This is a genomic window from Kocuria turfanensis (assembly GCF_001580365.1).
GTDB lineage: Bacteria > Actinomycetota > Actinomycetes > Actinomycetales > Micrococcaceae > Kocuria > Kocuria turfanensis.
Window position 1 is genome coordinate 1 of the sequence record NZ_CP014483.1, and the last position, 56,703, is coordinate 56,703.

General features: G+C 68.4%; 53 protein-coding genes and 2 pseudogenes (1 of these 55 only partly in view). 28 read left to right on the forward strand and 27 right to left on the reverse strand.

What is annotated here, in order from left to right; translation table 11 throughout:
- Positions 1-64 precede the first annotated feature (64 nt).
- From AYX06_RS18475 to AYX06_RS18530, 12 genes are read left to right on the forward strand one after another with little or no spacing between them, the layout of a single operon-like run.
- A complete protein-coding gene (locus AYX06_RS18475; protein ID WP_062737457.1) occupies positions 65-1,003 on the forward strand; it encodes a transglycosylase SLT domain-containing protein in 939 nt (312 codons plus the stop codon).
- A complete protein-coding gene (locus AYX06_RS18480) occupies positions 1,000-1,635 on the forward strand; it encodes a hypothetical protein (protein ID WP_062737458.1) in 636 nt (211 codons plus the stop codon). Before AYX06_RS18475 ends, AYX06_RS18480 begins: the two co-directional genes overlap by 4 nt.
- Positions 1,632-3,200 carry a hypothetical protein gene (locus AYX06_RS18485; RefSeq protein ID WP_062737405.1) on the forward strand — a complete coding sequence of 523 codons (1,569 nt, stop codon included), beginning with the start codon at positions 1,632-1,634 and terminating at the stop codon, positions 3,198-3,200. Before AYX06_RS18480 ends, AYX06_RS18485 begins: the two co-directional genes overlap by 4 nt.
- Positions 3,200-4,654: an AAA family ATPase gene (locus AYX06_RS18490; protein WP_062737406.1), complete on the forward strand. Its 1,455-nt coding sequence runs from the start codon at positions 3,200-3,202 to the stop codon at positions 4,652-4,654. Before AYX06_RS18485 ends, AYX06_RS18490 begins: the two co-directional genes overlap by 1 nt.
- Before the next feature lie 2 nt (positions 4,655-4,656).
- Complete coding sequence (locus tag AYX06_RS18495; protein ID WP_157093486.1) at positions 4,657-5,259, forward strand: DUF6668 family protein; 603 nt, start codon at positions 4,657-4,659, stop codon at positions 5,257-5,259.
- Between the two features lie 15 nt (positions 5,260-5,274).
- A complete protein-coding gene (locus AYX06_RS18500; RefSeq protein WP_035963084.1) occupies positions 5,275-5,544 on the forward strand; it encodes a hypothetical protein in 270 nt (89 codons plus the stop codon).
- 49 nt (positions 5,545-5,593) lie between these two features.
- Entirely contained in the window at positions 5,594-6,403 is an 810-nt protein-coding gene (locus AYX06_RS18505; protein WP_062737408.1) for a hypothetical protein, read from the forward strand.
- Complete coding sequence (locus AYX06_RS18510; RefSeq protein WP_157093487.1) at positions 6,403-8,037, forward strand: hypothetical protein; 1,635 nt, start codon at positions 6,403-6,405, stop codon at positions 8,035-8,037. The genes AYX06_RS18505 and AYX06_RS18510 overlap by 1 nt, the downstream gene beginning before the upstream one ends.
- Complete coding sequence (locus tag AYX06_RS18515) at positions 8,034-9,566, forward strand: SCO6880 family protein (protein ID WP_157093488.1); 1,533 nt, start codon at positions 8,034-8,036, stop codon at positions 9,564-9,566. Before AYX06_RS18510 ends, AYX06_RS18515 begins: the two co-directional genes overlap by 4 nt.
- Positions 9,566-11,098, forward strand: a complete 1,533-nt coding sequence (locus AYX06_RS18520; RefSeq protein WP_062737411.1) for a hypothetical protein — start codon at positions 9,566-9,568, stop codon at positions 11,096-11,098. Before AYX06_RS18515 ends, AYX06_RS18520 begins: the two co-directional genes overlap by 1 nt.
- Positions 11,095-12,771, forward strand: coding sequence for a type IV secretory system conjugative DNA transfer family protein (locus AYX06_RS18525; protein WP_062737412.1), 1,677 nt, complete (start codon positions 11,095-11,097; stop codon positions 12,769-12,771). The genes AYX06_RS18520 and AYX06_RS18525 overlap by 4 nt, the downstream gene beginning before the upstream one ends.
- Positions 12,768-13,133 (forward strand): DUF4913 domain-containing protein, encoded by a 366-nt coding sequence (locus tag AYX06_RS18530; protein WP_062737413.1) that lies wholly within the window; start codon positions 12,768-12,770, stop codon positions 13,131-13,133. The genes AYX06_RS18525 and AYX06_RS18530 overlap by 4 nt, the downstream gene beginning before the upstream one ends.
- A 204-nt stretch (positions 13,134-13,337) precedes the next feature.
- Here AYX06_RS18530 and AYX06_RS20030 read toward each other — a convergent pair whose 3' ends face one another.
- A complete protein-coding gene (locus tag AYX06_RS20030) occupies positions 13,338-14,150 on the reverse strand; it encodes a DUF5677 domain-containing protein (protein ID WP_147017988.1) in 813 nt (270 codons plus the stop codon).
- A 51-nt stretch (positions 14,151-14,201) separates the two neighbouring features.
- A complete protein-coding gene (gene mobF / locus AYX06_RS18535; protein WP_062737414.1) occupies positions 14,202-18,716 on the reverse strand; it encodes a MobF family relaxase in 4,515 nt (1,504 codons plus the stop codon).
- A 529-nt stretch (positions 18,717-19,245) separates the two neighbouring features.
- Between mobF and AYX06_RS18540 the strand changes: the two genes are divergently transcribed.
- Positions 19,246-19,677, forward strand: coding sequence for a hypothetical protein (locus tag AYX06_RS18540; RefSeq protein ID WP_062737415.1), 432 nt, complete (start codon positions 19,246-19,248; stop codon positions 19,675-19,677).
- 350 nt (positions 19,678-20,027) lie between these two features.
- Here the strand turns inward: AYX06_RS18540 and AYX06_RS18550 are convergent, their stop codons facing one another.
- The 8 genes from AYX06_RS18550 to yczR form a co-directional block, all read right to left on the reverse strand.
- Positions 20,028-20,510, reverse strand: a complete 483-nt coding sequence (locus AYX06_RS18550) for a regulatory protein RecX (protein ID WP_062737417.1) — start codon at positions 20,508-20,510, stop codon at positions 20,028-20,030.
- The gene (locus AYX06_RS18555; protein WP_062737418.1) at positions 20,491-20,775 is read right to left on the reverse strand and encodes a hypothetical protein; all 285 of its coding nucleotides are present in this window, start codon (positions 20,773-20,775) and stop codon (positions 20,491-20,493) included. Before AYX06_RS18555 ends, AYX06_RS18550 begins: the two co-directional genes overlap by 20 nt.
- Positions 20,775-21,419 carry a recombinase family protein gene (locus AYX06_RS18560; RefSeq protein ID WP_186815701.1) on the reverse strand — a complete coding sequence of 215 codons (645 nt, stop codon included), beginning with the start codon at positions 21,417-21,419 and terminating at the stop codon, positions 20,775-20,777. Before AYX06_RS18560 ends, AYX06_RS18555 begins: the two co-directional genes overlap by 1 nt.
- 158 nt (positions 21,420-21,577) lie before the next feature.
- Positions 21,578-22,039 carry a hypothetical protein gene (locus AYX06_RS18565; protein ID WP_062737419.1) on the reverse strand — a complete coding sequence of 154 codons (462 nt, stop codon included), beginning with the start codon at positions 22,037-22,039 and terminating at the stop codon, positions 21,578-21,580.
- A gap of 177 nt (positions 22,040-22,216) precedes the next feature.
- Positions 22,217-22,564, reverse strand: coding sequence for a ribbon-helix-helix protein, CopG family (locus AYX06_RS18570; RefSeq protein WP_147017924.1), 348 nt, complete (start codon positions 22,562-22,564; stop codon positions 22,217-22,219).
- A gap of 5 nt (positions 22,565-22,569) precedes the next feature.
- A complete protein-coding gene (locus AYX06_RS18575) occupies positions 22,570-22,767 on the reverse strand; it encodes a hypothetical protein (RefSeq protein ID WP_053004906.1) in 198 nt (65 codons plus the stop codon).
- A gap of 317 nt (positions 22,768-23,084) precedes the next feature.
- Entirely contained in the window at positions 23,085-23,570 is a 486-nt protein-coding gene (locus AYX06_RS18580) for a GNAT family N-acetyltransferase (protein WP_062737421.1), read from the reverse strand.
- A 116-nt stretch (positions 23,571-23,686) separates the two neighbouring features.
- Positions 23,687-25,090 (reverse strand): MocR-like transcription factor YczR, encoded by a 1,404-nt coding sequence (yczR, locus tag AYX06_RS18585; RefSeq protein WP_062737422.1) that lies wholly within the window; start codon positions 25,088-25,090, stop codon positions 23,687-23,689.
- 107 nt (positions 25,091-25,197) lie between these two features.
- Between yczR and yczE the strand changes: the two genes are divergently transcribed.
- Positions 25,198-25,893 (forward strand): membrane protein YczE, encoded by a 696-nt coding sequence (gene yczE, locus AYX06_RS18590; protein WP_232319490.1) that lies wholly within the window; start codon positions 25,198-25,200, stop codon positions 25,891-25,893.
- Here yczE and AYX06_RS18595 read toward each other — a convergent pair.
- Positions 25,879-26,460 (reverse strand): GNAT family N-acetyltransferase, encoded by a 582-nt coding sequence (locus AYX06_RS18595; protein ID WP_084271849.1) that lies wholly within the window; start codon positions 26,458-26,460, stop codon positions 25,879-25,881. The two genes, yczE and AYX06_RS18595, sit on opposite strands and share 15 nt — an antisense overlap.
- 141 nt (positions 26,461-26,601) lie before the next feature.
- Here AYX06_RS18595 and AYX06_RS18600 point away from each other — a divergent pair, with 141 nt between their 5' ends.
- The 3 genes from AYX06_RS18600 (at position 26,602) to AYX06_RS18610 (ending at position 29,192) form a co-directional block, all read left to right on the forward strand.
- Positions 26,602-27,087: a GNAT family N-acetyltransferase gene (locus tag AYX06_RS18600; RefSeq protein WP_062737424.1), complete on the forward strand. Its 486-nt coding sequence runs from the start codon at positions 26,602-26,604 to the stop codon at positions 27,085-27,087.
- 189 nt (positions 27,088-27,276) lie between these two features.
- A complete protein-coding gene (locus tag AYX06_RS18605) occupies positions 27,277-27,915 on the forward strand; it encodes a class I SAM-dependent DNA methyltransferase (RefSeq protein WP_084271842.1) in 639 nt (212 codons plus the stop codon).
- A 266-nt stretch (positions 27,916-28,181) separates the two neighbouring features.
- Complete coding sequence (locus AYX06_RS18610) at positions 28,182-29,192, forward strand: IS481 family transposase (protein WP_062737426.1); 1,011 nt, start codon at positions 28,182-28,184, stop codon at positions 29,190-29,192.
- Here AYX06_RS18610 and AYX06_RS18615 read toward each other — a convergent pair.
- From AYX06_RS18615 to AYX06_RS18640, 6 genes are all read right to left on the reverse strand, one after another.
- Positions 29,173-29,910, reverse strand: coding sequence for an alpha/beta fold hydrolase (locus tag AYX06_RS18615; RefSeq protein WP_062737427.1), 738 nt, complete (start codon positions 29,908-29,910; stop codon positions 29,173-29,175). The genes AYX06_RS18610 and AYX06_RS18615 overlap by 20 nt on opposite strands.
- A gap of 122 nt (positions 29,911-30,032) precedes the next feature.
- Positions 30,033-30,629: a GNAT family N-acetyltransferase gene (locus AYX06_RS18620; protein ID WP_062737428.1), complete on the reverse strand. Its 597-nt coding sequence runs from the start codon at positions 30,627-30,629 to the stop codon at positions 30,033-30,035.
- Between the two features lie 216 nt (positions 30,630-30,845).
- Positions 30,846-31,268, reverse strand: coding sequence for an ASCH domain-containing protein (locus tag AYX06_RS18625; RefSeq protein ID WP_232319491.1), 423 nt, complete (start codon positions 31,266-31,268; stop codon positions 30,846-30,848).
- Positions 31,269-31,419: 151 nt separating this feature from the next.
- Positions 31,420-31,926, reverse strand: coding sequence for a GNAT family N-acetyltransferase (locus AYX06_RS18630; protein WP_062737430.1), 507 nt, complete (start codon positions 31,924-31,926; stop codon positions 31,420-31,422).
- 123 nt (positions 31,927-32,049) lie between these two features.
- Positions 32,050-33,660 carry a DUF6297 family protein gene (locus AYX06_RS20035; RefSeq protein WP_062737431.1) on the reverse strand — a complete coding sequence of 537 codons (1,611 nt, stop codon included), beginning with the start codon at positions 33,658-33,660 and terminating at the stop codon, positions 32,050-32,052.
- Complete coding sequence (locus tag AYX06_RS18640; protein WP_186815703.1) at positions 33,657-34,340, reverse strand: ABC transporter ATP-binding protein; 684 nt, start codon at positions 34,338-34,340, stop codon at positions 33,657-33,659. Before AYX06_RS18640 ends, AYX06_RS20035 begins: the two co-directional genes overlap by 4 nt.
- A gap of 229 nt (positions 34,341-34,569) precedes the next feature.
- Between AYX06_RS18640 and AYX06_RS20305 the strand changes: the two genes are divergently transcribed.
- Positions 34,570-34,944, forward strand: coding sequence for a hypothetical protein (locus AYX06_RS20305; protein ID WP_062737433.1), 375 nt, complete (start codon positions 34,570-34,572; stop codon positions 34,942-34,944).
- Positions 34,945-35,492: 548 nt separating this feature from the next.
- Entirely contained in the window at positions 35,493-36,317 is an 825-nt protein-coding gene (locus AYX06_RS18650; protein ID WP_062737434.1) for a carbonic anhydrase, read from the forward strand.
- Positions 36,318-36,591: 274 nt separating this feature from the next.
- Here the strand turns inward: AYX06_RS18650 and AYX06_RS20655 are convergent.
- A pseudogene (locus AYX06_RS20655) lies at positions 36,592-36,735 on the reverse strand (IS5/IS1182 family transposase); the annotation flags it as partial.
- A 75-nt stretch (positions 36,736-36,810) separates the two neighbouring features.
- Between AYX06_RS20655 and AYX06_RS18655 the strand changes: the two are divergent.
- Positions 36,811-37,260 carry a hypothetical protein gene (locus AYX06_RS18655; protein ID WP_261775456.1) on the forward strand — a complete coding sequence of 150 codons (450 nt, stop codon included), beginning with the start codon at positions 36,811-36,813 and terminating at the stop codon, positions 37,258-37,260.
- 117 nt (positions 37,261-37,377) lie between these two features.
- Here the strand turns inward: AYX06_RS18655 and AYX06_RS18660 are convergent.
- From AYX06_RS18660 to AYX06_RS18695, 8 genes and pseudogenes are all read right to left on the reverse strand, one after another.
- Positions 37,378-38,442, reverse strand: a pseudogene (locus AYX06_RS18660) (IS630 family transposase).
- 50 nt (positions 38,443-38,492) lie between these two features.
- The gene (locus tag AYX06_RS18665; protein WP_062737459.1) at positions 38,493-39,635 is read right to left on the reverse strand and encodes a calcium/sodium antiporter; all 1,143 of its coding nucleotides are present in this window, start codon (positions 39,633-39,635) and stop codon (positions 38,493-38,495) included.
- A gap of 434 nt (positions 39,636-40,069) precedes the next feature.
- Positions 40,070-40,663: a hypothetical protein gene (locus AYX06_RS18670; RefSeq protein ID WP_112254385.1), complete on the reverse strand. Its 594-nt coding sequence runs from the start codon at positions 40,661-40,663 to the stop codon at positions 40,070-40,072.
- The gene (locus AYX06_RS18675) at positions 40,656-41,114 is read right to left on the reverse strand and encodes a helix-turn-helix transcriptional regulator (protein WP_307725512.1); all 459 of its coding nucleotides are present in this window, start codon (positions 41,112-41,114) and stop codon (positions 40,656-40,658) included. Before AYX06_RS18675 ends, AYX06_RS18670 begins: the two co-directional genes overlap by 8 nt.
- Before the next feature lie 422 nt (positions 41,115-41,536).
- A complete protein-coding gene (locus AYX06_RS18680) occupies positions 41,537-42,025 on the reverse strand; it encodes a hypothetical protein (RefSeq protein WP_147017984.1) in 489 nt (162 codons plus the stop codon).
- Positions 42,022-43,125, reverse strand: coding sequence for a TerC family protein (locus tag AYX06_RS18685; RefSeq protein ID WP_084271846.1), 1,104 nt, complete (start codon positions 43,123-43,125; stop codon positions 42,022-42,024). Before AYX06_RS18685 ends, AYX06_RS18680 begins: the two co-directional genes overlap by 4 nt.
- A 507-nt stretch (positions 43,126-43,632) precedes the next feature.
- Positions 43,633-44,775 carry a calcium/sodium antiporter gene (locus AYX06_RS18690; protein ID WP_062737460.1) on the reverse strand — a complete coding sequence of 381 codons (1,143 nt, stop codon included), beginning with the start codon at positions 44,773-44,775 and terminating at the stop codon, positions 43,633-43,635.
- Between the two features lie 101 nt (positions 44,776-44,876).
- Positions 44,877-45,470, reverse strand: a complete 594-nt coding sequence (locus tag AYX06_RS18695; RefSeq protein WP_062737461.1) for a recombinase family protein — start codon at positions 45,468-45,470, stop codon at positions 44,877-44,879.
- 240 nt (positions 45,471-45,710) lie between these two features.
- Here AYX06_RS18695 and AYX06_RS18700 point away from each other — a divergent pair, with 240 nt between their 5' ends.
- From AYX06_RS18700 to AYX06_RS18725, 6 genes are all read left to right on the forward strand, one after another.
- Positions 45,711-46,190 carry a hypothetical protein gene (locus AYX06_RS18700; protein ID WP_062737438.1) on the forward strand — a complete coding sequence of 160 codons (480 nt, stop codon included), beginning with the start codon at positions 45,711-45,713 and terminating at the stop codon, positions 46,188-46,190.
- 39 nt (positions 46,191-46,229) lie between these two features.
- The gene (locus AYX06_RS20040; RefSeq protein ID WP_147018010.1) at positions 46,230-46,322 is read left to right on the forward strand and encodes an Lsr2 family protein; all 93 of its coding nucleotides are present in this window, start codon (positions 46,230-46,232) and stop codon (positions 46,320-46,322) included.
- A 347-nt stretch (positions 46,323-46,669) separates the two neighbouring features.
- Positions 46,670-48,016: a S8 family peptidase gene (locus AYX06_RS18705; RefSeq protein ID WP_232319487.1), complete on the forward strand. Its 1,347-nt coding sequence runs from the start codon at positions 46,670-46,672 to the stop codon at positions 48,014-48,016.
- Positions 48,017-48,062: 46 nt separating this feature from the next.
- A protein-coding gene (locus AYX06_RS18715; RefSeq protein WP_147018050.1) for an IS3 family transposase occupies positions 48,063-49,318 on the forward strand; the annotation gives its coding sequence in 2 pieces (ribosomal slippage) (positions 48,063-48,336 and positions 48,336-49,318; 1,257 coding nt in all).
- A gap of 68 nt (positions 49,319-49,386) precedes the next feature.
- Positions 49,387-51,840 (forward strand): DEAD/DEAH box helicase, encoded by a 2,454-nt coding sequence (locus AYX06_RS18720; RefSeq protein ID WP_062737440.1) that lies wholly within the window; start codon positions 49,387-49,389, stop codon positions 51,838-51,840.
- 288 nt (positions 51,841-52,128) lie between these two features.
- Positions 52,129-52,458 (forward strand): histone-like nucleoid-structuring protein Lsr2, encoded by a 330-nt coding sequence (locus AYX06_RS18725; protein WP_062737441.1) that lies wholly within the window; start codon positions 52,129-52,131, stop codon positions 52,456-52,458.
- A gap of 491 nt (positions 52,459-52,949) precedes the next feature.
- Here AYX06_RS18725 and AYX06_RS18730 read toward each other — a convergent pair whose 3' ends face one another.
- Entirely contained in the window at positions 52,950-53,357 is a 408-nt protein-coding gene (locus tag AYX06_RS18730; RefSeq protein ID WP_062737442.1) for a hypothetical protein, read from the reverse strand.
- Between the two features lie 469 nt (positions 53,358-53,826).
- Between AYX06_RS18730 and AYX06_RS20045 the strand changes: the two genes are divergently transcribed.
- Together AYX06_RS20045 and AYX06_RS18740 are read left to right on the forward strand one after the other, a co-directional pair.
- On the forward strand, positions 53,827-55,836 hold the full coding sequence (locus AYX06_RS20045) for a hypothetical protein (RefSeq protein WP_157093490.1): 2,010 nt from the start codon (positions 53,827-53,829) through the stop codon (positions 55,834-55,836).
- A 117-nt stretch (positions 55,837-55,953) separates the two neighbouring features.
- A protein-coding gene (locus AYX06_RS18740) for a class F sortase (RefSeq protein WP_062737462.1) crosses the window boundary here: on the forward strand, positions 55,954-56,703 show its 5' portion. 39 nt of this gene lie beyond the right edge of the window; only the first 750 of its 789 coding nucleotides appear in the window; it begins with the start codon at positions 55,954-55,956; its stop codon lies beyond the right edge, outside the window.

Consider the following 56,703-nt stretch of genomic DNA (forward strand, 5'->3'; position numbering starts at 1 on the left):
GCAGGCATCGGCCGGCGGCTGCACCCCGTCCACGGTCGTCTCCGGTGAGGACTCCGCCGACGCGGTGATCAACGTCCCCAATGGCTGGGGCCCGCTCGTGGAGGAGGCCGCCAAGACGGCAGGGCTGCCGGTGAGTGTCGCGGCCGCCCAGCTCAAGCAGGAATCCAATTGGGACCCCCGCGCCGGCAGCTCCGCCGGGGCGCAGGGCATCGCTCAGTTCATGCCCGACACCTGGGCCGCCTATGGCGAGGGCGGGGACGTGACCGATCCCGAGGACGCGATCCCTGCCTATGGGCGCTACATGGCCGCGCTGCGCAATGAGGTGAAGCCCTTGGCCGGTGATGACGCTGACCAGCTGGTGCGCCTGACCCTCGCCGCCTACAACGCCGGCCCCGGCGCGGTGGCCCAGCACAAGGGTGTGCCGCCGTTCGCGGAGACGCAGCGCTACGTGGCCACGATCCTCGACGGCGGTCAGATCGAGTTCTCCCCCGGCTGTGAGGCCCCCACCGGGGGCAAAGCCTGGGACGGCGACCTGGGAGACGGGGAGTGGACCGCACCGCTACCCGGGGGCAAGTTCACCTCCGGCTACGGGCGGCGCAACGTACCCGGTGTGCCCGAGTGGGCGCAGAACCACATGGGCCTGGACTTCGCCACCCCCGGTGCCGGCTCCCGTCCCGGGGGGCCGGTGATCGCCCCGACCGATCTGCGGATCACCGGGTTCAACGACACCGATGGATGCGTGATCGCCAAGGTCGACAACGACGACGATCCCGACTTCGGGTTCGCCTTCTGCCACCTGAACTCCTGGGGCGTGAAAAAGGGCCAGAAACTCACCCGCGGCGACGTGATCGGCACCGAGGGCAACCGGGGCCAGTTCGGCATGTCCACCCACCTGCACATCGAGATCTACCGGCCCGATGCCCCCGACGTCGTTTTCCCCTATCAGGGCTTCAACATCGACCCCCAGCCGATCCTGCGCGAGAAAGGAGCGTGGCCCGCATGAGCCGCCACCCCCACCTGATCACTGCCCTGGCCCTGTGCGCCGTACCCCTGACGGCGTGCTCGACCAGCCCGGCCCAGGAGACGTCCGCCTCCTCCAGTGCAGCGGCCCCGGCCAGCTCGGCCCCGGCCGCCTGGCCTACGTCGAGCAGCTTCCCCACCCCGGAGGTGCCCGGCGATGGGACGTTCCCGCGTGTTCAGGACGTGGACCGCACCGATGTGGACTCCACCGCCCGGGCGGCCGCGCTCCTGCTGCACTCCTGGGACACCGCCAGCGATCGCACCGAAACGGCGGCTGCGATCCGCACCAAGCCGCTTATGTCGGACGAGTGGGCAGCCCACCAGGTGGAGCCTGAGCGCAACTCCTCCCAGGGGGCGTGGTTGGACCCCGCCTCGCACGGGGCCTACAGCCGGGCCCAGGCAGTGCCGGCGATCGGGGATACGACCCGCGACGTCGCCGAGGACAAGGCGGTGAGGGCGTACAAGGTGACCTGGCGGTGGGCCAGCCGCGACGGGGAACCGGCCGAGGGTACCGGCACCCGGCACGTGACGATCTACCTGGAACGCCACTCTGGGACCTGGGAGGTCGTGGGCCACCAGTCCCACGACCTGCCCGCCGGGGAGGCCACCTCGTGAGCCCGCCCGTGCACACCTGGCCGGTGATCACCCTGACCTTCGGGGCGGAGCAGATCGTGGCCGATGCCAACGGGGAGGTGTTGACCTACCCGGTGCTCGATGCCGGTGCTACTCACGAGGTCGCCGCGGACGCGGCTACCGAGGCGTGCCGGCGACTCGGATTGAAGGCGTGCCGGGTGCAGGGCCACACCGAGGACGGGTCCGTATTCGAGATGGTCGTGGACGCCGAACTGGGCACCCTGGAGGAGTACGAGTTTCCGGCTGGTCCCGGGCCGGCTGGCCCCGGGCCTGCTGACCGCAGCGCAGCCCGGCGGGGCGGGAGCACCGCCCGGACCCGCAAGGCGGTTGCCCGGTCCGGGAACCAGCGCCGTCGCGCCCTGGCGATCTGGGGCAGCGTCGGGGTCTTGGGATTGACGGCCGGGGCCTCGGTGGCGATGACCCTCACCGAGAGCGACCGGGAGCCGGTCGCGGTGGTGCACACCCCGCCCCCAGCCCAGCTGCCGGTGCCGGCCCCGGCCGGATGGGACACCTACGGTGCGTGGGCCACGCCCATGTCCGGGTCCCAGGTGAGAGCGGTCCTGGACTGGGAGGGCCGCCCGGTCAGTGTGGACGGGAGCAAGCTCATCGGCCACGACCCGGACACGGGTGTGGAGCAGTGGAGCAGGTCCGCGCCGTTCACCGTGACGCAGCTGGCGGTGTTCACCGTGGACGGGCAGACCCGGCTGGCGGCCGCCACGGCCAAGGAGCTGGTGCTGTTCACCCCGGACTCCACCGAGCCGATCCGGGTCCAGGTGCCGCAGGAGGCCAGTGTGGTCCTGGACGGCGGCACCGTGCCCCGGCTGGATCTGCCCAATCAGAAGTCCCTGCTGGTTGGTGCGGACGGGTCCACCGCCTCCCGGGTGGTGCCGGCGGCCGCCAAACCTCTGGAAGCCCAGGGGACGGACCTGATCGCTGCCGATGCGAAGGCGGGGAAGGTGTGGCGGGTCGGCACCGACTCGGCGGCCCTGCCCAAGCCCGCGACCCTGCCGGCCCCGGCCAAGGGCGCGGAACTCACCGGCATCCTCGGCAGCGTGGAGGGCCGGGTGGTGGCGGCCTGGAAGGACGGGAAGCAGACGGTCGTCGGGTTCTACGACGTGGATGAGGCCACGGAGGCGACTGCGGTGAAGCAGGTCGCGGTGCGCGAGCTCGACGGGAACCAGATCACCACCTCCACGGTGCAGGCCGATCGGGTCCACGGGCTGCTGCTGGCCTCGACGGTGCTGGTCGATGTGGAAGCCACCAGCGCCCACCGCCTCGAGGGCCAGGCCACGCTGGCCGCCGGCTACGCCTGGGTCACCGATGACGGTGAGCAGACCCAGGTCACCCGGGACGGGCAGACCGAGGCCACCACCCGGGCTGATCAGGCGGCGGTGCCTGACGTCATCACCGACAACGGGATGGCGATGACCCGGGTGGACGGGTCCACCGATGGCTCCCTTTATGCCCTGGTCGAGACCGGCCCCACCCCCACTGCCAGCCCGTCACCGACTGCGAGTACTACCCCTACTGCCAAGGAGACCCCCTGATGAGAATGACCGCCACGATCGACTCCACCGGTGCTGTGGAGCTGGACACCGCCGGGCAAATCACCCGTGAGAACCACTCCACCGTGGGCGATGCCCGCCGGGCCGTGATGGCCACGGCAAAGAGCCTGGCGGAGCAGACCAGCCAGGACATGCAGCTGCACATCGAGGACCCCGCCGGGTCCCGCACCTTCCTGGTCGGCGCCGATGGCACGTCCCGGCAGGAGAGCGTAGCTCCGGCGGCTGGGTCCGTGGCCACGGTGGAGCCGGTGGCATCGGCCTCCGTCGAGCGTCCGACCCCGGTCGAGTCCCCGGCGTCGATTGAGTCAGTCGATTCCACTGAGCCCGAGCCGGTGCCTGCGGTGGAGCCGGTGGCGTCGGCCGCTGTTGAGTCCCCGGCGCCGGTGGCTGCTGCGGTTGAGGAGGACCAGGCTGTGGCCCCGGTGGCTGCGACTTCCACGGCCCCTAATCCGTTCCTCGGCGGCCGCCCCTCCACGGCCCGCACGACGGAGCCCGTGGCGGCTGGTAGTCGGCGGGAGTCGCTGCCGTCCTTCGTGGACCGCCCCGAGGTGGACGCCCCGGCCCAGTACGGGTGGCGTGGGGCGCTGAACCAGTTAGGCCTGCGCCTGGCGCCCTCGGCGGCGGAGCTGAGCCAGCGCCAGGACGAGGCCGCGGTTTCCGCCCACTGGCCGGGCCCGCGCACGATCGCGGTCCTGAACCCCAAGGGCGGGGCCGGGAAGACCCCTACGGTCATCTGCCTATCGGCCGTGTTCGCCCGCCTCTCCGGGGGCGGGGTGCTGGCCTGGGACAACAACAACTCCCTGGGCTCCCTGGGGTGGCGCACCTTTGATGCCGGGCATGAGGCCACCGTGGTCGATCTGCTGGGGCGCACCGAGCACTTCATGACCTCCGATGCCCGGGTGGGGGATTTGTCCGAGTACGTCCACCACCAGCCGGCGGACCGGTACGACGTGCTGCGCTCCGATGACCGTTCCGGGGACCAGGAGCGGCACATGGTCACCGGCGATGAGGTGGACCGGTTGCACGCGGTGGCCGCGAAGTATTACCGGGCGATCGTGATGGATTCGGGCAACACCGAACGCGGAGCAAACTGGCAGGCAATGATCGGCCACGCCGATCAGGTCGTGATCCCGGTGAAGTCCGTTGATGACGCCGCCGAGGGCGCCTCCCGGGTGCTGGCCGCCCTGCACGCCGGGGACGCCCACGCCCAGGGCCTCGCCCGGAATGCGGTGGTGGTGGTGCTGTGCTGCGAGCCCGGTCACCAGAAGACCAAGGCCAAAGAACTGGCGGAGGAGTTCTCCCCCTACGTGCGGGCGGTGGTCACGATCCCGTATGACCGGGCGCTGGTGGAGGGTCGGGTGCGGTTCACGGCGATGACCCCGGCCACCCGCCGGGCCTGGCTGCGCGCCGGGGCAGCGGTGCGGGAGGGACTGTGATCGTGGACAGTCCCCGCAACCCCTTCGTGGCCGCACCCGAGGTGGTGGAGGAGGAGGACCCGATGGAGGAGGACCCGATCCTCGGTTCCCGAGACTCCATCCGCGGCCCGCAGAACCTCCAGCAGAGGCTGGCCGAGGAACCAGTGCCCGCCGAGGAGCCGGCCGCCCAGGTGGACGTCTCCCAGGCCACGTTGTGGCTGGTCGGCGCTTCCGGTGGGGTGGGCACCTCCACCCTGGCCGGGCTGTGCTCGGAGTCCATCGTGGACGCCGGCGTGCAGGAACCGGAGTGGGCGGGACGGGCGCTGCTGGTGTGCTCCACCAGCGCGACCTCCCTGGAGGCGGCCGCCCAGCTGGCCCGCAAGTCCGCCACCGGACAGCTGCCCTATGAGCTGGTCGGGCTGGTCATCGTCCACGACCGGCCCAAGAACCGGATCACCAAACCCACCCTGACCTACGCCCGCAGTGTGGCGCGCATGTTCCCGGTGGCCATGACCGTCCCCTACGAACCGTCCTGGCGCGAGGTCGGCGTCACCCCCTCCCCTTCCAGCACCCGGCTGAAAACCGTGCTGCGGAAGATCCACAAAATCGCCCAGACCGGGCACTGAGAAAGGAACCCCCCAATGCTCATCAACACCCTCAACGCCCTGATGATCCCGGCCATCAACGCCACCCCCACCCAGCCCCCGGGCATGGAGAACGTGACCATGATCCTCGGCTGGATTCTCTGGGCCGCCGGGCTGGTGCTGTTCGTCTACTTCATCTTCGGGCTCGTCACCGCCGGGCGGAACCGCCGCCGTGGTGACGAGGTCGAGGCCCCCGTGTGGCCGCTGGTCGCGGCCGCTCTGCTCGGGGCGGCCGGGGCGATCTGGAACATGATCACCGGCGGCTGAGCCGGCCCCCCGTTCCTCAACCGGCACCGCAACGACAGGGAGACCCCCGATGGACACGAACAACAACAACGACACGAACAAGGGCCGTCCCCGCTGGTTCGGCCCGGCGGTCATCGCCCTGGTGCTGCTGCTGGTCGCGGTAGCCGGATGGACCATCCGCAACCTCACTACCCCCGATGAGGCCCAGGCTCCCACCTCGCCTGCTGCCCCTGCTACCTCGGCTGCCCCCACCCAGGGGGCGGCCGAGGCGGCTGCTCCTGCCTCGGGGGAGGACTTCGCCTGGGACTGCCAAGCCCAGCTGAACCAGGACGCGGTATCGGTGGCCGATGAGGCCCCTGAGGTCCTGGACTGGGTGGCTGCCGGCTATAACGTGGTGCCCTCCTCTGACGAGTTCGGCGGCTGTGAGCGACGCGACTCCGGGCTGCGGGTGGGCTACGCCCATTCGGAGGCCGGGGCTCTGATGGCCGCGGCGACTTACGCGATGGCCTTGGACCCGTCCGTGAGCGAGGAAGCGGCTAAGAACGTCGAGGTGGGCATTGCCGAGGGACCCAACCGAGACCGGTTGAAGGAGAAGGCCCAGCGCATCCGTGACGGTGTGGAGGAAGGCGACGACGGGTCAGCGTCGGCGTCCACGACGCTGATCGGTTACTCCCAAGACCACTACACCGACGAAGCGGCGTCCTATCAGCTGATCTACTCCCTGCCCTCGGACAACGGTCTGATGACCAAGGTGGCTGTGCAGGCCGATGTGGTGTGGGAGGACGGGGACTGGAAACTCGACCCGGCCTCGGGCACTGAGCTGATGACCTCGGACCAGTACCAGGGTCAGTACTACGTGGAGTGGGGGCCCAAGAGCTGATGGACGTCATCAAGGATGTTGCTGGCAGCATCGCCGGGGACACGGTGGAGAAGCTGATCCTGTTCATGGCCGGTTGGCTGATCGAGGTGTTCACCACGATGCTCGATCTGGTCGGCACCTGGTGGCTGAACATTGGTGCCCCGGAAATGGGCGCCGGCTCGGCCACGGAGCGGGTGCAGACCGCCACCACGACCTTCGTGGGGGTCGCCGGCATCATCGGTACGGCTTTCGCTGTGCTGCGCATTGCCCGGGATCACAACCGGGAGTCGGCCGAGAATCTGGTGATGGGGCTGATCCGCACCGTGGTGGTCTCCGGCCTGGCGGTGTCGATGGTGTCCCTGTCGCTGGCGGTCACTGATGAGGTGGCCCCGTGGCTGGTGGACACCATTGCCGGCAACGCGGCCCGGGACGGGCTGGGCCAGTCGATGGGCCTGAGCGGGATGGTGGGTGCTGGGATGGCGTTGCCGACCGCTGGGATTCTGCTGTTCCTGACTCCGTTCGCGCTGCTGGGGGCGATCCTCAACGCGGCCCTGGTGATCTTCTCCTACGGGGTGGCCGGGGCCCTGTGCGGGCTGCTGCCGATCTTCGCTGCGGCTTCCACCACGCAGAAGGGGCAAAAGTCCTTCGATAAGGCGGTGGGCTGGTTGCTGGCGATGATCCTTTTCAAGCCTGGGGCCGCGGTGATCTACGGCTTCGGCTTGGCCTTGATGAACGGGATCGACGGCACCGGCGGCGATGAGGTCGCCAACAAGATCATCTCCTTGCTCACCGGCACCGTGGTCATTTTCTCGGCCTGCTTCGCGATGCCCGCTCTGGTCCGTGTCCTGGTCCCGGCCGTCAGCGCCGGGCCCCGCGGTATGGGCGCTGGTGGACTGGCGATGGTCGGCGGGGCACTGGCCATCGGTGCGGTGACCGCTGGTGTCGGCACCCTGGCCGCCGGAGCCGGGGCCGCTGGCGCTGGTGCCGGAGCTGCTGGGGCTGGTGCTGCCGGTGGCGCTGCCGGTGCTGCCGGTGGCGCTGCCGGAGCTGCTGGGGCTGGTGCCGGCGGAGCTGGTGCCGGCGGAGCTGGTGCTGCTGGTGCTGGAGTTGGTGGTGTCTCGGGTGGCGGTGCCGGTGCATCCGGGGCCAGCGCGACGGATGCTGGTGCCGGCGCTGGGGGCGGTGCCTCCAGTACGACCGGAGCCCCGGGATCGTCTGGTGCTGGTGGGTCTGCCCCGGCCGGTGGACCGGCCGGCGCCGAGAACGTGGAGAGCACCACGGCTGGTGCAGCTGCTACCTCCGCGCCGGGGACCACGACTGGTGGGGCCTCGGGTGCGGAGAACGTGCAGAGCCCCAGCACGGGTGCTGCCCCGAGCAGTGCCCCCGGCACGGGCGGGGCCTCGGGGGCGGAGCAGGTGCAGACCTCGAGCTCGTCCCCGGCAGCGGCCGGAGGGTCCGCCGAGGCGTCCGGGCCGGCCGGTGCCGAGCCGGTGGCTGCGACCAATGGTGCCGCGCCGACCGGGCATCCGGGCGGGGAAGGGTCCTCGGCCACAGGGGCCAAGAATCCGTTGATCAACGGCCAACGACTGGAATTCGGGCTGCGGGAAGCCGTCCGGGACGCTGAACAATCCATCGAAAGTGGTGAGGACCTGTGAGTAGCAACCAGGTGATCGTGCGGCAGTACGGCAACATTGCCGAGGACAAGACGGCCGGGCTGTTGGGGTTCTCGATGGCCTCCACCGTGGTGCTCGGCGTGGGGTCGGTGCTCGTCTTCCTGTTCATCATGGCCTCCCAGATTTGGGTGGCCGCCGGCATCGCGGTGGCGGCGTTCATCGTGGCCACCGTGCTCGGGTCCAAGGACCGCAACGGCCGCTCCAAGCCCGAGCGCTGGATCGCCCGGTCCATGTTCTCCCGGGCGGAGAAGAAGCAGCGCACCACGTACAAGGCCGGGCCGACCTCACAACTCCCCGATGGGTCCTTCCGGGCCCCCGGGGTGCTGGCTGCGACCGAGCCGGTGACCTTCACGGACCTGTTCGGCCACCAGGGCGTGATGCTGTGGCACCCGAAATTGAAGACCGGAACCGTGTTCGTCATCGCCAACTCTTCCGGGCTGGGGCTGCTGGATCAGGACCGGGTGGACCGGATGGTGGGCAGCTGGGCCGCGTTCCAGCGTGACGCCGGCTCCAACACGGAGCTGGTGCAGGTGTCGGTCACCACCCAGTCCACCACTGACCCGGGGGAGCGGCTGCCCGATGCGGTGGCCGTGGGTCGGGCTCAGGCTGGGTCCCAGTCGGTGCCGGCGTTCGCCCGCGCCACGATGGATGAGGTGGTGGCCAACCTCAACCAGGACGTGCCCAAGCTGGAGCAGTGGATCGCCCTCACGTTCAGCGCCAAGGCCAATGAGGGCGAGGGGGTGCCCGAGCGCACCGCCGAGGAGCTGGCCACAGACGTGTCCTCCTTGCTGAGCGGGTTCTTGGAGCAGCTGGAGCAGGCCGGGGCCGGGTCGGTGTCCCTGATGCAGGAACACGACCTGATTGACCAGACCTATGTGGCCTATAACCCCCTGGCGGCCGCGGCCGTGGAGAAGGCCCGGCTGTCGGAGGCCGGCACCGGTTTGCGCTGGGAGGAGGTCGGGCCCTCGGCGGCCCGGGTGGTCGGTTCCCCGGGCCGGTATGAGCACGGTGGGGTGGTGTCGAAGTCCTGGCAGATGTGGCGCCCGCCGGCCGGCACGTTCCGGGAGAACGCGCTGGTGGCCCTCCTGGCCCCGAACTCCGAAATGCTCCAGAAGCGCGTCACGGTGTTCTATCGGCCGCAGTCCCCGGACAAGTCCGCTACCCAGGTGCAGCAGTCGTTGACCAATGCGCAGTTCGCGGCGAACCAGAAGAACCGCCGGCCCACCAGCTCTCAGATCATCGCCCTGGAGAAGGCGCGGAAGGCCGAGCGGGAGCAGGCCGAGGGCGCGTCGCTGGTGCGGTTCTCCATCGTGGTCACCGCCACCGTGGAACGGCCTGAGCAGCTGCCGCGGGTGGCGGCCACGCTGCGGCGCAACGCCTCCCAGGGGGTGCAGCTGGGGCTGCGGGAGTGCGACTACAACGACGATGCGGCGTTCGCGTTCAACCTCGGCCTGGGCGTGGTCCCGGATGCCGTGGCCACGATTCCGGCTGACGTGCGAAAGGCGCTGTGATGTCTGTTTTCGACCAGCTCACCGACAAGGTCCTCAACAAGTTCTTCGGCCGCTCCACCGCCGCCGGCACCGGGGCGTTCCGGGAGCTCACCGAGAAGGGTGTGGACGTGGCCCACGGTGGGATGACCTCCTGGGTGGAGGCACCCCCGGAGTTCACCGCCACCTCCAACCAGACCGCCGGGCTGTGGCCCTTCGCGGTGGGCACCTCCTCCCCGCTGGTGGGGGCGGTGCTGGGGCGCAATCAGCTCAACGGGTCGGTGGTGTGCGGGGACCCGATCAACCTGTTCCTGCGCGGGATCATTTCCTCCCCCTCCTGCTTCATCCTCGGGCTCCAGGCCCGAGGGAAGTCCTCGGTGGCGGTGCGCATGGCCCTGGCTCTGGTGGACCAGGGGTTCCTGTTCGTCGGCGCCAGTGACGTCAAACCGGACCTGGCTGGGCTCACCGTCGAAGTCGGCGGGCAGGTCATCCGGGTCGCCCCCGGGGTGGGGTCGATCAACCCGCTGGATGCCGGGCCGTTGTGGCGCCGGCTGGGTGAGCTGCCCGAGGCGTTGCAGCGGCAGATGCGCGCGGAGATCCACAGCCGCCGCCTCAACGCCCTGACCGGGCTGCTGGAGCTGGTGTTCAAAGCACCGTTGGATGCCCGCCAGCAGGAGCCCACGGTGCTCTCAATGGCGATCACCGAGGCCGCCGAGCACGCCGAGGCCCAGGGCCGGCAACCGATCATCCAAGACGTGGTGGACGTGATCACGGCCGCGCGGCCGGCGATCATGGCCGCGATCCTGGTCGATGACGAGACCTCCTATCGGGGGCAAGTGCGCAACCTGCTGGCCGGCCTCAACGCCCTGGGCGCGCACGGGCCGTTCGGGGACGTGTTCTGCCGGCAGACCAGTGAGGAAATGCAGATTGACCAATCGGTGGACTTCGACCTCTCCGCCATTGATGAGACGTTGTTGGACCTGCGGGCCGCAGTGCAGATCGTGTGCTGGTCCTACGCCCAGGCCGGGATCTCGGCGGCCAAGACGTTGGCCGAGGCCGGGCTGATGGAAGAACGCCACCACCTGATGATCATGGACGAGCTGTGGCAGGCCCTGCGTGCCTCGGAGCTGCTGGTGCACCAGATCGACGGCATCACCCGCCTGAACCGCACTAAGGGCCTCGGGCAGCTGCTGATCACCCACTCCATGAAAGACCTCCAACTGAGCACCGAGGAGCTGACCAAGATCGCCACCGGGTTCATGGAACGCTCCTCCATGAAGGTCCTCGGTGGGTTGGCGCAGAACGAGATGGGGATGCTGGAGACGGTCTTCCCGCTGGCCGAGCAGGAGAAGGCGTTGCTGGTGGCGTGGTCGGCTGAGGGCTCGGTGAACCCCAAGACCGGGCGCACCTCCCCGCCGCCGGGGCGGGGCCGGTTCATGCTCAAGACCGGCGAGGCACCCGGGGTGCCGTTCCAGACCAACCTCACCGCCGGGGAGCTGCGGGTCCACGACACCAATGCCGCTTGGGCAGCTGCACAGGCGAGGGTGAACGCATGAACAACGACCAGAACCGCAGCTTCATCGGCATCCTGATCCTGTTCACCGCCGTGATGGGCGCGGTGGGCCTGGTGCACCTGGGGAACGTGCTGACCCCGGTGACCGGGGACCTGCCGTGGAACCCGTTCACGCTGGGGATCGAGCTGGCCGCCGGGGCGGTGGACTGGCCGATGGCCGCGACCTTCCTCGTGGGCCTGGAGGTGGTGGTCGGTGTGGCCGCGCTGATGATCTGGGGCACCCGCACCCCGTCGAAGACCCAGGAGGCCGCCCGGCGGATGAGTCCTCCGGGGCGGATCAACCCGGCGATGGCTGCGGCGCGCACCACGGAGGCCCACCGGCTCCACCCCGAGGCCGAGAACATCGGCCCCGGGCTGACGATCGGGCTGGTGGGCAAGAACCCGGTCTATCAGGGCTGGCGGGAGTGCTCGGCGCATGTGTGGGGCACCGGGCGCGGGAAGACCACCTCCCAGGTCATCCGGCACGCCGTCGAGGCCCCGGGGGCGTTCGTGATGACGTCGAACAAGGTGGACGGGGTGGCCGAGGTCCTGGCCGCCCGCACCACCACGGGCAGCACCGTGTGGCTGTTCGACCCGCAACGCATCTGGCGCGACAGCACCCGCCCGGCGATGATCTTCAACCTGCTGGCCACCGTCACCGATACGGTCTCCGCCGGGGAGGTCGCCTCGATCTTTGAGACAGCCTCAGCCGGGGCGGCCGCCGGCGGGAAGGGCGATCCGCAGTTCGACTCCCAAGGCCGGGACTACCTCTCCTGGTGCCTGCTGGCGGCCGCTAAGAGCGATAAGGCGCTCTCCGACGTGCTGCGCTGGGTCTCCGCGGCCAACTTCCTAGAACCGGCTGAGGACCTGGAACAGGCCGGCCACACCGGCCCGGCCTCGGCGTTGAAGGGGATGGGGCGCCAGCCCGAGGACACCCGCGGGTCGGTGGCCGCCAGTGCCCAGCGCATGTCCTCGGCGCTGGTGCACGATGAGTTGCTGGCCTGGACTACCCCCACCCCGGGGGTGCCGGTGTTCAATCCGCACCGCTTCGTCACCAGCCGGGACACTCTCATCCTGCTGACTCAGGACGCGGCCGGCTCCGGGGCCGCCTTCGTCTCGACCCTGGTCTATGCGGTGGTCACTGCCGCCCAGCAGGCGGCCCGCCGGGCGGGGGGCCGGCTGCCGGTGCCGCTGGTGGCCGACCTCGATGAGGTGGGCAACGTGGTCAAGCTCAAGCAGCTGCCCGAGTGGTATTCGTTCTTCGGGTCGATGGGCATCGTCGTCTCGGCCTACTTCCAGACCAAGGGACAGGGCGTGGACATGCTCGCCCGCACCGGGTGGGACACCCTGTGGTCGGCGGCCGCGGTGAAGGTCTACGGCGGTGGCTCCGATGATGCGGAGTTCCTGGAGTCGCTGCGCAAGCTCATCGGCACCTATGACGCGAAGGTGCGCAGCACCTCTACCTCCCGGGGTGTGGCGTCGCGGTCGGTGCAGACCCAGCAGCGCGACATTATGCCCGTCTCCAAGCTCTCCGAGCTGCCGGCTGGGCACGCCTGGGTGAAGACCTCCACTGGCGGCGGCACGATCGTGCGCACCGTGCGGTGGTTTGAGGACAAGGACCTGACAGCCCGGATCACCCCGGTGCTGGAGCGGATCACGGAAGGACAGCACCGATGAGTGAAGTAGTTGAGCAGGACACCGAGACGGTGGACGGCCCGACCCAAGAGGAGTTCGTGACCTGGGTCGAGGGCCTGGTCTCGCGGCTGGAGTCCGTAGACCGCTCCGCCAATATGCACTGGTGTGCCCAGTGGTGGGCCCACACCGAGGCGGTGGAGCGGCTGAGCGCTCTGCACGCTCAGTGGTTGGTGGCGAAAGAGGAGAACAGCATGTCCACCTGGTGGGTGAGTCACTTCGATGCCCACGCCAAGGTGCTCTTCGCCATGCACGGGCCCTTCGGGGAGTGCGGCACCAAGCACATCGAAAAGGGTGTGCGCCGCACGCTGGCCTGCGAACAGCCTCCCGCCGACTGGACGTGGTGAGCACATAGACCTGGGGCAGGTCGCCGTCCCTTCCCAGTAGGCGTCCTGCCCCTTCGACGGGACAGGCACTCGTGCGCTGTCCCGCTGTGGCCGGGGTCCCTCCTTCCCAGGGGCCCCGGCCACTGGCATGTCCACATCTAGGTTGGAGCTGTCACACATTTCCTCAGACTCGGCGGACCCCCGCTCCAAGGAGCATGGCTGATTTCAGTTTTTTCCTCGTTTACGGAGACGCCGCATTGCCTTTTCTGATGGAGGAAGCTCTCTGGGGCATCCCAGACGTGCGGCGACCTCATCGAGATATGTCCGTCTTTCATGGGTTGCATCCAGGCAGTCGATGGCTGACTCCGCCCAAAGGAGCGAGACTGTTACAAGGGCAAGCCACTCATCCCTCTCTGTGGGGCGTAGTTGCATGCGAATCCCAGCCTCAGGTTCAGATGAATTGATCCATTGGCTACTGACGGATAACCCAGCATGAGATTCACTGCTTTGAAATCGATATTGCAGATAGTAATCTGCGGCGTCCTCCAGGTCCTCGCATAATTGCTTGAAGTTTTTAGCCGAACCAGCACTTGTGGTGGGCAACTTTTCAAGGTTTTTCTCGGAAAAGCTATCAGCAAGCATATCCGCAAAGGGATGAAAAACGGGATCTTCAGCGGCTCTCAAATCCTTTTCTAAGGTTGCTTGATTTTGCAAGTGTCTGTTAGCTACTGCCGCATAAGCGTCAGGAATCTGAGAAATCCACTGAGCAGTCATCCCCAACTCAAAGCAAAACCTTGCCAAAGGTGTAGCCGCCGCTGGAGCCTCGGCAAGAGCTGACAGGTATCCTCTGGCGGCATCATGGGCTTGGCAAGCGAGGCCAAAAACAATAGAAAAACGCGCATATGCACTCGGGTCCGTTTCATGCTCCTTGACGTGAAACGGATTCTGTTCAAAGCGCCAGGCTGACCACTCGCTCAGTAGCTCTTCGGTGAATGTGCGGAAATACTGGGATGCCGCGTCCTGAGTAGTGGAGTCCATTCCCACATTGTGGCTCAGACGTTTCAACCAGTGTGGGATCAGGCCCCGTTTCTAGAGGCTGCGACCGCTGTCGCGGCGGGCGCTGTCGGCGGCCCGGCGGGTTGCAGTGGCCTGGTCCTCCTGGCGGTTGGCCTTCTGCTCGGTGCGGTTGGCGGCCTTGATGCGCTTGGCCACCTGAGCGTGCTGAGCGTGCCAGGCGGGGCCCGAGGTCTGCTTGCGGGGCTGCTCGGAGTTCTCGGACACGGGGCTCTCCTTCTTCTGCGGCTCCGGAGTGGGGGTCGCCGGCTCGTGGGGGGCAGCTGCCTCGGTGGTCGCGGTGGCCTGCTGGGTCTGGGCCCGGTGCTGGGCCACGACGTGAGCGATCAGCTCCTCCCTGGTCAGCACCCGCCGGGTCTCCTCGGCTATCGGAGTCGTAGCGGCCGCGGTGACGGCGGCATCCCTCGCCTGCGGTGCCGGCAACGGATCGCCAGCCTCGGCCCGGGTGGCGCGCAGCGCCTCCACGACCTCCTGAGCCGGTGCCGGGGTGGTGCGCACCCACTCGGCCACGTGCGCCTCATCGACGGCCTGGCGGACCTGCTCCGGGGTCCGCGGGGCGGCGGTCGTGAGCGCGGAGTGCTTGTGCAGCGCGGTGGCCCGTGCCACCAGTGCGGCCGCCACAGGGTCCTGTTGGTGGGCCTGGGGGATCAGCGCCGTCTCATGGGCGGGAACGTTGTACCGGTTCCGGTACGCCTCGACCTCGGCGGCCACCTGGTGCCATTCGGCCGCCTTGGCCGGTTTCGCCGGCACCGGGCCCAGTGCCTCGGTCCACTCCGGGCGGGCTTCGGCCAGCTCGGCGCCGCGCACCATGACGCGCTCCTCCAAGCGGGTGCGCAGCCGCTCCAGCTGCTCCCGGTACTGGGCCGGCACCTGCTGGTCGGTGATCAGCGCCGTTGGCGCCAGGTCCTCGCTCACCCGCCGCCCGTCCGCCACCGGGGCCGGCGCGGGGGTCTTGGCGGCCACCGCGCGCACCTGTTGCTCGGCGGTGATCGCCTCCCCGATCGACACGTTCGTGTCGGTGCGGGGGCGTTCTCCCCGGGCGATCTGCTCCACCGCCGCCTGGGCGGGGGACAGCCCGGCGCGGCGCTCTTGCTCAGCACCCATCGTGCGGGCCACCCAGTCCAGGTGCAGTGAGGTGGTGGAGTCCCACATATCTGGGGGCAGAGCCAGGTTCTCGGCCTCGGCACTGGCCTTCGCCTCGGCCAGCTGGGCTGAGGGCACAAGCGCGTAGGGGTGGGAGGTCCATCCCGGGTCCTCGACCGTGGGCTGTGCCTGGGCGGCCCCAGCGCGCTCGGCCAGCCGTTCCAGGTGCTCGTCGGTGAGGTTGCCCAGGGGCCGGCGGTCGGCGTTATCCAGGACGCGCTGTGCGGCCTCGATCTGGTGCTCCAGCCGCCAGGCGAGCACCGCGGCCGGGTCCTCGGCCCCGCCAAAGCCGCGCTGGTGCACTGCCCGGTTCAGGAGTTCGGCCGGGTCCATGCCGGCCTCTTGGGCCGTGTGCAGGTGGGTGGCCACCGCGCCCCATGCCTCGGTGCCGGTGAAGTCCGCGGCCTTGTCCGCACCCATGACCTCCACGGCCATCGCACGGGTCTTGGCGGTCCAGGCAGCCTCAGCGGTCTCGCAGTAGACCTCGCTCAGGGTGGCGACGTCGCCGTTGCGCATGGCCTCGGCGGCCACGGTCTCGTGGGCGGAGAGGTTCCGGTCGTAGGCCCCGGCGATGGTCTCCAGCACCTCATCCCGGGACTGTCCCTCGGCCAGGGCGACATAGAGCTGATTGGCCTCCCGTCCTCGGGTGGCGGCCACATAGGCGGCGGCCCGGTCGGTGGCGGAGTCCACGATGGCGTGGGCGGTGTCCACCGTGGCGCCCTGGGCCCGGTGCACCGTCGCCGCGTAACCCAGCTGGGTGTGCTTGCTCAGATAGTCGGCGTCCAGGGTGATCTTGCCGCCGTGGCCGGTGTGCCGCAGCGTCGCGGTGTCCGCCCCGACCTTCTCCACGGTCCACACGTCGTTGTTCTTCACGAAGTCCTTACCGCCGTTGAGCTGCAAGGCCCGATCGTTGCGGCGGGTCACCACCACGTCCCCCGCGTGGGCGGTGAGCCCGTCGCGCAGCACCACCGATTCGCCGGTGGCCACCAGGTCCCCGGTGGCGATCCGGGCAGCCTGGGCGCGGGCGTTCAAGTCGGTGACAGTGGCGTTGTCGGTGGCGATCAACAGGGACCGCTTACCCGCCTGGGTGTCAGTGATCCACGCGCGCAGCGCGGTGTCGGTCATGGCCTCGGTGTCTCCGGCGACCACCCGGCGGTTCTCCAGATACCAGGCCCACGGGACGTCAGCGCCGGCCGCCGGCGGCTCACGCAGCGCCAAAGACGCGGCCGCCTCACCCTCGGTGCGGAAGCGGTGCACGGCCTCCAGGCGGGTCGCCCCCACCTCGTGATCGAGCAGCCGCAGCGCACCACCGGAGCCGATCGCACCCAGCTGGCGGTCATCCCCGATCGCGCGCACCACGGCCCCATGCCGGGCCGCCACGCTCACGAGCTCGGCCAGTTTCGGGGTGGTGACCATGCCCACCTCGTCCAAAATCAGCACGTCCCCGGAGTGCAGCTGGGCGGCTCCGGTGCGCCCGGTGCGGTGAGCGATCAGGAAAGCATCAATGGTCGTCGCCTGCGCCCCAATGTCCTCCGACATGACGGCAGCCGCGGCCGCCGTGGGCGCCAGCCCGACGACGTTACCGCCAGTGGCGCGCACGGCATCGGCGGCCAGGGACAGGCTGGTGGTCTTACCGGCACCGGCTGGTCCGATCCCCAGACTGAGCAGCTTCTCGTCCGTGGCGAAGGCCCGTGCGAGGGCCACCTGCCCCTCACTGAGCGGGCCGGTGTGGGCGGCCAACACCTCCTCGAACCGCTCCGCCGACACGGCCGGGATGACGGTGCGCTGGGCGGCGGCGAGCACCTGGTGCTCGGTCTCCAGGACCTCCCGGGAGGTGAACACCTGGGCGTCGGAACGGATGAACTGGCTGGTGCCATCGGCGCGGGTGAACTCGGCCAGGTGCGGCACATCAGCCTGCGGGGTGACCGACAGGCTGTGCGTGGTGGTGGCCTCCTTGACGACTGCGGCCACCAGCTCATCGGGCACGGTGCGCCCAATCATGGTCTCTTTCAGGTGCCGGCGGGTCTGGGCCTGTACGTGGTTCACACTCCAGGTGGAGCGCTTCTGGGACAGCTCATGGACGACCAGGCGGGCGTGCTCGGCCACGTCGATCTGTGCAGCATCCGGGCCTGCCGGCAACCCAGTGGCGGCCGCGCGCACGTGGGCCAGCAGGTCCTCTCCCACCGGCATCTGCACCTGCTGCCCGTACTCCTGCCCCCACGCCTCGACCAGCTCCGACAGGCGCCGGGCGGACTTCTTGACGGGCCGGGATTCCAGGGTGGCTTGCTGGGCCAGCGCGATCTTCTGCTTGGCATTGGGGGCGTAACCGTGGCGATCGGTGAACTCCGTGTGCAGCCGTTCCACGGTCCCGGCGATGTCGGCCCGTCGGGAGGAAGCGTGGTGGATGGCGTCCAGGTCCACCCCCGCAATCTCAAAGATCGGCTCGTCCCCACCGGCCATGCGCGGCACCGCGGCGACCCCCAGGGCGGCAGTGACCTTCTCCATCACCTTGGCGTTGTAGGTCTCCGAGGCGGACACACCCATGCGGTACAGGGTGCGTCCGTCCAAGGCCGACCACTGGCCGTCCGCGCCGAAGACCTTGTTGGAAATGACCACGTGATCGTGCAGCTGGGGGTCCCCATTGCGGGAGTCGTAGTGGCGGAACTGGGTGGCCACCAACCCACCCTCGACGTCGATCTGGCGCACCCCGTTGTACCCGCGACGGGTAAAGGTGGCCTCCTGCTCCAGGTAGCTCAGTGTCTCCGCGATGGCCTCGTTGTGCGCCGCATCCACAGCCTTGCGGGCCTCCTCCCCGCCCAGGGCCCACAGCAGGGAGACCGACTTGGCCGGGGAGAACACCAGGTCATACCCGGCCACCGTCTGCTGCTTCGCGGTCGTCTGAGCGGTGATGAACCGGCCCAGCTCCTCCTTGTTCCGCACGTCGCGCCCGTGCGTTTCCCGGAACAGCTGCCCCGCGACGCGACCGCGGATCGCCTGTCGTTCCTCCCTACTCGGGGCGGCACCAGTGGTGCGTTCGTGCCGGGCAGTCTCCTCGTCCAGGCGGCGGGTCAGCTCCGTGTTGGCCGTGGCATAACGGCGATAGGGCCGCCCCAAAGCCACATCTTTCGTGGTGCCACCATCGGCCAGGATGCGGTCCGCGTCCGGGTGGATACCCTCCCCGAACAGAGCGGCCATCTGCGCCTCGGTGACCTCACCGGACACCCCCAGCAGCGCCTTGGAGTGGGCGACCCATTGACCCGGGGGCATGCCCTCGACGGTGTAGTAATCGCCCAGCTCGCGCCCCTCAGCGCGCAGCTCATCAGCCGAGGCGACCTCGGACGTGTAGTAGGCATAGCCGTCCCCAGCGCTGAGCTTATGGACGGTCATCACAGGGCTGATTCTCGCGTGTTCGGCCTCGGTTATCAACAATGCAAGAGGTGTGACGTTCTGATAGGGCGTGGAAGGCCGATGCGAGCTTGCGAGTCATTGGGCTGGAGCGACCCAGAAAGTCCGTCACGACAGTGACGCGGTTGTGCCCACGAGACCTGAAGTGTGGGCAGGTGATGCCATTGAGTAGGACGAGGTACGAGGACACGAAAGTCCGGCATCAGCTGCCCACACTTCAGGTCGATTGGGTGCAAGCGAACCCAGGTTGTCCACATGTGGTGTTTGTGTGGACAACCTGCACGAGCTGGGGTGGGGGCTGTGGGTCCGGTGGAGAGACCGGAGGATGAATCTCGGAAGCGGTCCACAGCCCCCACCCCAGCTCACAGCACTGCCGCCGGACAGGCGCCCTCTCGCGCGCCGCCGGCTCGGCTGGCGGCGCGGGTCGGGGTGGAGAAGTTGGTCTATGACCGTTAGGGCGCATTTGGTGTTCAATGGGATGGAATGGTGTTGCTGATGCGAAGGAGGAACGATGGCGCAGCGTAAGAGTGCGACCAAGACCGAGGCGCGGGAGCGGGCCCGCCGGGCGGCTGCGGAGTCGATGGCTCGGGAGCAGCGGTTGCTGGAACTGGGTGAGGAGTTCTTCGTCGCTCAGGGTGAGGCCGAGCAGATCATGGAGGCGGCCGAGCAGCGCATCGCGGAGATTCGCGCCAAGGCCGAGCAGGAAGCCGCGCGCGCCAAGGAAGCACAGTCGCGGGTGGTGGCCGGCATGAAGGGTGAGCGGGTCACGGTGCCGGAGATTGCGCAGCGTTTGGAGCTGCCGGCCGCTGAGGTGCGCGCCATGTTGAAGGCGTCCTCGGCTCACGCGCCCACAGAGGCCGCAGACATGTCCCACGACAAAGAAGATGTAGCGCTGACCCAGGACGATGCTGAGGCGTCCCAGCGTGAAACCGTCAGCGTGTAGCCCGTTCATTCTCGACGCGCAGGAGCAACGATGATCGCCAAACCAACATCTCCGACTTCGACCTGGGCCCGCGTATCGGTGGCCGGGATGGTCACCGCAGCAGCACTGACCGGCTGCGCCCCCTCCTCCATGCCCACCAGCGGGGCGTCTACGGACCTCGAAACGGTAGGGGCGGACCTGACCTCATGCCTCACCGATCAGGGGTGGGAGGTGTCGCACGTGAGCGCGGACGGCTTCCATGTGGAGGCCGTCCTTCCCGTGGACCAGCAAGACGATGTTCAGCTGGCCTGGAGCGAGTGTATGGGAACTCCCGCGACGTATTCGGTTCCGCTTCCGGGATAGACCTGTCGTCAGAACAGGGTGGGGTGGTCGGGGTCGATGCCGTGCACGAGCTCGCGCACCACGTCCTCGTCCCACCCGCGGGTTTTCAACTCCTCGCGCAACTGCCGAGACCGGGCCGATCGTTCGGCCCTGGACAGCCGGCGCCACCGGGCGGCCGTGGCCGAGGGCATCCGGCCCTTCATCGCCCGATCGGCCATGTTTTCCGACCGGCTGCCCAACAGCAGGTGCGTGGACGGCTCCAAGGAGGCATGTACGCACAGCGGGACGTCGCACCAGTGCAGCGCGGTCAGACCTTCGATCGCGCCCAGGCCACCGTGGACGGTGGCCAAGGAGAAGCGGTGGGCAGCAACGGCTCTCTGACCGTTAGCGGTGGGTAGCCAGAAGCGGCCGTAGCCGTCATCACTGATCGCCCCGAGCCACAACCAACACGAGTCGGGCTCGGGTCCTTTCAGGACATGGGAGTAGAAGCGCTCAACGTCGCTGGCCTGCATGGGCCACCTCCACACGGTGCATAAGCAACAGCATCGGTGCCGTGAGTGCTGCGGCGATCGCGTAAGCCGGCCACGGGGGCCCCACACCAATAGCGGTGAGCCACACGGGCAACAGGTAGGGAACCAGCGCCACGGTCCCTGCCAGGTGGTGACGCAGTGAGGCCGGCATAGGCAGGATGCGCAGAAACCAATGGGTGATCCCGTGGAAGATGCGATACCAGATGCGGACCCACCACAAGGTGTAGGGAATCAGAACGCGCAGCATCAGTGGTCACTCTCTGGTGTGGGGACTTCGCGGGTGGCCGCCAGTGCCTCGGCGTCCCAGACGTCAATCTCATCGGCCGGCAGCTCGATACTCACGTGCGCCAGGGACTTAATCTCTCCCCGCAGCACCCGGCCCACTGCGCCCTTGGATACTCCGACGCGGCGGTGGATCTTGTAGTGGGACAGCCCGGCCCGGTGCAGCCGGTGGATGGCGCGCACCTGCTCGGGGGTAATCGGGGACTTCCGGCCCAGCTGCACCCCGCGGGCCCGGGCGGCCTCCAGCCCGTCCTGGACGCGCTCCACGATCAGTGCGCGTTGGTATTCGGCCATCGCCACGAACACGTTGAGCTGGAAGCGCCCGGCCGGGGTGGTGGTGTCGATGGTGTCGGTAAGACTGCGCAGCGCGACGCCGCGGCGGATCAGCTCGTCAATCGTGGTGACCATGTGCACCAGGGACCGGCCCAGCCGGTCCAGGGAGTACAGCACCAAGGTGTCTCCCTCCCGAGCCTCGGCCATGAGCGCGGCCAGGCCGGGGCGCTCTGCCTGGGTGCTGCTGATCTTGTCGGTGAAGACCAGCTCCGCCGACACCCCGGCCTCGGTGAGCGCGCGTAGCTGCACATCGAGGTTCTGGGAGGTGGTAGACACTCGGGCGTAGCCGAGCAGCCGGCCGGGGTGACTCGATTCTGGGCTGTTGTGAGCTTTTTGAGTCATCGCGTATCGAGTCCTGGATTTCGAGTCGGGATTTCGGAAGCTGTGGCCGGCCCTCGTCGGCGGGCCGGCCACTATGGTCACCGAGTCAGTGATCAACCCCTGTAGACGACTGTGCCATCCGGCCATGTCTCATCCGGCTGCCGCACCGTAGAGCCCGGGCGGTCCTCAACAGTGCCGGTGCCATGCACCTGCACGCCTCGAACTCCTTCGTTGACCAACTCGCCGTCAATGTTCATCGTCCCGAGGGCAACGCATGTCTCCGTGAGGCGCACGCGCCCACCCTGGCTGATGTTGAGCGTGCCCGACGCTTGCTGATGGAACGTCGCCTCACCATGAGCGGCAACATTGACGGTTCCCATGACATGCCCCTTGGCATCGAGGGACGCCCCGCTCTCCACATTGACAGATCCGGTGAGCTCCGCCAGAGACACCACATGGGCCCCTGCCTTGATGACCACCGTGACAGTGATCGACTCGGAGAGCTCACAAGACTCCGTGATGACGACGTCGGGGATTTCCACCAGTTCACCGTCTTTGTAGGTGTAGCTGGGCATGGCAACTCCTCCATTTGTATTCGTGCAGTGCTGAGGACTTCGGCCTCACTGTGCCTATGTGCCTATGTGCCTATGTACTTTTATGGCACATAGGCACATAGGCGGCTAGTGGTGAGTGCGCTTGGGGTGGCGGCTCCGCTGATCCGGTCCGGTTATGCGGCGCCGTGGCCGGCGTTGTCACTGATCGACTGTGGCTGATGCCCCCTCACCGAGACGGATGTAGGCGATCAGTGCCTCACGCACGATCTCGGACTCATTGCGGTGCTGCTCCTGCGCAATCTGGTGCAGCCGGTCTTTGAGTGCTTGTGGGACGCGGGCGCGGACCACTGGGGACTTTCCTTCCTGGCCCAACGCGGGCCGGCCCACCGCGATACGGGTAGCCTCCTCAGCTGTCGTCGTGCCGGTAGCAGCCATCAAGGCGGTCCGGGCGGCCTCGGCCGCCTCCGGTCCGCGCCGGACGGTGCCCGGCTTCACGGCCAGACCGCCGTGCTCGGCGTGCCGGGCCAGCTCGTCGTAATCACCCATGAGGGTCACTCTCCTTCGTAGAGCAGATGCCGGTACAGGTCGGTGAGCTCCATCGCGTGGAAGATCACCAGGTCACGTGGTGGACGGTGGGCGGCGATGACTTCGAGGTATTTCTCCGTCTGCCCGTGCGGGTGCCCCACATAGACGACCGTCACCTCACCAGGGCGCCCCTCCACCTCAGCGCTGACTTCGGCGTGCGTCATCGCGTACAGGGCATCTTGCCTAGTAATGCCATGTCGGCCTGCGCTGTGCGTCCACTCAACTCCCATACCCAATAGTGTAGCACAAAATGCGGCTACACTATTGGGCGCCGTGAAAGGTGAGGAGTTGCACCTGCCGGGGTGCTCCAGAGGCCTCACACTCTCCAGCGACTGTTTCACAGGGACTGATAGAGCTTCGCGTACTCATCGATGGCAGTGGAGGCCCATTTTTTGCTACCGGCAGAGAGCCCAACTCCTACTGCGGCAGCCATGGCTTCACATCGTCGCGTGCCCTTTAACCAGTCATGGCACTGTGATTGTTATGGGCTCCAAGCCATGACGCCATCGGCTTCGCGGCCGGGGACGTCCACGAAACCCTCAGCCAGGTAAAGATTCTTGGCGTAGTTGTCAGCCTCCACAGAAAGACTGATCCGAGGCACCTGCCGAGTCCGCGCATCGTCCTGAGCCCGACGCAGAAGTGCTCTGCCCAGTCCGCGGCCACGCCAGTCCTCCCGCACCCAGAGACTCACCTCCGGGGTGTCCTCGTCGAGGAAGCCGTAGCCGGGGTCATCCGGGGGCAAGTGCTGGGCCCATACGACGCCGATGGCTTCATTGCCGGCCTCCGCCACCCACCCGAAGTCCCCGCGGTACGGATCAAGGATCGTGTAGTGGACGAACTCCGATCGCGTGCTCACATCGATCGCCGAGAACCGCTCCCCGCACCAGTTGAGGTTTTCGAGCGTGGCGGTTGTCAGCAAAGCGCTCTCCGCTGCCGTCAGTTCTCGGAAGAAGACGTCATCGAGCATGCATTCATCGTAGACAGAGGTGGCCAGCTGATGAGCGACAGGAGGAACTGAACGGATCGGCCGGAGAAGACTGAACACTGGGCTGTCGGGGAACCCCTACTGCAGAGCTGTGGTGTTCAGGCCAGGCCGGCCGGTGGGGTGTCAGTGGCCCGGTGTCCTGAGCGGGCGGCCTGCACGGTGGCGACCAGGGCGTACATGCCGGCCTCCCGGGCCGGGGTGTCCAGGGAGTAGGGCAGGCGCAGGTGGCGTTCGAAGGCCCCGCCCACCCCGAAGCGGGGCCCGGCGGCCAGGCGCAGACCGTGCTGCGGGGCCAGCGCAGCGAGGGCGGAGCTGATCGGGTCCGGCATCGTGGCCCACACCGACAGCCCGCCTACCCCGGGGGTGACGGTCCAGTCCGGGAAGTGCGCACCGAGCAGGCCCAGCAGGTGGGCGCGACCCTGCCGCAGCTCCTCCAGCCGGGTGGGGAGGATCGTGTCGATCTGTCCCAGCAGCGCCACGCAGGCCAGTTGTTCCAGCACCGGGGTGCCCAGGTCGGTGCCGGCCCGTGCCTGGGCCAGGCGCTGGATCAAGGCGGGGTCGGCCCGGATCCAGCCGATGCGCAGCCCGCCCCAGAAGGTCTTGGACACCGATCCGACACTGATCACCCCTGGGTGGTAGGCGGCCAGGGGCACGGGCGGCTCCACGTCGAGGGCGAGCTCGGCCATGGTCTCGTCCACCACGGTGGGGCACCCCAGCCGGAGCCGTTCCCGCTCGGCGGGGGCCAGGCAGAGCCCGGTGGGGTTGTGGAAGTCCGGCAGCAGATACGCCAGATCCGCCCCGTGCGTGGCGGTAGCGAGGGCGGGCAGGTCCCAGCCGGTGTCGGTCAGGGCCACCGGGGTGATCCGCGCCCGGGTGCTGCGCAGCAGGTGCAGGGCGTGCGGATAGGTGGGGTGATCCACCACCACCCGGGACCGGGGGCGCAGCAGGGTGCGCACCAGCAGATGCACCCCGTGCTGGGCCCCGGTGGTGATCAGGATCTGCTCCGGGGTCGTGGCCAGCCCTCGGGCCCGATACCGGGCCGCCACCGCCTCCCGCAGCTCAGGTAACCCGATCTGGGCGTAGCCGTGACGGGGCAGGTGCCGCGGCAGCTGCTCCAGTGCCCAGGTGTAGGCCCGGTGCAGGGCCGCCCCCGGGGCCGGCGGGGAGGCGTGGGAGAAGTCGATCAGCTGCCCGTCCACGAGCTCGGTGGCGTGGTGGCCGGCACTCGTCCGGCCGGGCGGGACGGTGGTGGTGCTGCGGGTTCGCTGCCGGGTGGTGAGGTAACCGGTCTCGCGCAGGGTCGTGTAGGCGGTGGCCACCGTGGTGCGGCTGATCCCCAGGGTCGCGGCCAGGTCCCGCTCCCCCGGCACCGTGACCCCCAACGGCAGGCGCCCGTCGAGAATCAACAGGCGGATCCGTTCGGTGAGCTTCCGGTGCGCCGGGCCGGTGCCCGCCGCCCAGTCCCCCAGCAGCCGGTCCAGGGTCGGGGCGGTGGTGTGCATCAGGCCAGGATCCGGGCTCTGGCCCTTTTTCTCAACTCCAGATACCCCCGAGGATGAACACCGTGCCCGGACCGCCCGGGCACCACCGCCCCCACCGAAGGACCCCCATGCCCGCATCCTCGTCCCCTCCACTCACCGACCAGCCACTGGTGGCGCGGCGGATGAGCGCCGGCGAGCAGCTGCGGGCCGAGCACAAGCCCCGCCGGCTGCTCCAGCTGCTGGCCGGGCTGATCGGGTACGGCACCGCCCTGGCCCTGCTGGTCGGCTCCGGGCTGGGGGCCTCGAGCTGGAACGTGCTGGCCGAAGGCCTCGCCCACCGCACCGGGCTGTCCTTCGGGATGGCCACGAACCTGATCGCGCTGGCCGTGCTGGTGTTCTGGATCCCGTTGCGCGAGCTGCCCGGGCTGGGCACCGTGCTGAACGTGCTGCTGGTGGGGGCCGCCGCCGATGTCGCCGCCCACCTCCTGCCCGCCCCGGGCACACTGGCCGAGCAGCTGGCCCACTACAGCCTGGGGCTTCTCCTGTTCGCCTTCTGCGACGCCCTCTACCTCGGGGCCCGCTTCGGCGCCGGACCCCGCGACGGGCTGATGACCGGGGCTGTGCGGGTCACCGGCCGGCCTCTGTGGACGGTGCGCACCGGCATCGAAGTCCTCGTCGTGGCCGTCGGCTGGGCCCTCGGCGGGACCGTGGGGGCGGGCACCGTGGTCCTGGCCGTGGCCGCCGGACCCCTGGTGCAGACCTTCCTGCGCCACACCACCGTGCCGCTGCGGGCCGACGGCTCGGCCGGGTCAACGGCCCGTTGAGCGTCCCTCGTGCCCATGGACGATGGGGCGCCCTGCTGGGGATGCCGGCGGTGGTCCTGGCGGCAAGGTTTTCTCCAGCAGGGTGGCGCTGTACCAGGGCCCGTTGAAGTCCCGTCGGCCTACTTCCTGGAATCCCTGCCGCTGGTAGAAGGTGCGCAGAGCTGTGTTCGACTCCACGCAGTCCAGCCGGATGACCGCTGCTCCTTCAGCCCGGCCACGCTCCGCGGCCCAGTTCAGGAGAAACGCCCCCAGGCCACGGCCGGTCACACCGCGGTGGACCATCAGTCCGTGGACGTAGACCGCCAAGGTGTCATCGGCACCCCAGACCTCGGGATCGGCCCACAGCAGCCGTACGGCCGCGGCAACTCCCAGGGCGGGATCTCGGACCAGATACCACTGGCCAGCCTGGATCTGCTCGGTGATCTCCTGCCGGCTCACATGGCCGTGGCCCCACTGCTCGATGCCCTGCTCACCCAGCCAGTCCTCGATCTGGCACCGAAGCTCGTGCACGGCCCTCGCATCCTCAAGGACAGCTTGTTCGATCGGGGCGGGCCGGGAACTGATCATGCTCACCACGTTAGGGCAGCATCACTGCCCACCACGGTCATCGCACACGGACTGCCACCTTCACGCCACGGGGTGACCATGGATCACCCGGTGCCGGATACGGTGACAGGGGCCCCGCTCCTACTTCAAAGGTCTTGCCCCATGCCCACCCGCCCTTCGATCACTCTGCGCCCGTTCCACGAGGCGGACACTGCTTTCTTCACCGGCCTGGCCACCGACGAGCGAGTGACCCGCTTCGTCGGTGACGGTCGCCCCTGGGCGCCGCAGGCCATCCAGGACCGTCTTCGTGCCGCGCTGCAGCAGCAGCCGGTCGAGCAGGGTGGGGCGGTCCGGTGGTTCATCGCTGAAGAAGAGGGCGAGGCGGTCGGCCTCGTGGTCACCACCCGGTGCGATGCGGGCGTGGAGATTGGCTACTGGGTGTCCCCACAGCACTGGGGGCGCGGGGTGGCCGGAGCCATGGTCGACCTGGCCGTGGCCACGGTCCCGGACGTCTACGGTCGGGTCCGGTTGATCGCCTGGGCCGCTCCGGCCAACACCGCCTCGACCCGGCTGCTCACCCGCCGCGGCTTCGAGCTCGAGGCCAGCCAGGACGGCCTGGACCGCTACGTGCTGGCGCACACGCAGTAGCACGCACCGGCCACCGCGAAGCACCGCCTGCACCGGAGCGGCCATGGGGCCATGCTGCGTTCCGGACGGGCGCTGCACGCTATCTGAGCCCCGCTGGGGCCCTCCAGAGCACGCCCGGACCCATCGATTCACCACACCGAAGGCCGGCAAGGCGCCCAGTGGCTACCGCGGTGTGGGAGGCTGGCCGGCGTGGGAACCCAACCCGGCTACGACGAACTGGCCGAACAGTACGAGCTCACCTTCCCGGACCCGTTCCAGACACCTTTGGAACGGCATGCGGTCGCCGCCTTCACGGACATGGTCCTGGTCCACCACGGCGAGGGCACCGTGGTGGACATCGGGTGCGGGACCGGACACGTCACCGCCGACCTCGCCCACCGCGGTCTGGAGGTCGTGGGGATCGATCCGTCAGAAGCCATGCTGGGCATCGCCCGCAGGTCCCACCCCGAGGTGGCGTTCCGGCGCGGTGAGGCCAATCTAAACGAATCCCCGGAGTTGACCGATCGGCTGGTTCCGCTGTGGGGTGTGCTGGCCCGGTTCAGCCTGATCCACGTCGATCCCCACCGGATCGGTGGCGTGCTTGATTCCTGGGCCCAGCGCATGCCGGTCGGCGGCGTGGTGCTCCTGGCCTTCCAGAGCACCGATGGCGAAGGGCAACCGGCGGTGCCGTTCGATCACGCGGTGGCACCAGCCTGGCGCTGGCACCCCGACGAGATGAGCGCACGGCTTGCCCGGGCCGGGTTCGACGAGGCCTGGCGCACGGTGAGCCGGCCGGACCCGCTGCACCGCTTTCCCGAGTGCCACCTGGCCGCCACACGTCGCCGCTGACAGCACTCCCTCCTGCCACCGGTGGTGCAGGAAACGAAGGGTGCTTTGCTGCCCGACCGGTGCACCCGCTGTCAGGACATGGCGCGCAGGGCCTCGCGCAGCTCGACGGTCCACTCCTCGACGGGGTCCAGGTGAGCATCATGGGTCCCACTAGATGTTGTGGGTCATGACGTTCTTGGCGCGGGTGCGTCGATGAGATGAGGAACGGGCTCCTCGTCACAGGATGGAAGTTCCTACACCGTCCATCCGCGCGAGAGAGCCCGTTCATGACCCACGTTAATGCACCCCTGACCCCGACCGGCCGGCTGCGCATGGTGTTGCGCCACCTCGAGGACGGGATCCCGATGGCCCACGTGGCCGCGGAGTTCCGGGTCTCTCGCCCGACCGTGGCCACCTGGGTGGCCCGCTACCTCGAGTCCGGCGAAGCCGGACTCACCGACCGGCCCTCGACCCCGCGACGCAGCAGCACCCGCACCCCGGCTGCGGTCGTCGAGCTCATCGAGGCGCTCCGCCGGGGCCGCAAGTGGTCGGCGCGGCGCATCCACCGCCACCTGGTCGACCTTGCCGTGACGATCAGTCTGCGCACCGTCGGCCGCTGGTTGCACCGACTCGGGATCTCCCGGCTGCGCGACCTCACCCCTGAGGGCGAGAACTCCCGCAGGACCCCGGGACGGATTCGCGCCGCCTGGCCCGGGCACATGGTCCACCTGGATGTGAAGAAGGTCGGCAAGATCCCCGACGGCGGCGGCTGGCACGCCCACGGCCGTGGCAGCGCTCAGGCGAAGAAGTCCAAGCGTGGGCCCGGAGCGAAGGTCGGCTACACCTACCTGCACTCGGCCGTGGACGGCTTCTCTAGGCTGGCCTACACCGAGGCCCTCGCCGACGAGAAAGCGGTGACCACGATCGGGTTCTTCTGCCGGGCCAGGGCCTTCTTCGCCGCCCACGGCATCTCCCGGCTGCACCGGGTCGTGACCGACAACGGCGCCAACTACCGGGCCAAGGACTTCACCCGCTGCGTGGAAGCCCTGGCCGGCCGGCACCAGCGCATCAAGCCCTACACGCCGCGGCACAACGGCAAGGTGGAGCGATACAACCGCCTGCTGGCCGACGAGGTGCTCTACGCCCGTCCCTACGCCAGCGAGCAGGCCCGCCGGGACGCGATTGGGGTGTGGGTGAACCACTTCAATTACCATCGGCCGCATACCGCCTGTGGTGATCAGCCTCCGGCCTCACGCGTCCCGGCCCGTGCCAATAACGTCATGCCCTCTTACAACTAGACAGATCGACCCGTCGGGTGCCCGCACGGGCTGCGACGAAGGCGTCCTGCCGGGCGGAGGTGAACATCGACTCCGCGGCGAAGACGACCGTGGTCGGGGCTCTCACCGCCGCCCAATCCGCCCACCGCGGGACGTGCACCGCCTGGAGAACGGCTTCCATGACGGCTGGGTCGAACCGGGGCCGATACCCCTCAGCTGTGGGTTCCAGATCCGCCGCCCAGGCCCGGGCCAGAGCAGTCGCTCCGAGAAAAGCGGTGGCCTCGGCCCGGGAGGCGAAGGGCGCGGGCCAGGAGCCGAAGAACTCCCCCACCGCGGCTGCTTCGCCCGGGTCCCCGCCGTGCACATCGGCTTCCAGCAGCACCAGACCGGACACCCGATGCGGGTGGCCGGCGGCGGTGAGCACCGCGGTGTGCGCCCCCATGGACTGGCCTACCAGCACCACCGATTGAGCGGGGGCCACCACATCGAGCACCGCGACGACGTCGTCCACGAAGGCCTGTCGCCCGGTGTCGTCCGGCACCCGGGTGCTGTGCCCGTGTCCGCGCTGGTCCACTAGCACGCACCGGTGCTCGGGCCACAGCTCTCGGGCCGAGGGCACGAGTTCTTGGGCGCTGCCGGCCAGTCCGTGCAGGAACACCACCACCGGGGCCGCACCACCGGTGTCCAGATAGCTGATCCGCGCCCCGGGCCGTTCCACCACCGAGCGTACGAGCTCCACTGCCTCGCCCTTCCTTCCGCAACCCTTGTGGTCCAGCACGCTCACGGTAGTACCGCTTGCCCTGTCGTCCACCGGCGTTGTCACCGTCCCGGGATCATGCTCCCGGCACGACACCGGGGCGTTCAGCCCGGGAGGCGGGTGCGCAGCTTCTCGGTCAGGGACAACCGCACGGTGGGCCACTCGCTGTTGATGATGGAGAACACCACCACATCGCGCATGGTCCCGTCACGCCACAGGTCGTGATTGCGCAGCACCCCGTCCTGCTTCGCGCCCAGGGCGGCGATCGCCCGCCTCGACCGGTGGTTGTGCCAGTGCGTGCGGAGCTCCACCGCGATGCACTCCAGGGTCTCGAAGGCGTGGGTGAGCTGGAGCAGTTTCACCTCGGTGTTGACCCCGGTGCCCTGGACACTGGGGGCGATCCAGGTGGAGCCGATTTCCAGGCGCCGGTGATCGGCACGGATGTTGAGGAACGTCGTCATCCCCACCGCCCGCCCGTCGCCGGCCCGGATCGTCCACGGCACGATGTGACCGGTCCTGTGCTTGGCCAGCCGCTTCTCGATCTCCGCGCCCATCGCTTCCGGGGCAGGCAGGCGAGTGTACCAGAGCTGGTAGAGGTTCTCCTCCGCGACCGCTTTCGCCAGTTCCGCGGCGTGCTCCGGCGCAAGTGGCTCGAGGGTGGCCACAGTGCCGGTGAGCGTGGGGATCGCCAGGAAGTCCATGCCGCCAGGCTACTGAACGTCAGAACAGCCCCACACGCACCACCACGCTGCTCACGAAGTCGGGCCGGAATCAGGAAACCCTGATGCAGGGTGTCGCGGTGCCCGTAGCCGCCCTCACAAGTGGCCGGTAGTGGGCCACATGTAAACCAAAAGGCCTTGTGCTGGTGGTGCGCTGGAGTGGTGTCGGCGGCACACCGCAGAGCCGGATCGATGGGATCACTTCACCGGGTCCGGGAGGAGCCGGAAGCGTTCCAGCACCACAAGCGTGTCGTCGTCCACGTCGCGCCCCGGGACCTCGGCGCACGCCTCCGGCGGCGCGGCCGTCCAGAACTCCTCGTGGGCCTCCCGCCACTGGGCCACGCTGCGGTGCCCCTCGCCCTCGGCCAGCACGTGCTCCCATGGCACCTCGGCCAACCGCATCGTGGCCACCTCGGTGATCTCCAAGGTGGCGACCACCCGCCCGGTGGAGTCGATGAGGGCCTGACATTCGCCGAGACGCGGCAGGGGCTGGCCCTCGGCGTCGTAGTCACCCAGCAGCGACGATGTGCCGGTCTTCGCGCCGGACCGGATCAGCTGGACGAGGCGGTCCCGCAACGGTCCGGGGGTCGCGAACTCGGCCACCGGCATCGATTCATCCATGGCTCGAGTATGCCGCCCGACGACCTCAGAAGAGCGCACTCGACCTCACGGGCAACTCGCTCACACAGGATTCGAGCGCCCATCAGCGGACCCCTACCGGAACGCGGGACGAGCCAACCGTGGTGTGGTCTCCATCCCTCAGCGGTCGTCGTTAGGCCGACGCGGATGTGTCCACCCAAAAACGGAGTTCGCCCTCGTGGTTGATTCCGTCGGCGACTCCGCCGTTACGGCGCACGACCGTCAAGGACGCCTGATTGTCCGGGGCGACGGTCAGCAGGGCGCGGGCGATACCGAGTGCCGTGCACTTGCCCAAGGCGGACCGAAGCATCTGGGTGGCGTGCCCCTGGCGCTGCCACGGATAAACGACGTGATAGCCGATGTGCCCACCGCCCTCGTCCTCGGTCAGTTGGTGGCGAATGACCACCGAGCCGATGTAGTACTCGGCGGAGGCGAACCAGAGCAGTTCCGTGGGAACGCCCCATCGCTGTCTGACGCCGACACGATCGTCCACGAACCGATCGAAATCAAGGCTGGCCTCACGAAGCCATGCCGTGTCGGATCCGCGGCGCATCATGTCGGCCTGTTCTCCCACGAGATACGAGGTCCTGACCCGAACGCACGGCGTGGTCAGTATCGGCGGTTCCTGCAACGTGATCATCCAGCAAGGGTAGAGGGGTGGTCCGGATCACCGTCCGCAGGGACAACCCCTAATGCACCAGGGGATCACGGTGGGCGTGGCTGGGCTCGACCGTGGCCCTCGGGTGCCCGCCCGGTCCGGGGCTCAGTGTTTCCGGTCGGTGCTGATCGCCAGGGCCACGGCGGTGGCCGTCAGGGCGAGGGCGGCGACCAGGGCGATCGGCCAGACGGTGGGGTGGAGCAGTACGGTGGCGGGTGCCGTCAGCAGGGCGGGCACCAGGATGAGCCCCCGGCTGTAGCCGATCAGTTGGGTGACGGGCACCGGCCCCAGCGGGGTGTCAATCGGGGGTTGAGTGTGGTCCGGTGTCGGGGCCAGGGCGCGGTAGAGGCCGGCCGCGCCGATTCCGGCCCCGGCCACGGCACCGAGAAGCAGCAGCACCCCCCAGCTGGTGCCGGCCGCGAGCCCGCTCAGCAGGGCCACGGCGGCCAGGATCGCGGTGTTGAGCGCGCACGGGATGACCAGGTGCACCAGCGCCGCTGCGGTGGGTCCGATCGGCAGGTTCCGTTCGGCGGCGGCCCCGGCGCGCAGATCACCCAGATAGGCCGTGCCGCGGTTCAGCCCTCGGTATCCCACCACCAGCAGCGCAGTCCAGCCGGCGAGCACCGCGGTGTGGGCGAAGGAGGCCAGCAGCACCATGGTGAGCCCGAGGTCCACGATCAGGCTGGCCCGCCACCGGGTGGTGCGCAGGGCGGTGAGCGAGGCGAACAGCACCACCGTGTGCGGCCCGGTCACCCAGCCCGGTGTGCTCCCGGGCAGTCCCCGTACCCCGGTCACCGTGGTGGGGGCCAGCGCGGCGGTCAGGTCGTGGGTCGACAGCAGGGCCACGGCGTTGCTCAGGTGCCGGGTCCGCGCCCCGGTCTCCCGCAGCTGAACCCCGTTCAGGGTCCGGGCCCACCGCAGCGCCCAGACCCAGAACAATCCGGCCAGCACCGCCAATGCTCCTGCGACTGCCACGAACCACGGAGGCGGCGGGACATCCCACCGGGCCATGGCCCACTCCTGGGTGCCGGCCAGCACGACCAGCACAGCACCCAGGGCCAGGAACCACCCCGCCCAAGGGCGAGACCGCAGCGAGGCCGGCACCTCGCGGGCGGTCTGGGCCCAGACGGCGACCCCGACCGCACTGATCCCCAGGCCGGCCCAGCACACCAGCTGTGCGGGTACCTGCCACCACGGCGCACCCCACCCGGCCGCCGGCCCGGCGCCTGCCAGTAGCAACAGGCCGGTGCCGCCGACCAACGCCCCGGCCACAGCCGCCACCCACAGCGTCCGGCGCACGGCCCGGATCGGTTCCTGTGCTCCGGCCCCGGGCAGCGGCCACACCCACAGCATTCGCTCCGGGGACACCCCGACCGGTCCCAGTCCGCGCAACAGGTCCACGGCCCCGACCCAGGCCGCCCCGAGCAGCACGGCGGCTCCGAGCACCGGTACCCCGGCCCCCACCCAGGCGCCCGCCGGGCGGTGCAGCGTTCCGCCGGGGGAACCGGCGTCCACCAGGTCCGCCAAGGAGGCCCCGAGACCGACGATTCCGGCGACCGCCCAGGCCACCAGCACCACCGTGACGAACAGCCCGGTGTACGCATCGACGAACCGATCCGCACCTCGAGCCCGCCCGCGAGTCCGTGCCCGGGCGCCTCGCAGGAACACCTCGATCTCGGCGGGCCCGGCAGGCTCCACACCGGCACCGGCCGTCACGACCGGCCCTCCCGTTGCGGAGCAGGCACGACCGGTGCCAGGGCATCGTCGGAGTCGATGGTCAGCACGGTGGTGCCCACCGTGGCCGCCAGCGACGCGTCGTGGGTGGCGATCAGCAACCCCGCCCCCGCCTGCCGGGCAGCGACCAGACGATCGGCCAACCGGGACCGCATCATCGCGTCCAGGCGCTGTTCGGGCTCATCGAGCACCAGCAGCTCGAACGGGCGGATCAGTGCCGCAGCCAGCAGCGCCCGCCGGCGCTGACCCGAGGACAGAGCGAACGGCGAGACGTCCACCCGGTCCTGTAGCCCGAACTCGGCCACCGCAGCGGCGGCCACCACCGGCGCATCGGCCACCCCGTGACCGCGCAGCACCAGTTCCAGGTGATGACCCACCGACACCCCGGGCAGAAACGCGTCCTCGTCGAACAGACAGCTCACCGCCCGGCGGTAGACCAGCGAGTTCTCCACCACCGGCCCACCCTTCAGCCATCGATCCCCGCTCACCGGAGCCTGCTGGCCCACCGCCGTGCGCAGCACCGTGGACTTGCCCGCCCCATTGGCCCCGCGCAGCACCACCGCCTCCCCCGCACCCACCTCGAAGCTGACCCCGGCGGTCACCGGCACCCCGGCATAACCACACACCAGCTCACGAACGGACAAAACAGGGGCGCAACTCACGGACAAGAGCCTTTCAACGGCAACACGGCCACCCCATTCTTCCCCGATGCCATCGCCTGCAGCTCCCCCGCCGGCCGGATATCCACCACCGTCACGACCGAGCATCACCCCCAGCTGCACACTCAGGAGCCCGGGACCGTCCTGCGACAGGCCGGGCGGGGCAGGGTGCCTTGGACGAACCGCGCTTCTCGTAGTGTGGATAAGACCAACCGCCTGGAGGTTTTTCGCGATGACCGACGAGATCGCCGGCCTCGTCCCGCTGCTCTTCGCCCTGATGGTCCTCCCCGCGATGAGCATCCCGGTGGTGCGCTGGGCTGCCGAGGATGCACTCGGGCGCAACGGATCGGCGGGCATCCGTACCCGCCACACCAAGGTCTCCGATGAGGCCTGGGCTGCCGGCCATGCCGCAGCCCTGCCCGTGGTGCGGAAGATGTGGCCGGTAGCCGCGATAGGGCTACCGACCGCACTGGTCGTTCAGGTTCTTGGTGGCGGGTATACCGGCACCGCGGTGGCCGCCGTCGCGCTGATCTGCGAGGTCGTGGTGCTGTTGCGCTCTGCCGGTGCCGCCAACTGCGCCGCACGCGCGGTCACCGCCAGCAGGTGAGCGTCTGTGGCCAGCTCCGTTTCTAACCCTCATCGCAACGCGAGTGTCCGGTAGCCGGCCATATGTAAAGCAACGACGAGGTCGAGTTTCTGTGCTCGGGCGCCTTCGTTGAGCGACGAACCACCGAAAGGCGCACGCTCAAAGAGCGTTCGCCGCTGCCTGAAGCGATACCTCGCCCGCCAGGTCTATCGCCACCTCAACACCGTTGCCCCAACCGACCCCGCCAGGGCTGGACATGCAGAGGAGATCCTGCGACATGGGCCAGCTCACCCACGAGCGGGCCGACCTACGGCGGGCTTGGAAGGCCAACTTCACCACGTTGCGTTCGGGGACGCCAGGACATGTGGAAGCTATCGACCCCGCGGGAGCACCCCTGAGCAGGCGTTAGTGTGTGGGAGAAACAAAATGCACTTGCATGCGGTGTGCCCGGGCTTCTCCGCCTTCCGCCCCCTGCGGGACCGGCAGCCTTTCACAGCGCTCCAGTGCGTCAACGAACCCTCTTCAGGGCAGAGCAGAGGCCTGGCCCTGAACCGATCAGAAAGGCCGGAATGCGTAGCCCTTCGACGGACACCCGGAAGACAGTCATCGCAAGCTCCAGCGCGGTACTGCTGGCGATGATCACCGGATGCGCCGACGACGCCACCCCTGATGCTTCGTCCCCGGACGCGACTGCGCAGACCGCGCCGGGAGAGGTCCCCGCGCAGTGGTCCTATGAAGGGGCTACCGGCCCGCAGCACTGGGGTGAACTCGAGGACGAGTTCACGACCTGCAGCACCGGAGCGGCTCAGTCACCCATCGATGTCCCCAGCGACCCGGTGCTGTCCTCCGCACCGATCGAACTCGACTACACGAACTCGGACTTCCAAGCCCGCGACACCGGGCACACGGTCGAGCTCGAAGCGACCTCGCCCCAGAACATCACGGTCGACGGGACCGAATACACCTTCCAGCAGATGCACTACCACGCCCCGTCCGAGCACACGCTCGACGGCGCCGACTATGCGGCCGAGTTCCACTTCGTGCACCGGTCGAACGATGGTGATCTCGCCGTCATCGGGGTGCTGGCCGCAGAGGGAGAGAACAACCCCGCCTGGTCACCCGTCATCGAGGCAGTACCCGCTGCACAGGACGAGGACTCGGCTGAGGTGACGGGGTTGACGCTGTCGTCCCTGCTCCCCGAGTCCTTGGATCACTACGAGTACGACGGCAGCCTGACCACTCCACCGTGCAGCGAGAGCGTGCGCTGGCTCCTGCTGCAGAGCCCGATCGAGCTGGGCGCGACCCAGATCAGCGAGCTCCGCTCCGCGCACTCGGACAACAACCGTCCGACACAACCGCTGAACGATCGAGAAGTTGCCCAGATCGATCAGTGAGTCACCCTCGAGTGAGTCCCGCCCAGCGTAATCCAGCGGCGGAGGCCCCCGGTGGTGAGGCGGCTGCACCTGCGCAGACGGCTCCGGCGGTCGTCGACGAAGGGATCACCCGCAGGTCACCGTAGCCGCAGAATCCGTCCCCCACCGGGGTGTTCCACTCGTTTTAGGAACGCGGGCCTAAAACCTGGTCTCATAACTTCGTTGCCTGGCGCAGTCGCCGGAGGTTGATGAGCGTGACGGCGAGCATGAGCAACGGCAGCAGCGTGGCTTAGCTGCGGTCGTAGCGCAGTCTAAAATGCTTGAACCGAGGGACCCAGGAGATGGTGCGCTTCACGACCCAGCGGTGCCGGCCGAGATGGGTCTCGGGCTTGATCCCGCGTCGAGCGATCCGAACCTTGATCCCTCTCCGCTGCAGGTAAGGGACTGCCGCACCGACAGGTGACAGCAGATGATGCGGCAGTCCCCTCGTAGAGGTCGAGGTGATCGCGATCCGTTGAACCAATTCGTCGTGTTCCGTGGTGAATTGATCCCGCTGCTGTCGGATCCGGAAGAAAGGAACCCCTACATGACCGCCCTTACTCTCCTCGTTGGAGCAGTCCTCACACTCGCCGGGGTCGCCGGCTACGCGCTTTCGGGCGCTGCCAGCCTCACCGCACTCATCCCCAGTGCGATTGGAGTGCTCCTGCTGATCTGCGGGCTCCTGGCAAGGAACGCGAAAATGCACCGGCACGCCATCCACGCGGGCCTGCTGATCGCTCTGCTGGGCGTGCTCGGATCTTTGCGGAACGTGGCGGGAATCGGCGAGGTGCTCGCCGGAACCGCTGAGCGTCCCGCGGCTGTCATCCTGAGCACCGTCATGTTCCTGGTGCTTGCGCTCTACCTCGCCCTCGGCATCGGCTCCTTCATCAAGGCCCGGCGCCCGAAGGCCGCACCAGGCCGGTAGTCCGCACGCGGGTGGACAGGCGGAGAAATGATCGGCCGTCTCTTGTTTGTGTCGACGGCAGGTGACCACTGACCCCGTGGCGGCAGACGAACTCAACGGTGGGTTCCAATGGCCTGTCTATGAAGTCGTTGAGCGGTTGGCCTTCTTCAGGCTCTCGGTGCCGGTTTCGGTCCATATGAAGGGGGTGGCAGCAGTCGTTCCAGCCGGTGACGAAGGCGCTGATCTTGGCGTTGAGCTCGGGCACGGAGACGACGTCGGCCCGGTGCAGGGCCTGGCGTTCGATGATCCCGAGCCAGACCTCCACGAGGTTCAGTCACGACGCCGAAATGGGTGTGCAGTGCACTCGGAACCGGGGGTTCTCCGCCATGCCAGGCCTTCACCTCGGGGGTCTTGTGCACCGCGTAATTGTCCATCACCAGGTGCAGCCCCTGGCCCGGGTAGGCCCGGGCGACCTGCTTGAGGAAGGCCAGGAACTCCTGGCGCCGGTGCCGGGGCTTGCACGCGGCCGTGACATGACCGGTGGCGATCTCCAGCGCGGCGAACAAGGTCGAGGTCCCGTGCCGGATGTAGTCGTGGGTACGGGCTGCAGGCTTGCCCGGCTGCATCGGCATCCCCGTTGCCGTGCGTTCCAGCGCTTCAATCTGGGACCTCTCATCCACGCACAGCACCACCGCGTTCTCCGGCGGGGCCAGATAGAGCCGCACCACGTCGACGACCTTGGCCACCAGCTGAAGGGTCTGTGGAGAACTTGAAAGTGCCCTCCCGCCACGGCGCCATCCCGTACTCCCGCCAGGCTTTCGCCACCGTGGTGTGGTCAATCCCCAACCGGGACGCCAGCAGGCGGGAGGATCAGTGCGTGATCCCGAGGTTCTTCGGCGGCGGTCTCAGCGTGGCAGCCACGATCACCCGGTGGTCGATCCGCCGCGGCCGCCCTGATCGGTCGTGGTCGGCCAGCCCGGCCATGCCTGCCTCGGTGTAGCGGGCCCGCCAGGCGATCACCGTGTTGCGGGCCGTGCCCACCTTCTGCGCGATCTCGGTGTTGGAGACCCCGTCGGCAGCCAGCAGCACGAACCTCGCCCGCTGCGCCAGCCCCGCCCGCACCGAGGTGGAGCGCACGAGCCTCTGCAGCGTCTCCCGGTCGCCCTGGCGCAACAGCAGCGGGGCCACAGGATGGTTTCCCACAACTCATGATCCCACCGCACCAACCGCTGAGGAACTTCGACCCCTTGGCACTAGGACGAGCTCGGGGTTCCTCCGAGGCTCTGGCGCCTCCTGCGCAGCCCGAGCTCATAGGAGGTGAAGGCGATCAGGGTGACGACCACCAGCGGCAGCACGAACCACGCCATGACGGCCGTGAACCCCTCCAAGGCGTCGTGGGCGGTGGCGGCGAGAACGACGTAGCCGGTGTACGCCAGGTACAGAGCCACGAACAGGGCGCCCTCCCACCGGGCGACCGCGAAGCCGGTGAACGCCACGGGCAGCAGCGCCAGGGCGGCGGCCAGCATCACCGGGATGTCGAAGGCCACCGCGGCACTTGCAACGGGAATGCCTTCGGGGGAGATCAGGGCGGGCAACCCGAGCACCACCCCGATGTTGAAGATGTTGCTGCCCACCACGTTGCCCACCGCCAGGTCGCGTTCCCCGCGGCGCACGGCGATGATCGAGGTTGCCAGCTCGGGCAGCGATGTCCCCACGGCCACCACTGTCAGCCCCACCACGAGGCTGCTCACGCCCAGGGTGGTGGCGATGTTCACCGCGCCCTCGACGAGCAGCGTGGCCCCGCCCACCAACAGGGCGACTCCGAGCACCACGAGCAGAACCGACCTGGGAGTCGAGGCGGGAGGCGGCTCCTCGCGCTCACCGATGACGTCAGGCACCGACGAACCCATGGCCGACCCGGCAGCGTGGGCTGAGATTTTGGTGTCGCGCCGGCTGATGACGACGGTCAGCACCGTGTGCGCGACCACCGCGCAGAAGAGGATCAGCCCATCCACCGCACTGATCACCCCGTCCAGGGACACGAGCAGCACCCCAACGGACAAGACGACCATCAAGGGCACGTCGAAGCGCAGCAGTCTTTGCCTGACTACCAAGGGGAGAACCAGGGCGGAGAGCCCGAGAATGAACAGGACGTTGACGATGTTGCTGCCCACCACGTTGCCCACAGCCAGCCCCGGCTCATCACTCAGCACGGCGCCCACGGTCACGGCCAGCTCCGGGGCCGAGGTGGCGGCCGAGACCACGGTGAGCCCGACCACCAGCGAGGAGATCCCCACCCGCCGGGCCAGGGCCGAGGCTCCCCGCACCAAAAATTCTCCACCAAGGACCAGCAACACCAGCCCGGCAACGATCCGTCCCACATCGACAACATCCATGGGCAGGATTGTACGGACCACACCCCGGCTCCGAAGTCCCTGCCCAGAGGCGCCGTCCCGGCGGTGACCGCACCGGCCACGCCCGCGGCAGCGTCAGCGTCAGCGTCAGCGTCAGCGTCAGCGTCAGCGTCAGCGTCAGCGTCAGCGTCAGCGTCAGCGTCAGCGATAAGATACCCGGGACGGTGGAGCCCCGTGCCGGCGACCGTCTCCATGTCGGACCGCAACGGCTGGAGACGGGTCAGGGCTTCAGTCGCTCTCGGGGCCGTTGCCTCCGGGCCGCGCAGGGGTGCCGACGTGTCGCTGAAGCGTCATCGTGGTCCTGGGGGTGCGATCGGGGCGGAAGTGACCCTCGGCGCCGCCGACGTGGGCCGGCGGGGCTTATTGGTCGCCTCGGAATCGCTGGAACAGGCCCAGCCAGAGCGTGTCATGCGTCCTCAGCCGACTCGGAGCATCGGCTGGCCCGCACCCCTGTCGGCGCCGGCCGGCAGCTCACCGATCACGGCGCGCCAGGAGGCGTTCATCGCCTCGAAGTGCTCCCGCTCGAACCCGTGGCGACCGGTCAGATCGGCGAAGCCGGCGGCCAGAAACGGTGGGGTGATCGCGTCGGGGTCCTCCAGACGGAGCCGCTGGAAGGAGTTCCGGACCCGGGCCATGGTCCAGCCCCACATCTCGGCTCGCCCGCTCAGCGCCACGGCCCGTGACAGGGCGTGGACGGCCTCTGAGTCGATGTCCCCGTCCGGGCGCATCCGGGCGGCCACCGCCCTCGCGCTGGTGGACCCGGCCTCGTGGAGGGCGTCGATCATCTGGCTCACCACCGTGCGGGTTCTGGTTCGTGCGGCCAGCCCGGTGCGGTGCAGCACGGTCTCCTGGTTGTGCGTGTCCAGCAGGGTCAAGGCGTCGAGGGAGGCGAGCGGGTCATCGACGGCGATCACGAGCTCCTCACCCACCAGGTCCAGGCGCACGGTGAGCCCGTCCAGGTTCAGCGTTGCTTCAAGACGTCGCTCTGCGCGGGGCGGGACGTCAGACACAGGAGGCTCCTTCTCGTGCTGGGGGTGTGTTCGCGGCAGGTGGGGTGGTGGCGTCGCCGGCGATGGTGGGCCCCGGTGGGGAGGCCGGGCCCAGGACGGCCAGCAGCTCTCCGATCTCGTGGGCGGAGAGTGTGGGGTGGCGGAAGTGCTGATGCTCATCGATGGTGTAGTGAGTGCGGCGACCTTGCTTGCGCCGGGTGATGAAGCCGGCTTCCTCGAGGTCTTTGAGGATCATCAGGGCCGCCCGTTCAGTGATCCCCACCAGGGCCGCGATGTCGCTGACCCGCACGTCCCCACCCCGGGCCACGACGAGCAGAACGTGGCCGTGGTTGGACAGCAACGTCCAGGACGGGCGCCGGGACGGACCGGGGTGCACCGCCCCTGGTCCGGTGGACCGGTCCCGGGGCTGGGACGAAGTTCCGGGGGCACCGGGGTGGGAGCTGGAGAGCAATGTCGGGGTCCTTCCCCTCGAAAATGGTGGGAGCGCGCTGGGTGGCGCCCACGGGTCCGGGTGCTGATCGCACCCGCGTGCACCCCGGGACGACTACTGCAGCGACGGGACGAGGCCCAGGGAGATGAGGCCGACGGCAACCACTGACGCGGCGGCAGCCAGGAATCCGGTCGAGACGGCGATCAGGCCCCAGGGGCGTGACCGCCTGGAGTGCCGGGGTTCGGGGGTCTGAGCGTTCATGACAGGCCTTTCAATGGTGCGGCCGGTAGTCGTTGCCGGTCCGCGGAGCTGGTGGTGTCCGTTCCTGGGTTGCGGTCACTGCACGTCCTGCCCGGGGCGCCTCGTCGAGTCGCCGGGGTGCCGGAGCGCGTCCGACAGGGGAGGTGCCGCTGCCGGCCCGGGGCGCTTCGTCGGGGACGGTCTCACAGCTGGGCCAGTCTGCGAGAGCGCGCCGGGCGGTGCACGCGAAACATGGAGCCGCCGGCCTCGGCCACGAGCACGACCTCGGTTCCGTGCCGCACCGTGGGCACCGGAACCTCCGCCGGGGTGACGACCACGGCCGCCCCGATCGTGTGGGCGGCATGGGCCACAGCGATGGCTCGCACCTGGTGGGCCCGGTGGAAGGAACAGCGCCGGTGCCACACCACCTCCACCCGGGCGGGGATCCCCGCACTCTCCGGCGCCGGGGTCGTGCGGGCGGCGACGGCCTCGGCCTCACGCAGCGCTTCCCGGCGGACCCGGGCAGCGATCACGGCGTCGGAGGTGAAGGCCGAGCGCAGCACCGGCACCAACAACACCAGCGGACGGTCCTCTTCGGCGGCGAGCCGTACCGCGTAGCAGGCCACGGTGACGGCCTCAGGGCCGTCGGTGATCACCGCAGCCACGCAACGACGGGGGGCGAGGGCAGTCATCGGAGGTCCCTGTCGTGGTGGTGGGCGGACTCGGCGTCGCGGGCGGACTCCTCCGTCTCCTCCAGCTGCTGCGGGACAGGGGAGCGGGAGGGCCGGCGGCGACCCCAGACGGGCTCCAGGGCGGCGTCCTCGGCCTCGGTCGCGACGTGGAAGGGCGGGTTCGCCGGCGCGGGCAGCGCCTGACGACCCTGGCCACGGGTGGCGCGCAGACTCAGGATGATCGAGACGGTGATGATCGTGGCCACCACGGCCAGGGAGATCGGCGTGGGGATGTAGAAGAGGTCAATCTTCAGCAGCATCTTGAGGCCCACCCAGATCAGCACCAGGGCCAGCCCGGTCTTGAGGTAGATGAAGCGGTGGATCAGATCCGCCAGCAGGAAGTACATGGCCCGCAGCCCCAGGATCGCGAACGCGTTGGCGGTGAAGACCAGGAACACCTCGTCGGTGACGGCGAAGATCGCCGGGATGGAGTCCACGGCGAAGACGACGTCGGTGACCTCGATGAGCACCAGCACCGCCAGCAGCGGGGTGGCCAGCAGCACCCCGTTCTTCCGGACGAGCAGCTTCTGCCCGTGGTAGGCATCCGTCATGGGCACCCAGCGGCGGAAGGCGCGCAGCACCGCGGAGCTCTCCGGGTCCAGGTGCTCTTCGCGCTGGCGGATCATCTTCCACCCGGTGAAGAGCAGGAACGCGGCGAAGACGTAGAGGATCCAGGAGAAGTTCTGGATCAGCACGGCACCGGCGGCGATGAAGATCCCGCGGAACACCAGCGCGCCCAGCACGCCCAAAAACAGCACCCGGTGCTGGAACGCCCGGGGCACGGCGAAGTAGCTGAAGATGATCGCCCACACGAAGACGTTGTCCACGGCCAGCGACTTCTCGATCAGGTAGCCGGCGAAGTACTGCTGGCCGAATTCGGCACCCCAGACCCTCCAGACGAGGACTCCGAAGGCGACGCCGAAGGCCACCCACACCCCCGACCAGGCCGCGGCCTCGCGCACACCGATGACGTGGGCACGGCGGTGGGCGAACAAGTCGATGGCCAACATCACCACGATGAAGCCGAGCACCGCGGCCCATACCCAGAACGGGACATCCATGAGAAAAACCTTCCGGTTGTCAGCAACAAACCGGAGGTCTCTCCCGGCCCTCACGGGCCCGCCTGCCGGGCCCTCACGGACCGCAATGACGACAGGACGTCGGCGGGATACTCCCCTCCCCAGTCCGACAAGTGAAGCATATTTCGCCTATCCGGGCAAGACCCGCCTCTGCCGCTTATCCGGAGGGCAGTCGACGTTAGCCCACGGCGTGAAACATGGTCGATGCTGATTCCACAACTGGAGGTCCCCCGGACCGACCGTGGGGTCGTGGCTGGACATGGGTGACTCCTCGGTTTCGGGGCTCGCGAGCGTGCTTACACCGACCAGACTTCCCGGCTCACCAGATCGTCAGTCCACGGAGACGGTAGGCCGACCGACAGCCACCACCCGCCGGACCGCCTCTGGATTACCCACCGCATGGGGCCCTTTCGAGCAGTCGAACGTGGGCGACGGCGGATGCATCCAGGCTTGGTCACCGCCTCGTCGAGCAGTACGAAGGCCCTGTGATCAGGGTGAGTTCGTGGTTCCTACGCGGCGCTGGCGCCCCTTGCGCAACCCGATTTCATAGGAAGTGAACGCAAGCAGGGTTACTGCGATCAATGGCAGGACGAACCACGCCATGGTCGCGGTAAAGCCCTCCAGCGCATCGTGCTCGGTGGCGGCGAGAACGACGTAGCCGGTGTACGCCAGATACAGGGCCACGAACAGGGCACCCTCCCACCGGGCTACCGCGAAGCCGGTGAACGCCACGGGCAACAGGGCCAGGGCGGCGGCCAGCATCACCGGCATGTCGAAGGCCACCGCAGCACTTGCGACGGGAATGCCCTCGAGGGAGATCAGGGCGGGCAACCCGAGCACCACCCCGATGTTGAAGATGTTGCTGCCCACCACGTTGCCCACGGCCAGATCGCGTTCGCCTCGGCGTACCGCGATGATCGCGGTTGCCAGCTCGGGCAGTGCAGTCCCCACGGCCACCACGGTCAGACCGACCACGAGGCTGCTCACGCCCAGCGTGGTGGCGATGTTCACCGCGCCTTCGACGAGCAGCGTGGCCCCGCCCACCAACAGGGCGACCCCCAGCACCACGAGCAGGACCGACCTGCCGGCTGAGGTGGCAGGCGGCTCCTCGTCCTCTCCGGCGACATCGGCAGCAGGTGAGCTCCCGGCCGACCCCACGGGACGGACCGGGGACTTCGCCTCCCGCCGGCCGAGAACAACGGTCAGCACACCATGCACCACCACCGCGGAGAACAGGACCAGCCCATCCACCGCGCTGACCAGCCCATCCAGGGACACGAGCAGCAATCCGACCGACAGGGCCACCATCAGGGGCAGGTCGAAGCGCACCAGCCGCTGCTTCACGACCAAGGGGATGACCAGTGCGGAGAGCCCGAGAATGAGCAGGACGTTGACGATGTTACTGCCCACCACGTTGCCCACAGCCAGCCCCGGCTCATCACTCAGCACGGCGCCCACGGTCACGGCCAGCTCCGGGGCCGAGGTGGCGGCCGAGACCACGGTGAGCCCGACCACCAGCGAGGAGATCCCCACCCGCCGGGCCAGGGCCGAGGCTCCCCGCACCAAAAATTCTCCACCGAGGACCAGCAGCAGCAGCCCGGCAACGATCCGCCCTATGTCAAGAAGGTCCATGGGCAGGAGTGTACGGATCACGTCCGGACCCGAAGGTCCCGCCCTGATCCACCGTTCCGGCTACGACATACGCATCACGACCTCCACAGGAGAAGACAGACTCAGATCGTCGTCGCTTGCGGCAGCTCCCGGATCCTCCGGTAGAGCGTGGCCCGGGACATGCCAAGATCGCGGGCAACCTGGGTGGCCGGCTCCCCACCATCGATCAGCCGCAGAGCGTTGCGGATCTGGGAGTCCGTGAAGGTTTGCCGGCGCCCACCGAGAGCCTTGCCGGCCGCCCGGCGCTTGGCTACCGAGTCGCTGATCCGCTCCCGCTTGATCTCCAGCTCCATCTGGGCCAAGGCGGCCATCACAGTGAACACCATCGACCCCATCGGGGTGGCGGTGTCCACGTCTCCCCCACCGAGGTTCAGCACCCGCAACCCGGCACCTCTCCCCCGCAGTGCCTCGGCGAAGATGAGCATGTTCTGCGTCGACCGGCCCAATCGGTCCAGGGTGGTGATGACCAACGTGTCACCCTCCTCGAGCGCGGCCACGGCCTTGTCGAACTGCGGACGCGACGCACGGCCTCCAGACACTCCACTGTCCACGTAGATGTCATCGCGCCGCAGATCTGCAGCCATGAGGTCAGCCACTTGGCGGTCAGCGTCCTGCTGCCGCGTCGACACACGTGCGTACCCGATCAGCTTCCCCACGTCCACCCCATCTGTCTCGCAACTAACGTTGAGCATCCAATTCTAAAGGCATGGATAAAGCACAAGGATGCGAGACGGGCCGAACCGCGGAAACATGCGGGCGCAAATTTTCCGGACGAGACGTCTCGCATCCCTTGCCTTCGGAGACACACCCGATGAGTCGCGCCTGACTCGCGGGTGAATTCATGCAATGGTTACGATGAAGCTCACCGTTGTTAGTCATGTGCCATAGGAGGACCGATGCCGTTCGAGGTGTTCGACAAGAGGATGACTCCGCTGGCCAAGGCGCCGAGCGTGACAATCCAGAAGCGCGGAGTGATCTCGCTGAACAAGGCCGCCCACGATCTCGTCGGCAACGCCGAGACGGTGGAGCTGCTCTACGACCGTGACCGCCAAGTCATAGCACTGCGCGCCACTGATGACTCCTCTCCACATGCCTATGCGGTGCGCAACGGGTCCAGGCGTGGGCCGGGGCAGGCGATCGTCTCGGCCACGGCCTTCACTGCCCACTACGGCATCGACACCACCGCCACCAGGCGATGGAAGCCCTTTGTGGAGGACGGCATGCTCTGCGTGGACCTCACGACCGAGGGAACCATCATCACGGGCAACCGCATCAAGACCACAGCTCCAGCAGATGCCGTGGAACCGGCAGAGGCCTCGACCGATGACGAGGTTTCCCCTGAAGTGATCACCGACGAGGGCCCCAACCACAACTAAGCGCACTTTCCCACTCAGGCACCGCGAGGAACACCACCCATGGCTCAGAAAGCCAAAGTGCACCTCAAGGACGACCTTGACGGCGGTGCCGCCGAGGAACCCATTCCGTTCAGCCGCGCCGGCAAGAATTAGGTGACGAGAAGGTCAGAACCGCCGATTTTTCGGTGACTGAGCATGATCCCTCGCCGGTTTCTCCCAGCACTTCAGTGCCCTGGGCAGAGTCTGAGGATGGTCAGGTCACGCGTGCCACATCCAGGACTTCGGTGATCAGCAGGATTGCCGCTGCACCCCTGCCCGCATTAGAATTTGCCAATGTAACCACCGTTCGTTTCAGGTGGCGACGTCCCCCCACGTCACCGCGAACCACCCCTCCCCCTCACCCTTCTCGGCCGCGTCAGGCCTATCGCTCCGTGCCCTGGTTCGGGCCGGGGTTTCTGAGGTCGAACGGCGGGCGAGCAGATCCCCCCGGAAGGTGCCCCGTGTCCTTTTCTGCCCGTGTGCTCTCGGCCACGCTCTTGTCCGCTCTGACCCTGTCCGCCGTAGCACCGACGGCCACCGCCGCCCCCACACCCCCCACTCAGCTGCGGGCAGATGAACAGGACACCCGCTACCTCGTCCGCTTCGCCCCGGGCACCGACGTCGCCGCCCAGGCGCGAACGTTGCGCGCTCAGGGCAAGGCCGTGGGACGGACCTTCTCCACCGCGGTACGCGCCGCTGTCGTGACCACCACCCCGGCCCAGGCCGCAGCACTGGCACGGTCCCCGCGAGTCGAAGCCGTTGAGCGGGACCTGCCGGTGGAGCTGTTCGACACCCAGCAGTCGGCCCCCTGGGGACTGGACCGCATCGACCAGCGCGCCCTACCGCTGTCCACCACCTACACCGCCCCGGCCGTGGGCACCGGAGTGAACGCCTACGTCGTGGACACCGGTGTCCTCACCGCGCACACCGACTTCGGCACTCGGGTCGCCTCGGGCTGGAGTGCCGTGGCCGATGGCCGCGGCACCTCCGACTGCAACGGGCACGGCACCCACGTGGCCGGCACGATCGCCGGCGCGGTCCACGGTGTGGCCAAGGCCGCCACCGTGGTGCCCGTGCGCGTGCTCGACTGCGACGGCGCCGGCTACATGTCCGACGTCGTGGCCGGGCTGGACTGGGTGGCCGCCCACCACACCGCCGGCACCCCGGCGGTAGCAAACCTGAGCCTGGGCGGCGGGGCCAACACCACGGTCGACGCCGCCGTACAAGGAATCATCAACGACGGCGTCACCGCCGTGGTAGCTGCCGGCAACTCCGCCGCCGACGCCTGCAGCACCTCTCCCGCCCGGGTACCAGCCGCGGTCACCATCGCCGCGACCGACACCAATGACCGCCAGGCCTCGTTCTCCAACCACGGCAGCTGCGTGGATCTCTACGCCCCCGGCGTGAACATCGCCTCGGCCGGGCACACCTCCACCACCGCGGTCGCGACCATGTCAGGGACCTCCATGGCCGCCCCCCACGCGGCCGGCGCGGCCACGCTCGTCCTGGCCCAGAACCCGGCCTACACCCCCGCCCAGGTCGCCTCGGCCATCAACGACGGCGCGACCACCGGCCTCGTCACCAACACTGCGACAGGAACCCCCAATCGGTTGCTGCACATCACCCCGGGGGCTGCTACCGCCCCCACGGCCACCAAGCCCGCGGCCCCGACCAGCGTCAAGGCCACCGCCGGCAGCCAGTCCGCCACCGTCTCCTGGACCAAGGGCAGCGACGGCGGTTCTCCCCTAACCGGGCAGATCGTCCACGTCTACTCCGGCGCCCAGAAGATCTTCAGCGGGTCGATCTGAACCGTCACGGGTTTGATGCCGCTTCCTTTCGATGAAGGATGAGGACATGCCCAAGAAGTACGACGCCGAGTTCAAGGCCCGAGCGGTGCGCATGGTGCGCGAGCACCAGCAGGACTATCCGTCGCTGACGGTGGCCTGTCAGCAGATCGGTCAGCAGCTGGATCTGGGGCGGGAGACGCTGCGCAACTGGGTCCGTCAGGCCGAGATCGACTCCGGGGACCGGGATGGAGTCACCACGGCCGAGGCCGAAGAGATCAAGCGGCTCAAGGCCGAGAACAAACGGTTGCGCGAGGCCAACGAGATCCTGCGCAAGGCCTCGATTTTCTTCGCGGGGGAGCTCGACCCCCGCAATCGTTGATCGCCGGGTTCATCGACCAGATGAGGTCCGAAGGCTACGCGGTCGAGTCGATCTGCGCGGCCCTGCGCGAGCAGGGCGTGCCGATCGCCGCGAGAACCTACCGCTCCTGGAAGCAACCCGGTCGGCAGCCTGCCGCGCGCACGGTCAGCGACGCGATCGTCATGGATGTGCTGCTGGCCACCGTGGGCACCCCGGAGGGCCTCTACGGCCGGCGGAAGATGACCGCCTACCTGCGCCGGTGTGGGCTGGCGGTGGCCCACTGCACGGTGGATCGACTGATGCGCTCCCTCGGGCTGGCCGGGGTGGTCCGAGGCCGGCGGGTGCGCACCACGATCCCGGCCAAGGATGGGACGCGGGCGTCGGATCTGCTCAACCGCAACTTCACCGCCGCGGCCCCGAACACCGTGTGGGTCGCCGACTTCACCTACGTGCGCACCTGGGCCGGATTCGTCTACGTCGCCTTCATCGTCGATGTCTTCGCCCAGCGCATCGTGTCCTGGAACGCCGCCACCACCCGCACGACGGATCTGGTGCTCACCTGCCTGCGAATGGGCCGGTGGGACCGCACCCGTCAGGGCCTGGTGCTGCCGGAGGGGCTGATCCATCACCACGACGCCGGGTCCCAGTACACGGCGCTGCGCTTCACCGAGCATCTGGCCCTGGAGGGGATGGCCCCGTCGATCGGTTCGGTCGGGGACGCCTACGACAACTGCCTCATGGAGTCGATCATCGGCCTCTACAAGACCGAGTGCATCCGCCCGGGCCCGTTCGTGAAGGCACCACTGAAAACTGTCAGCGACGTCGAGTACTCCACGCTGGCCTGGGTGGACTGGTACAACACCCGCAGGCTGCACTCCAGCCTCGGCAACGTCCCGCCTGCCGAGTTCGAGGCCGCCCACTACGATCAGATCACTGCGCCCCAGCCGGCGGCGCAGCCCGTATAAAGACGGCAGAGAAGCCGTGACGGTTCAGAGAGCCGAACCAGCAGGCCCTCGCTGCCGTCGCCCGTGCCATGGATGGGGCGGAGCCCGGCGCACAGTTCATCGCTAACCTGGCCACTGGCGTGGGCAAGACCTACATCGCCGGCGGGTTGTTGGACTACCTGTGGCAGGCCGGCGTCCGGAACGTAGTGCTTATTACCCCCGGGTCCACGATCCTGCGCAAGACGGTGGACAACCTCACCCCTGGGCATCCGAAGTACTTGCGTGGGTTGCAGTGCAATCCGCTGGTGGTCACTCTGGACACCCTCGAACGCGGCGAAGTAGGACAGGCTCTGGAGGACGAGTCGCGGTTCAAGGTGTTCGTCTTTACTGTTCAGTCCTTGCTGCGCCCGAATAAGGAAGACAGACGCCGTGCACATTCTCCGCACGAGACTGTTGGGCAGGGTCTCTACGAGTACTTGCAGGGCCGCGAGGATCTGGTGGTGATCGCTGACGAGCACCACGTCTACTACTCCGGATCCGCCAAAAAATTTGAGAGCGCTATCCACGACCTTCAGCCGCTGGCTTTGGTGGGGCTGACAGCTACACCTCACGAGGCGACTAAGTCCGCCGTCGTTTACCGTTACCCATTGTCCGAGGCCATTGCCGACGGATGGGTGAAAATTCCAGTGCTGGTCTCCAGGCAGGACGGTGTTTTTGACACAAGGACCCAACTGGCCGATGGCCTCACCCTGCTCGACGCCAAGGCCGAGGCCATGCGGGCTTACTGCGCGAAGCATCGGAACAAGAAGTACGTGGAGCCGGTGTTGTTCGTGGTGGCTCAGACAATTCAAGAGGCCACGGAATATCGGGATCTTCTGATCGGTAAGGACATGATTGGTGATCCCAATAAGGTCTTGCTGATTACTTCTGAGCAACCCGACGCGACCTTGGCTCAGCTCGACCAGCTGGAGAACCCATCCTCACAGGTGAGGGCTGTCGTCTCCGTGTCAATGCTTAAAGAAGGCTGGGACGTCAAGAACATTTATGTCATCGCTTCGGTGCGGTCGATGGAGTCTCAGCTGCTGACTGAACAAATCCTTGGCCGCGGGCTGCGGTTGCCTTTTGGCGAACGCACCGGTAATCCCATGTTGGATACCGTTGAGGTCCTTTCTCACCACTCGTTCGCTTCCCTGCTCAAGCGTGCCCGCGCGTTGTTGGAGGAGACTTTGGGTGATCGGGTGCAGGAAGCGGCTGTGGTCGCCGATCCGGTGCCGGGGGTCCGGCAAGAGCCCATGCCTTTGGGGCCGGGTGAGGGTAACCAGCTTGGCATGGACCTCTCCTGGGCGATAGATGTCGACGTGCTCCTCCCGGGACCAGCAGCCACCGATCCCCATCAGGATGCGTTGTTCACCTTCAACCCGACGGAGCGCCACGGTGGGGAGCAACAAGCCCATGTGGGCATGAAGCTGTCGACCATTGAGGCCCGTGTAGCCAGTGCCGGCACTGCTACTGCTGTGCTTGAGCGGACTTACACCGCACGAGCAGCTGAAGGGGTCCGTCTGCCCCTGTTCCTGCCGAGAGTGGTCACTCGCTGGGAACGAGATCCTTTCTCGCTGGCACGGGTCAACCTGATGAGCGTCGAAGCCTTGGGCCGTCGGTTCGCCGACGATGATGTTCCCTCTCTGATTCGCAAAGTCCTGGACGCTGAACGCGATGACCAAGGACGGGCGCATACAGTGATCCGCGACGAGGACACGGTGGTAAAAGCCTCAACCCTTCCCATCCCATTCGAGTTGATCGAAAACGACCTCGTCACTCGCCTGATGCGGACGAACGGCATCGAACAGACCATTGCCGAAGCCAACGCGGCCCTCGCCGTCGCCAAGGCGTTCTTGGTTGGTGCCGGCGTCACCGAAGACACCCCCTGGCGCGCTGAGCACGGGCGGTTGGCCACCACGAGACTGACCGAATGGATCACAGACCAACAAACCTCCTCGCCGGCCCGCGAAGTCCGCGAGGTTGAGCACGTTCGGTGGCCCGATCCCGCAGAGCGGACCTTCACGGCTCCACCGCAGGACCACCAGCTCATCACCTCCAGCCGCGACTTTGTGCGCGGCTACCCCTACCGGGGATGGGAACGAGGCGTGTACGAAGTGAACACCTTCGACGCATACTCGACCGAGTTCTCTCTAGCCACCATCTTCGAAAATCCAGCTTCCCGTATCCGCGCATGGGTCCGCATTGATGCAACCGTGCCACTCCGCATCACTTACCTGATCGGAGCGGTCCAACGCAGCTACGAGCCCGACTTCATCGTCGTCGACGAGCACGGGGTCTACTGGATTGTGGAGGGCAAGAGCGACCGGGATATGGCCAGCCCCGAGGTGATCGCCAAGCGCTACGCGGCTCGGGACTGGGTTCACACGGTCAACGCCTCCGCCGATGTGCCCGAACACTGGGCATACCTCCTGGCCTCAGAATCCGTCATCACCAATGCCTCCACGTGGGATGCCGCAAAGAACGGCGGTCAAGCGTTCTCCTGACTGGTGAGTCGAAAGGCAGGGAATTCACTGAGTCGCCGCTGCGGGCCTGTGCCGAGATGCGCTGCACAGCCTAAGACGGTGGACAGCACATATGTGGTAGTCGCCCTGTCGGCGAGGAAAGCGATGGGGAATTTACCGATAGGATAACTGGTGTGCAGAATCGCTCACAACAATCGGCGCCATCTCGACTTCTCCAAAAATGTGCAGGAAAGTAGATCGGTCCCGGCGTTCCGGACCGTGAACGAATATCGCTGAAAGCAACGACGACATCAAGGGAAAGGTGCTGTAATGGCCCAGAGCGTGCAGATCATCCTGGAGGACGACCTGGAGGGTGGTCCTGCTGATGAGACCGTCCAGTTCGGTCTGGACGGCCGGCAGTACGAAATCGACCTGTCCACCGCGAATGCGGAGAAGCTGCGGGAGGCCCTGCGCCCCTACGCCGCCGCTGGCCGGCGGGCGCAGGGCAAATCCGCCCGGACCACCGGGGCCCGATCTTCCTCCGGTGGTAACCCGGAGACGGCGAAGATCCGGGCCTGGGCGAAGGAGAACGGATACGAGGTCTCCGACCGCGGCCGCATCCACCGATCCGTCAAGGACGCCTACTACGCCGCCCAGTAGGCCCCCATTCCCCCACCCGGACGCCCCCGGCCTCCTGGGTGCTCCGAGACAGCAGCGCAGGTGCCGGCGGCCACGGCTGCGGCATCGCAGCGAAACGTCTCGGGACAGGACTCGAGCATGGAGGCCGTCACCGTGGTCTTACCCATGAAAAGACATGTTGTCCAGGCGTAGCGTGGAGGCACCCGTCGCAGATGATCCGCGCCCAGTTCGCCGCACTTTCCGCGCTCGAAGGGTTCTGCGTTTCGGGCATTTTCTGGGGCGGCGGTGCCCGCATCGCCCGTGCGGATGACACCGGACGGGCCCTGCCACCCACCCCCTGGCAGGGCCCGCCCCCGTCATCACCGAGCACAGCTTCCCCACCGCCGACCATGCCTCCACCTGAGAACACGGGTTCTGCTAGCGTCGAGGCGCCCCTGGCCCGAGGGGTAGGTGCCCGATCTCCCCGATCGGTCACTGGAGCGTCCCCGCCCTGCAGGGTGGGGACGCTTTCCCTACTGCTGAGCTGTTCCCTTGCGCAGGTAGATCACACACTGTCGGCGGATGTCGTTGAGCACCCGTAGGGCTGCCGGCAGGCTCAGTCCCAGTGCGCCGTGCTCGTGGGTGTGGACGTAGACGTAGGCGCTCAGGGTCACCGCGCCGTCGTGGGGCCCGTCCCAGTCCTCCACGATCCCGCACAGGGCGGCGGGGTGATGCTGCACCTGCCCAGGGTCGTGGACTTGCAGCAATTCTTCCTCGACGGTGAATTCTCCGTAGAGCACGGCATCGTCGTCGATGACGGTGGTGACCACTCGCGACAAGCCGCCCAGGTCCATCTCGCTCCCCGTCAGCACCTGGCCGTCCAAAACGTTCGCGGTGGTGAGCACCGCGCTTTGATCATGCGGCAACTGATTTACGGACATAGGCCCGTGTCCTTCCGCTCCACTTCTTCCAACGGTGGCAGTGGGGGGTGGGCATCACTCTAGTGCTCTGGGTCACCCGTGCCGGTCCGTGTGACGCTCCACGACCTGCCACGACTTGTGCGGCAAAGCCACTCGCGAAGGGGCATTCCGGCGATTAGGCGCTGCTCGGGGCCCAGCGGCAGACAATCGGAGCCCCCCGGAGAACTCATCGCCGGCAGGTCCCCCGGTCACGGGACGCCCGTCGTCCTGATGTACCACCCCGGGAGGACACGTGAGGCCGCACCCCCTGGGGAAGACTCGGCACAGCACCTGTTTGGCGTCTTATCGACGTCATCTGCCCCCTAAGTGACCCACAGCACGGTGACTTTTGTACAGTGGGCTACACGAAAGCAAAGTTTGCTTTCGTTACCCCCCGTTGGTGGTGCGCTTCTCCCCCAGTAGCTGCGCCTCGTATCAGATAAGAGCGATCATGAACCTTGGTAAGAAGCTTTTCGCCACCGGTACCGCGGCCGCACTGGCCTCTGGTGGTTTGTTCCTCACTGCTGGCCCGGCTTCGGCCGCGGTGGGTGACCCGGAGTGCCTGGCGGCGGAGGCGCAGCTGCGGGCGGGCCTGGAGCAGGCCGGGATCGAGGCTGAGCTCGTCGATGAGCTCGAGGCCGCAGTCGATGTCGTGGTGGCCGCCCAGGCCGAGCGCGACGCCCGGGCCCAGGCGGCCCTGGATGCCGCGACCGCCCTGGAGGTGGCGGTGGCAGAGCTGGAGGCTGCGGAGGATGCCGCCGCTGAGGTGGACATCGAGGCCGCTGAGGCGGCCCGAGACGCCGCCCAGGCCGAGCTGGATGAGGCTAACACGGCCCTGGCCGATGCCGAGGCCGTGCTGGAGGCCGAGGTGGCCGCCTACAACGAGGTCGTCGCCGCCGCCGAGGCCGACCTGGAGGCCGCTCTGGCCGCCCAGGCCGAGGCCGACGCCGAACTGGCCGCAGCCGATGAGGCGGTGCTGGAGGCCGAAGCCGATCTGGAGGCCGCGGTCGCCGCGCAGGAAGCCCTCGATGCCGCTCTGGACGCCCAGGTCGAGGCCGACGCGGCGGTCGGTCCGGCCCAGGACGCCCTGGACGCGGCCCTGGCCGCCCAGGTCGAGGCCGATGCCGCGGTCGACACCGCTCAGGACGCCCTGGATGCGGCGGCGGCGGTGCAGGCCGATGCGCAGGCCGCCCTGGAGGTGGAGCTGGCCGAGCTGCAGCTCGCCCTGGACGCCCAGGTGCAGGCTGATGCCGCGGTCACTGCCGCCGACGTCGCCGTAACTGCGGCGCTGGGGGTGCAGGCCGATGCCGAGGCGGCCCTGGCCGATGCCACGGTGGCCCTGACCGCAGCCCTGGCCGACGGGGACGCCGATGCGATCGCCGCCGCCGAGCTGGCCGTGGAGGAGGCGACCGCGGCCGTGGAGGCCGCGATCGGCGCGGTGGTCACCGCCCAGGCCGAGGCGGATGCCGCGGTGGCCGCGGCCGCCGATGCGGCCCTGACCGTCGGGGTGGCCCAGGACGAGGCCGATGCCGCCCAGGCCGAGGTGGACGCAGCCGCCGATGTCACCGCCGACGCGCAGGCGCAGCTGGACGCCGCCGTCGCGGCCGCCGCCGACGCCGCAGCCGCCGTGGCCACCGCCCAGACGGAGCTGGCCGACGCCGAAGCTGCCGCCGATGCTGCTGCGGCCGCGGTGGTCGAGGCGACCGCGGCAGTGGAGGAGGCCGGGTCCGTCGCCGATGCCCAGGCCGCCCTGGAGGTGGCTGTGGCCGATCGGGACGCCGCCCAGGCCGAGGCCGAGGCGGCCGCTGCCGCGGTGGCCGAGGCGCAGGTGGCGCTGGAGGCCGCCCAGGTGGAGCCGCAGGCGCTGATCGACGCCCGGGCGGAGGTGGCCGCCGCGGCGGAGGTCCAGGCCGAGGCCCAGGCTGCGTTCGACGCCGCGCAGGCCGAGCTGGACGCCCAGCTGGGCCTGCTGGCTGCGGTCGAGGACGCCGAGACCGCCGTGGCCGATGCCGAGGTGGCCGTGGAGACGGCCGTGGCCGCCGCGATCGAGGCGCAGCTGGCCCTGGACGCCGCCGTCGAGAGCCTCGCTGAGGTCCGCCTGGCCCTGGGCGAGGTCGGGGTTGACGTCGAGGAGCTGGAAGCTCTCTTCGACGCAGCCCTGGTTGCCTGCGCCGGCCCGGGTGCCGGCATCGACGTCGATGTGGACGAGGGCCTGGTCACCGGCCCCTCTACCTCCCCGGGTGCCCCGTGGTCCCCGGGTACCTCCCCGGTGCACTGGGTGCCCGGCTCCTCCATGGAGACCACCAACCAGGGCATGAACGTCCAGACCGCCGGCACCACCCCCAGCACGACCACCGGTGCCGGTTCCGAGAACCACCTGGGAGTGATCGCGCTGACCGGGGCCGGTCTGCTCGCCGCGACCGGGCTGGTGCTGCGCCGCCGGCACACCACCGGCAGCTAACCACCACGGCGGGTGGGGCGCTTCCGCACCCCACCCGCCACCGTCGTGACCCTCCGGGCGCCGGCCACCCTGGCCGGCGCCCGGAACCACACCACCAGCCCTCGGGGGGGGCACCAGATGGGCCATCAGCACGATCTGCACCGCGACCAGGACGCCACCACCACAGCACTTGGCCAGCGCCGGGGCACACGCACCCTGCCCGCGCTCACCGCCCTGGCCGCCGCCGTGCTGCTCGGGGTCGGCGGATACCTCGGCCTCGGGCCCGCCCCTGACACCGGGGCGACCGAGCCGGCACCAGCAGCCACCCACAGCACCACCCCCAGTCCGACCCGGAGCGATGACCACTCACCGGACGCGCCCACCACAGCGCCCTCCTCCTCACCCAAGCCTTCCCCAGAGCGCTCCGCTACAACACCATCGCCGGTACCGCCCACATCGTCCCCCGCGCCGGGCCGGGCCCAGCCGGCGGCCTCAGCCCCGGTTCACCTCACCGTGCCTGCGGCCGGCATCGACCAGCCGATCCTGCCGCTGGCCCCGAGCACCGCCGAGCTGGCCAACCAGTCGATCGTGCCCCCGATGACCATGGACGCCTACTGGCTGGCCACCTACGGCACCCCCGGAGCCGGGTCCACGAACACCACCTACATCACCGGGCACAGCTGGGAAGGCGCCGACGCCCCCTTCGACCGGCTCAGCACCCACCTGAACCCCGGAGACACCATCACCCTCAGCACCCAGACCGGGGCCATCGACTACACCGTGGACACGGTCACCACCCACGACAAGAACACCCTCAAAAACAGCGACATCTGGCGCATCACCCCGCAACGACTGGTGATCATCAGCTGCTACACCAACGACCCCTGG

What these genes read in the sequence shown, in the direction of transcription:
- AYX06_RS18575 (WP_053004906.1), bottom strand. Translation starts at nt 22,767, where the DNA reads ATGACGCACGCCGAAGTCAGCGCTGAGGTGGAGGGGCGCCCTGGTGAG.
- mobF (WP_062737414.1), bottom strand. Translation starts at nt 18,716, where the DNA reads ATGACCGTCCATAAGCTCAGCGCTGGGGACGGCTATGCCTACTACACG.
- AYX06_RS18720 (WP_062737440.1), top strand. Translation starts at nt 49,387, where the DNA reads ATGGATGGGGCGGAGCCCGGCGCACAGTTCATCGCTAACCTGGCCACT.
- AYX06_RS18685 (WP_084271846.1), bottom strand. Translation starts at nt 43,125, where the DNA reads ATGGATGTCCCGTTCTGGGTATGGGCCGCGGTGCTCGGCTTCATCGTG.
- AYX06_RS20040 (WP_147018010.1), top strand. Translation starts at nt 46,230, where the DNA reads ATGGCTCAGAAAGCCAAAGTGCACCTCAAGGACGACCTTGACGGCGGT.
- AYX06_RS20030 (WP_147017988.1), bottom strand. Translation starts at nt 14,150, where the DNA reads ATGGACTCCACTACTCAGGACGCGGCATCCCAGTATTTCCGCACATTC.
- AYX06_RS18665 (WP_062737459.1), bottom strand. Translation starts at nt 39,635, where the DNA reads ATGGATGTTGTCGATGTGGGACGGATCGTTGCCGGGCTGGTGTTGCTG.
- AYX06_RS18595 (WP_084271849.1), bottom strand. Translation starts at nt 26,460, where the DNA reads ATGATCAGTTCCCGGCCCGCCCCGATCGAACAAGCTGTCCTTGAGGAT.
- yczR (WP_062737422.1), bottom strand. Translation starts at nt 25,090, where the DNA reads ATGCACACCACCGCCCCGACCCTGGACCGGCTGCTGGGGGACTGGGCG.
- AYX06_RS18525 (WP_062737412.1), top strand. Translation starts at nt 11,095, where the DNA reads ATGAACAACGACCAGAACCGCAGCTTCATCGGCATCCTGATCCTGTTC.
- AYX06_RS18690 (WP_062737460.1), bottom strand. Translation starts at nt 44,775, where the DNA reads ATGGACCTTCTTGACATAGGGCGGATCGTTGCCGGGCTGCTGCTGCTG.
- AYX06_RS18570 (WP_147017924.1), bottom strand. Translation starts at nt 22,564, where the DNA reads ATGGGTGATTACGACGAGCTGGCCCGGCACGCCGAGCACGGCGGTCTG.
- AYX06_RS18500 (WP_035963084.1), top strand. Translation starts at nt 5,275, where the DNA reads ATGCTCATCAACACCCTCAACGCCCTGATGATCCCGGCCATCAACGCC.
- AYX06_RS18540 (WP_062737415.1), top strand. Translation starts at nt 19,246, where the DNA reads ATGGCGCAGCGTAAGAGTGCGACCAAGACCGAGGCGCGGGAGCGGGCC.
- AYX06_RS18620 (WP_062737428.1), bottom strand. Translation starts at nt 30,629, where the DNA reads ATGGACTTCCTGGCGATCCCCACGCTCACCGGCACTGTGGCCACCCTC.
- AYX06_RS18555 (WP_062737418.1), bottom strand. Translation starts at nt 20,775, where the DNA reads ATGCTGCGCGTTCTGATTCCCTACACCTTGTGGTGGGTCCGCATCTGG.
- AYX06_RS18510 (WP_157093487.1), top strand. Translation starts at nt 6,403, where the DNA reads ATGGACGTCATCAAGGATGTTGCTGGCAGCATCGCCGGGGACACGGTG.
- AYX06_RS18730 (WP_062737442.1), bottom strand. Translation starts at nt 53,357, where the DNA reads ATGTCCGTAAATCAGTTGCCGCATGATCAAAGCGCGGTGCTCACCACC.
- AYX06_RS18480 (WP_062737458.1), top strand. Translation starts at nt 1,000, where the DNA reads ATGAGCCGCCACCCCCACCTGATCACTGCCCTGGCCCTGTGCGCCGTA.
- AYX06_RS18520 (WP_062737411.1), top strand. Translation starts at nt 9,566, where the DNA reads ATGTCTGTTTTCGACCAGCTCACCGACAAGGTCCTCAACAAGTTCTTC.
- AYX06_RS18630 (WP_062737430.1), bottom strand. Translation starts at nt 31,926, where the DNA reads ATGATCACGTTGCAGGAACCGCCGATACTGACCACGCCGTGCGTTCGG.
- AYX06_RS18600 (WP_062737424.1), top strand. Translation starts at nt 26,602, where the DNA reads ATGCCCACCCGCCCTTCGATCACTCTGCGCCCGTTCCACGAGGCGGAC.
- AYX06_RS18725 (WP_062737441.1), top strand. Translation starts at nt 52,129, where the DNA reads ATGGCCCAGAGCGTGCAGATCATCCTGGAGGACGACCTGGAGGGTGGT.
- AYX06_RS18505 (WP_062737408.1), top strand. Translation starts at nt 5,594, where the DNA reads ATGGACACGAACAACAACAACGACACGAACAAGGGCCGTCCCCGCTGG.
- AYX06_RS18565 (WP_062737419.1), bottom strand. Translation starts at nt 22,039, where the DNA reads ATGCCCAGCTACACCTACAAAGACGGTGAACTGGTGGAAATCCCCGAC.
- AYX06_RS18625 (WP_232319491.1), bottom strand. Translation starts at nt 31,268, where the DNA reads ATGGATGAATCGATGCCGGTGGCCGAGTTCGCGACCCCCGGACCGTTG.
- AYX06_RS18700 (WP_062737438.1), top strand. Translation starts at nt 45,711, where the DNA reads ATGCCGTTCGAGGTGTTCGACAAGAGGATGACTCCGCTGGCCAAGGCG.
- AYX06_RS18650 (WP_062737434.1), top strand. Translation starts at nt 35,493, where the DNA reads ATGCGTAGCCCTTCGACGGACACCCGGAAGACAGTCATCGCAAGCTCC.
- AYX06_RS20305 (WP_062737433.1), top strand. Translation starts at nt 34,570, where the DNA reads ATGACCGACGAGATCGCCGGCCTCGTCCCGCTGCTCTTCGCCCTGATG.
- yczE (WP_232319490.1), top strand. Translation starts at nt 25,198, where the DNA reads ATGCCCGCATCCTCGTCCCCTCCACTCACCGACCAGCCACTGGTGGCG.
- AYX06_RS18680 (WP_147017984.1), bottom strand. Translation starts at nt 42,025, where the DNA reads ATGACTGCCCTCGCCCCCCGTCGTTGCGTGGCTGCGGTGATCACCGAC.
- AYX06_RS18490 (WP_062737406.1), top strand. Translation starts at nt 3,200, where the DNA reads ATGAGAATGACCGCCACGATCGACTCCACCGGTGCTGTGGAGCTGGAC.
- AYX06_RS18550 (WP_062737417.1), bottom strand. Translation starts at nt 20,510, where the DNA reads ATGCAGGCCAGCGACGTTGAGCGCTTCTACTCCCATGTCCTGAAAGGA.
- AYX06_RS18580 (WP_062737421.1), bottom strand. Translation starts at nt 23,570, where the DNA reads ATGCTCGATGACGTCTTCTTCCGAGAACTGACGGCAGCGGAGAGCGCT.
- AYX06_RS20045 (WP_157093490.1), top strand. Translation starts at nt 53,827, where the DNA reads ATGAACCTTGGTAAGAAGCTTTTCGCCACCGGTACCGCGGCCGCACTG.
- AYX06_RS18530 (WP_062737413.1), top strand. Translation starts at nt 12,768, where the DNA reads ATGAGTGAAGTAGTTGAGCAGGACACCGAGACGGTGGACGGCCCGACC.
- AYX06_RS18610 (WP_062737426.1), top strand. Translation starts at nt 28,182, where the DNA reads ATGACCCACGTTAATGCACCCCTGACCCCGACCGGCCGGCTGCGCATG.